The 56043-nt window shown below is 62.7% G+C and carries 55 protein-coding genes (2 of these 55 cut by a window edge); 21 read left to right on the forward strand and 34 right to left on the reverse strand.

What is annotated here, in order from left to right; genetic code table 11:
• Nucleotides 1–670: the 5' portion of a GntR family transcriptional regulator gene (locus AC04SH_RS13505; RefSeq protein WP_488575382.1), read on the reverse strand. 41 nt of this gene lie to the left of the window's left edge; the window shows 670 of its 711 coding nt (coding positions 1–670); its start codon is at nt 668–670; its stop codon lies off the left edge, out of view.
• Nucleotides 671–877: 207 nt separating this feature from the next.
• Between AC04SH_RS13505 and AC04SH_RS13510 the strand changes: the two genes are divergently transcribed.
• From AC04SH_RS13510 to AC04SH_RS13535, 6 genes are all read left to right on the forward strand, one after another.
• Entirely contained in the window at nt 878–2356 is a 1479-nt protein-coding gene (locus AC04SH_RS13510; protein ID WP_488575383.1) for an ABC transporter substrate-binding protein, read from the forward strand.
• 77 nt (nt 2357–2433) lie between these two features.
• Nucleotides 2434–3393 (forward strand): carbohydrate ABC transporter permease, encoded by a 960-nt coding sequence (locus tag AC04SH_RS13515; protein ID WP_488575384.1) that lies wholly within the window; start codon nt 2434–2436, stop codon nt 3391–3393.
• Nucleotides 3390–4280 carry a carbohydrate ABC transporter permease gene (locus tag AC04SH_RS13520; protein WP_488575385.1) on the forward strand — a complete coding sequence of 297 codons (891 nt, stop codon included), beginning with the start codon at nt 3390–3392 and terminating at the stop codon, nt 4278–4280. Before AC04SH_RS13515 ends, AC04SH_RS13520 begins: the two co-directional genes overlap by 4 nt.
• Nucleotides 4281–4290: 10 nt before the next feature.
• Complete coding sequence (locus AC04SH_RS13525) at nt 4291–5388, forward strand: ABC transporter ATP-binding protein (RefSeq protein ID WP_488575386.1); 1098 nt, start codon at nt 4291–4293, stop codon at nt 5386–5388.
• A 31-nt stretch (nt 5389–5419) separates the two neighbouring features.
• Entirely contained in the window at nt 5420–6583 is a 1164-nt protein-coding gene (locus AC04SH_RS13530) for a mandelate racemase/muconate lactonizing enzyme family protein (protein ID WP_488575387.1), read from the forward strand.
• 23 nt (nt 6584–6606) lie between these two features.
• Entirely contained in the window at nt 6607–7350 is a 744-nt protein-coding gene (locus AC04SH_RS13535; RefSeq protein WP_488575388.1) for a ribonuclease activity regulator RraA, read from the forward strand.
• 134 nt (nt 7351–7484) lie between these two features.
• Here AC04SH_RS13535 and AC04SH_RS13540 read toward each other — a convergent pair whose 3' ends face one another.
• Nucleotides 7485–8648: a DUF930 domain-containing protein gene (locus AC04SH_RS13540; RefSeq protein ID WP_488575389.1), complete on the reverse strand. Its 1164-nt coding sequence runs from the start codon at nt 8646–8648 to the stop codon at nt 7485–7487.
• A gap of 424 nt (nt 8649–9072) precedes the next feature.
• Here AC04SH_RS13540 and ftsZ point away from each other — a divergent pair, with 424 nt between their 5' ends.
• The 3 genes from ftsZ (at nt 9073) to AC04SH_RS13555 (ending at nt 14635) form a co-directional block, all read left to right on the forward strand.
• Nucleotides 9073–10053 carry a cell division protein FtsZ gene (gene ftsZ / locus AC04SH_RS13545; protein WP_477231729.1) on the forward strand — a complete coding sequence of 327 codons (981 nt, stop codon included), beginning with the start codon at nt 9073–9075 and terminating at the stop codon, nt 10051–10053.
• Between the two features lie 278 nt (nt 10054–10331).
• On the forward strand, nt 10332–11438 hold the full coding sequence (locus AC04SH_RS13550; protein ID WP_488575474.1) for an efflux RND transporter periplasmic adaptor subunit: 1107 nt from the start codon (nt 10332–10334) through the stop codon (nt 11436–11438).
• The gene (locus AC04SH_RS13555) at nt 11435–14635 is read left to right on the forward strand and encodes an efflux RND transporter permease subunit (protein WP_488575390.1); all 3201 of its coding nucleotides are present in this window, start codon (nt 11435–11437) and stop codon (nt 14633–14635) included. Before AC04SH_RS13550 ends, AC04SH_RS13555 begins: the two co-directional genes overlap by 4 nt.
• Nucleotides 14636–14856: 221 nt before the next feature.
• Here AC04SH_RS13555 and AC04SH_RS13560 read toward each other — a convergent pair whose 3' ends face one another.
• The 16 genes from AC04SH_RS13560 to AC04SH_RS13635 all read right to left on the reverse strand — a co-directional run bounded on the left by AC04SH_RS13560 (nt 14857) and on the right by AC04SH_RS13635 (nt 34119).
• On the reverse strand, nt 14857–17538 hold the full coding sequence (locus AC04SH_RS13560) for a nitrate reductase (RefSeq protein ID WP_488575391.1): 2682 nt from the start codon (nt 17536–17538) through the stop codon (nt 14857–14859).
• A gap of 3 nt (nt 17539–17541) precedes the next feature.
• The gene (gene nirD, locus AC04SH_RS13565; protein ID WP_488575392.1) at nt 17542–17871 is read right to left on the reverse strand and encodes a nitrite reductase small subunit NirD; all 330 of its coding nucleotides are present in this window, start codon (nt 17869–17871) and stop codon (nt 17542–17544) included.
• A 5-nt stretch (nt 17872–17876) separates the two neighbouring features.
• Nucleotides 17877–20327 (reverse strand): nitrite reductase large subunit NirB, encoded by a 2451-nt coding sequence (gene nirB / locus AC04SH_RS13570; RefSeq protein ID WP_488575393.1) that lies wholly within the window; start codon nt 20325–20327, stop codon nt 17877–17879.
• 4 nt (nt 20328–20331) lie between these two features.
• The gene (locus AC04SH_RS13575) at nt 20332–21129 is read right to left on the reverse strand and encodes an ABC transporter ATP-binding protein (protein WP_488575394.1); all 798 of its coding nucleotides are present in this window, start codon (nt 21127–21129) and stop codon (nt 20332–20334) included.
• A gap of 10 nt (nt 21130–21139) precedes the next feature.
• A complete protein-coding gene (gene ntrB / locus AC04SH_RS13580) occupies nt 21140–22030 on the reverse strand; it encodes a nitrate ABC transporter permease (RefSeq protein WP_477231735.1) in 891 nt (296 codons plus the stop codon).
• Nucleotides 22031–22061: 31 nt separating this feature from the next.
• Complete coding sequence (locus AC04SH_RS13585; protein ID WP_488575395.1) at nt 22062–23390, reverse strand: CmpA/NrtA family ABC transporter substrate-binding protein; 1329 nt, start codon at nt 23388–23390, stop codon at nt 22062–22064.
• Between the two features lie 335 nt (nt 23391–23725).
• Nucleotides 23726–24964, reverse strand: a complete 1239-nt coding sequence (locus tag AC04SH_RS13590; protein ID WP_488575475.1) for a CmpA/NrtA family ABC transporter substrate-binding protein — start codon at nt 24962–24964, stop codon at nt 23726–23728.
• 2 nt (nt 24965–24966) lie between these two features.
• The gene (locus tag AC04SH_RS13595) at nt 24967–25569 is read right to left on the reverse strand and encodes an ANTAR domain-containing response regulator (RefSeq protein WP_477231737.1); all 603 of its coding nucleotides are present in this window, start codon (nt 25567–25569) and stop codon (nt 24967–24969) included.
• Nucleotides 25570–25834: 265 nt separating this feature from the next.
• Entirely contained in the window at nt 25835–27637 is a 1803-nt protein-coding gene (gene atzF, locus AC04SH_RS13600) for an allophanate hydrolase (RefSeq protein ID WP_488575396.1), read from the reverse strand.
• Entirely contained in the window at nt 27634–27984 is a 351-nt protein-coding gene (locus tag AC04SH_RS13605) for a cupin domain-containing protein (RefSeq protein ID WP_488575397.1), read from the reverse strand. Before AC04SH_RS13605 ends, atzF begins: the two co-directional genes overlap by 4 nt.
• Entirely contained in the window at nt 27977–28645 is a 669-nt protein-coding gene (locus AC04SH_RS13610; RefSeq protein ID WP_488575398.1) for a cysteine hydrolase family protein, read from the reverse strand. Before AC04SH_RS13610 ends, AC04SH_RS13605 begins: the two co-directional genes overlap by 8 nt.
• Nucleotides 28645–30177 carry an ABC transporter ATP-binding protein gene (locus AC04SH_RS13615; protein ID WP_488575399.1) on the reverse strand — a complete coding sequence of 511 codons (1533 nt, stop codon included), beginning with the start codon at nt 30175–30177 and terminating at the stop codon, nt 28645–28647. Before AC04SH_RS13615 ends, AC04SH_RS13610 begins: the two co-directional genes overlap by 1 nt.
• Nucleotides 30178–30187: 10 nt before the next feature.
• On the reverse strand, nt 30188–30889 hold the full coding sequence (biuH, locus tag AC04SH_RS13620; RefSeq protein WP_488575400.1) for a biuret amidohydrolase: 702 nt from the start codon (nt 30887–30889) through the stop codon (nt 30188–30190).
• A 28-nt stretch (nt 30890–30917) separates the two neighbouring features.
• Nucleotides 30918–31844, reverse strand: a complete 927-nt coding sequence (locus AC04SH_RS13625; protein ID WP_488575401.1) for an ABC transporter permease — start codon at nt 31842–31844, stop codon at nt 30918–30920.
• Nucleotides 31844–32932, reverse strand: a complete 1089-nt coding sequence (locus tag AC04SH_RS13630; protein WP_488575476.1) for an ABC transporter permease — start codon at nt 32930–32932, stop codon at nt 31844–31846. The genes AC04SH_RS13625 and AC04SH_RS13630 overlap by 1 nt, the downstream gene beginning before the upstream one ends.
• A gap of 59 nt (nt 32933–32991) precedes the next feature.
• The gene (locus tag AC04SH_RS13635) at nt 32992–34119 is read right to left on the reverse strand and encodes a BMP family ABC transporter substrate-binding protein (RefSeq protein WP_488575402.1); all 1128 of its coding nucleotides are present in this window, start codon (nt 34117–34119) and stop codon (nt 32992–32994) included.
• A 292-nt stretch (nt 34120–34411) separates the two neighbouring features.
• On the opposite strand from AC04SH_RS13635, the gene AC04SH_RS13640 reads away from it, so the two are divergent.
• On the forward strand, nt 34412–35086 hold the full coding sequence (locus AC04SH_RS13640; RefSeq protein ID WP_192259606.1) for a GntR family transcriptional regulator: 675 nt from the start codon (nt 34412–34414) through the stop codon (nt 35084–35086).
• 119 nt (nt 35087–35205) lie between these two features.
• Here the strand turns inward: AC04SH_RS13640 and AC04SH_RS13645 are convergent, their stop codons facing one another.
• Nucleotides 35206–35781, reverse strand: coding sequence for a TetR/AcrR family transcriptional regulator (locus AC04SH_RS13645; RefSeq protein ID WP_488575403.1), 576 nt, complete (start codon nt 35779–35781; stop codon nt 35206–35208).
• A 104-nt stretch (nt 35782–35885) separates the two neighbouring features.
• Here AC04SH_RS13645 and AC04SH_RS13650 point away from each other — a divergent pair, with 104 nt between their 5' ends.
• Complete coding sequence (locus AC04SH_RS13650) at nt 35886–36572, forward strand: glutathione S-transferase family protein (protein ID WP_477231771.1); 687 nt, start codon at nt 35886–35888, stop codon at nt 36570–36572.
• A 96-nt stretch (nt 36573–36668) separates the two neighbouring features.
• A complete protein-coding gene (locus AC04SH_RS13655; RefSeq protein ID WP_488575404.1) occupies nt 36669–37640 on the forward strand; it encodes an alpha/beta fold hydrolase in 972 nt (323 codons plus the stop codon).
• A 77-nt stretch (nt 37641–37717) separates the two neighbouring features.
• Here the strand turns inward: AC04SH_RS13655 and AC04SH_RS13660 are convergent, their stop codons facing one another.
• Entirely contained in the window at nt 37718–38122 is a 405-nt protein-coding gene (locus AC04SH_RS13660) for a hypothetical protein (protein WP_488575405.1), read from the reverse strand.
• Between the two features lie 187 nt (nt 38123–38309).
• Here AC04SH_RS13660 and AC04SH_RS13665 point away from each other — a divergent pair, with 187 nt between their 5' ends.
• Both AC04SH_RS13665 and AC04SH_RS13670 read left to right on the forward strand, forming a co-directional pair.
• Complete coding sequence (locus AC04SH_RS13665; RefSeq protein ID WP_488575406.1) at nt 38310–38735, forward strand: MarR family winged helix-turn-helix transcriptional regulator; 426 nt, start codon at nt 38310–38312, stop codon at nt 38733–38735.
• A 64-nt stretch (nt 38736–38799) separates the two neighbouring features.
• Nucleotides 38800–39690: an NmrA family NAD(P)-binding protein gene (locus tag AC04SH_RS13670; protein WP_488575407.1), complete on the forward strand. Its 891-nt coding sequence runs from the start codon at nt 38800–38802 to the stop codon at nt 39688–39690.
• A 74-nt stretch (nt 39691–39764) separates the two neighbouring features.
• On the opposite strand, the gene AC04SH_RS13675 is transcribed toward AC04SH_RS13670, so the two are convergent.
• The 6 genes from AC04SH_RS13675 to AC04SH_RS13700 form a co-directional block, all read right to left on the reverse strand.
• Complete coding sequence (locus AC04SH_RS13675) at nt 39765–40064, reverse strand: DUF982 domain-containing protein (protein ID WP_192259614.1); 300 nt, start codon at nt 40062–40064, stop codon at nt 39765–39767.
• 141 nt (nt 40065–40205) lie between these two features.
• Nucleotides 40206–40715, reverse strand: coding sequence for an Hsp20/alpha crystallin family protein (locus AC04SH_RS13680; RefSeq protein ID WP_192259616.1), 510 nt, complete (start codon nt 40713–40715; stop codon nt 40206–40208).
• 87 nt (nt 40716–40802) lie between these two features.
• A complete protein-coding gene (locus tag AC04SH_RS13685) occupies nt 40803–41270 on the reverse strand; it encodes an Hsp20 family protein (RefSeq protein ID WP_488575408.1) in 468 nt (155 codons plus the stop codon).
• A gap of 407 nt (nt 41271–41677) precedes the next feature.
• Nucleotides 41678–41977 carry a DUF982 domain-containing protein gene (locus tag AC04SH_RS13690; protein WP_488575409.1) on the reverse strand — a complete coding sequence of 100 codons (300 nt, stop codon included), beginning with the start codon at nt 41975–41977 and terminating at the stop codon, nt 41678–41680.
• A gap of 233 nt (nt 41978–42210) precedes the next feature.
• Nucleotides 42211–42480: an usg protein gene (locus AC04SH_RS13695; RefSeq protein WP_477346017.1), complete on the reverse strand. Its 270-nt coding sequence runs from the start codon at nt 42478–42480 to the stop codon at nt 42211–42213.
• A gap of 20 nt (nt 42481–42500) precedes the next feature.
• Complete coding sequence (locus AC04SH_RS13700; RefSeq protein WP_488575410.1) at nt 42501–43157, reverse strand: hypothetical protein; 657 nt, start codon at nt 43155–43157, stop codon at nt 42501–42503.
• Between the two features lie 28 nt (nt 43158–43185).
• Between AC04SH_RS13700 and groES the strand changes: the two genes are divergently transcribed.
• The 5 genes from groES to AC04SH_RS13725 all read left to right on the forward strand — a co-directional run bounded on the left by groES (nt 43186) and on the right by AC04SH_RS13725 (nt 46155).
• Complete coding sequence (gene groES, locus AC04SH_RS13705) at nt 43186–43500, forward strand: co-chaperone GroES (protein ID WP_477226520.1); 315 nt, start codon at nt 43186–43188, stop codon at nt 43498–43500.
• A gap of 59 nt (nt 43501–43559) precedes the next feature.
• Nucleotides 43560–45188, forward strand: a complete 1629-nt coding sequence (groL, locus tag AC04SH_RS13710; RefSeq protein WP_488575411.1) for a chaperonin GroEL — start codon at nt 43560–43562, stop codon at nt 45186–45188.
• 57 nt (nt 45189–45245) lie between these two features.
• Entirely contained in the window at nt 45246–45476 is a 231-nt protein-coding gene (locus AC04SH_RS13715; RefSeq protein WP_477231779.1) for a hypothetical protein, read from the forward strand.
• An 84-nt stretch (nt 45477–45560) separates the two neighbouring features.
• A complete protein-coding gene (locus AC04SH_RS13720) occupies nt 45561–45881 on the forward strand; it encodes a DUF982 domain-containing protein (RefSeq protein WP_477231780.1) in 321 nt (106 codons plus the stop codon).
• A gap of 25 nt (nt 45882–45906) precedes the next feature.
• Nucleotides 45907–46155 carry a DUF982 domain-containing protein gene (locus AC04SH_RS13725; protein WP_477231781.1) on the forward strand — a complete coding sequence of 83 codons (249 nt, stop codon included), beginning with the start codon at nt 45907–45909 and terminating at the stop codon, nt 46153–46155.
• A gap of 203 nt (nt 46156–46358) precedes the next feature.
• Here the strand turns inward: AC04SH_RS13725 and AC04SH_RS13730 are convergent, their stop codons facing one another.
• Complete coding sequence (locus AC04SH_RS13730; protein ID WP_477231782.1) at nt 46359–46799, reverse strand: NAD(P)-binding protein; 441 nt, start codon at nt 46797–46799, stop codon at nt 46359–46361.
• A 157-nt stretch (nt 46800–46956) separates the two neighbouring features.
• On the opposite strand from AC04SH_RS13730, the gene AC04SH_RS13735 reads away from it, so the two are divergent.
• Both AC04SH_RS13735 and dhaL read left to right on the forward strand, forming a co-directional pair.
• Complete coding sequence (locus AC04SH_RS13735) at nt 46957–47964, forward strand: dihydroxyacetone kinase subunit DhaK (protein ID WP_477231783.1); 1008 nt, start codon at nt 46957–46959, stop codon at nt 47962–47964.
• Nucleotides 47965–47994: 30 nt separating this feature from the next.
• On the forward strand, nt 47995–48636 hold the full coding sequence (dhaL, locus tag AC04SH_RS13740; RefSeq protein ID WP_477231784.1) for a dihydroxyacetone kinase subunit DhaL: 642 nt from the start codon (nt 47995–47997) through the stop codon (nt 48634–48636).
• 72 nt (nt 48637–48708) lie between these two features.
• Here dhaL and derI read toward each other — a convergent pair whose 3' ends face one another.
• The 7 genes from derI to AC04SH_RS13775 form a co-directional block, all read right to left on the reverse strand.
• The gene (gene derI / locus AC04SH_RS13745; protein WP_488575412.1) at nt 48709–49146 is read right to left on the reverse strand and encodes a D-erythrulose-4-phosphate isomerase; all 438 of its coding nucleotides are present in this window, start codon (nt 49144–49146) and stop codon (nt 48709–48711) included.
• A 25-nt stretch (nt 49147–49171) separates the two neighbouring features.
• A complete protein-coding gene (locus tag AC04SH_RS13750) occupies nt 49172–49939 on the reverse strand; it encodes a triose-phosphate isomerase (protein WP_488575413.1) in 768 nt (255 codons plus the stop codon).
• 82 nt (nt 49940–50021) lie between these two features.
• Entirely contained in the window at nt 50022–50960 is a 939-nt protein-coding gene (locus tag AC04SH_RS13755; RefSeq protein WP_488575414.1) for a sugar phosphate isomerase/epimerase family protein, read from the reverse strand.
• Nucleotides 50960–52477: a glycerol-3-phosphate dehydrogenase gene (locus AC04SH_RS13760; RefSeq protein ID WP_488575415.1), complete on the reverse strand. Its 1518-nt coding sequence runs from the start codon at nt 52475–52477 to the stop codon at nt 50960–50962. Before AC04SH_RS13760 ends, AC04SH_RS13755 begins: the two co-directional genes overlap by 1 nt.
• Nucleotides 52474–54033 (reverse strand): FGGY family carbohydrate kinase, encoded by a 1560-nt coding sequence (locus tag AC04SH_RS13765; RefSeq protein WP_488575416.1) that lies wholly within the window; start codon nt 54031–54033, stop codon nt 52474–52476. The genes AC04SH_RS13760 and AC04SH_RS13765 overlap by 4 nt, the downstream gene beginning before the upstream one ends.
• A gap of 107 nt (nt 54034–54140) precedes the next feature.
• Nucleotides 54141–55082: a D-ribose ABC transporter substrate-binding protein gene (locus tag AC04SH_RS13770; protein WP_081726801.1), complete on the reverse strand. Its 942-nt coding sequence runs from the start codon at nt 55080–55082 to the stop codon at nt 54141–54143.
• Between the two features lie 38 nt (nt 55083–55120).
• Nucleotides 55121–56043, reverse strand: the 3' portion of a protein-coding gene (locus AC04SH_RS13775) for an ABC transporter permease (protein WP_488575417.1). Its footprint extends 211 nt past the window's final position; 923 of the gene's 1134 nt are visible here — the last part of the coding sequence; the start codon falls outside the window, past its right edge; it ends in the stop codon at nt 55121–55123.

Below are 56043 nucleotides of genomic sequence, written 5' to 3' on the forward strand. Positions count from 1 at the left end.
GGACATGCCGGCCGGAGCCTTCGACATGGCGCGCAATGAGTTCGGCTGCCTCGTCGGCATTTCCCGCTTTTACATGGGCGATGAGTTCGCGGTGCTCGCGAAGGATCGCGGCACGCCGGGCGAGCGTGAAATTGAAACGCCGGCTCACAGCCCGCAGCACTTCGCGATGCTTCCACCAAAGCTCGGCGGCATGGCGGTTGTAGTGCCTTTGGTACATCACGGTGTGAAAGGCGGTATCCAGCTCGCTGTGCCTGAACGTGTCGGCAAAATCGTTCTCTTCAATCAGGCCTTGGATACGTTCGAGTTCGGCAATGTCCTCGACGGTAGCCATATTCACAAACCATCGCGTCAGTGCTGGCTCGATCAGGACTCCGATCTCGTAGATATCCCGGACAAAATCCTGGTCTATAGGCCGGACGCGCGCGCCACGGTTGGCAACAAAGGTGACGAAGCCCTCGCCCCGCAGCAGCTGCAGAGCCTCGCGCACGGGGTTGGTCGAGGTACCGTGACGCCGGGCGAGATCGGTGACCACAAGCCGTTCGTTGGCAGCGAGCCGCCCCTCGATGATGTCTTCCCTGATCAGTTGATAAAGCGAGGCGCCCTCGCTGGAGGCTCCGATAGGGTCGATCCCTTCGGGTGGCTCTGCTTTGAAATCGCTTGCTTCGGCCAAGGCTGCCCCCAATCAATACACGCTTTAATCGATATCACGCACGGTTTCCATAAACAATGTACGATTTGGCGCGTTGACAGACAATCCACGATCTGAAAACGTATGAAGCGCTCGAAGGGATACATCGAATGGTACATTCGCCACCGACGAGCAGGACCGCTCGCCTCGACGCAGAGCGGCGTGGGAGAGAAACCTGGAGGATACCCTATGACGAGGATTTCACTCGGCGGTGCCGTCCTGCGCGGCACTGTCTCCACTGCTTTGATGGTATCGTTGATGTCCGCATCGGCGCTGGGTGCGGCGCCGGTGGACTTGAGCAAGTGGTCGCCGGAATATGTGCGCTCCATTGCGGGCACGCAGGATTTCGACACGGCCGCCGACTGCGGCAAGGTCACCCCTCTCGACTACAAAGGGCGACTGACTTTCTGGTATCAGGGCGTGTTCGAGGGCGACCCCGATCTCCTGCGCCAGTATTACAAGGAGTTCTTCGAGACCTTCCGCAAGACCTATCCGAACATCCAGCTCGAGGAACAGGCGCTCACCTACAACGACCTTCTCGACAAGTTCCGCACGGCGCTGCTGGGCAATGCCGCGCCGATGGCGGTTCGCCTGCAAATCCTGGGTGGTACCGAGTTCGCCTCAAAGGGTTATCTGCAGCCGCTGAAGCCCGAGGACGTGGGGTATTCGACCGAGGACTTCTGGCCCGGCGCATTGAAAGCGGTGACCTGGGACGGGGTGAGCTACGGCATTCCGACCAACAACGAGACGATGGCGTTCATCTGGAATGCCGACATCTTCAAGCGCGCGGGCCTCGACCCGGATAAGGCTCCGGCAACCTGGGACGACGTCGTCAAGTATTCCAAGCAGATCCACGATAAGCTCGGCATTGCCGGTTACGGCCTCGTGGCCCGCAAGAATGCCGGCAATACGCCGTACCGCTTCATGCCGCAGCTGTGGGCCTATGGCGGCGGCGTTTTCGACGAAGCCTCGGCAAACCCGACCTACAAGGAGATCGAACTCAACAGCCCGCAAAGCAAGGCGGCGCTGCAGGCATCCTACGACATGTATGTTCGGGACAAATCGGTTCCGGTTTCGGCACTCACCAACCAGCAGGCCGATAACCAGCCGCTGTTCCTCGCCGGCCAACTCGGCATGATGATCTCGCACCCGTCCGACTACAACGTCATGCTCGACCTGCAGAAGAAGGCAACGGGCACCGACAAGGACAAGGCGCAGACCGTCATCGACAACATGCGCTACGGGCTGATTCCGACCGGGCCCGACGGCAAACGCGCCGTCGTCTTCGGCGGCTCGAACATTCACATCCTCAAGCCCGAATATGTCGAGGGCGGCAAGGTGGACGAGCCGGCTGCGAAGGCCATCATCTGCATGTGGACGAGCCCTGAATGGTCGCTGAAAATGGCCTACGCCGGCTCGAACCCGGGCAACCTCAACGGCTTCAAGACCAAATGGATGAAGGAACGTCTGGACAACATCAAGTTCCTTGATGTCACGACCTCGATGCTGCCTTACGGCATCCCGTTCCCAGCGCTGCCGCAGTCTCCTGAGATCATGAACATCATCATCCCGGACATGCTGCAGAATGCCCTGACCGGAGCGATGACCGTCGATCAGTCAGCGGACGACGCGGCCCAGAAGGTAAAAGACCTGATGGGCGGACTCTAGTCCGAACCGGACCCACGATCTGACCGGCTGCGCCGATGGTGCGGCCGGTTCGTTCCGAAGAACAAGGGCACGCCACAGTGACGATCGTGACCGGCAAGACCGAGGCTCGCCGAAGACTGCAACCCGGTAGGTCCGGCGTGCTGCGGAAGATCTGGGAGCATCGCGCTGACTACGCGTATGTGCTCCCCGCGATCGCCATTATGCTCGTCGTGATCGCCTATCCGATCTACTACACGATCGAGCTGTCGTTCTTCAGTACGCCGCCCGGCCTGCAGCTCCGCGACAAGACCTTCATCGGCTTCGACAACTACACGGCCATCCTCACCAGCGCGGTGTTCTGGAAGGTCACCTGGAACACCCTGATCTGGACGGTGGGATCCACCTTGATCTCCTTTGTCCTGGGGTTTGCCTCCGCGCTGGCGCTCCACCGCGACTTTTTCGGCCGTGGTGTCCTGCGCGCCATCCTGATCATCCCCTGGGTCATCAGCGCGGTCGCCGCCTCCTATATCTGGAAGTGGATCTACCATTCGGATTTCGGCATCATCGGCGCGGTGTTGGTCGGCCTCGGATTGGCCGACCGGCCGCCGAATTTCATCGACAGCGTCTCAACGGTGCTGCCCTCCCTGATCGTCGTCAACATCTGGCGCGAATTTCCGTTTGCCATGATCATGATGATGGCGGGCCTGCAGACGGTTCCCGACCAGTTGCTGCGCGCCGCCAAAGTCGACGGGGCCAATGCGTGGCAGCGCTTCTGGCACGTCACCTTCCCGCATTTGAGCAATGTCTCGACAGTGACGATCCTGCTGCTGGCAGTCGCCAACTTCAACTCCTTCATCATTCCCTGGATCATGACCGGCGGCGGGCCGTCGAACGCATCGCATATCTGGATCACCCACATCTATGAGCTCGCCTTCGGCCGGCAGCGCTGGGGAGTGGCATCGGCCTATTCGGTGCTGCTGTTCCTCATGCTGATGACGCTGGGCTACTTCTACGTCCGCGCGCTAAGCGGCAACGACCGCAAGGATGGGAGCGCATGAGCACGATTGCCGAGACTCCTCCTCGAGGCCAGGCCCGTCGCCGCATGCGCATCGACGGATGGCGGTGGGGCGGGCGCATCTTCCTCGTGTTCATGCTGCTCTACACCGCGTTGCCGATGGTCTGGATGCTGATCACTTCGATCAAATCCGGGTTCGCGGCGATGCAATTCCCGCCGCAATGGTGGCCCGACGAACCCACCCTCGCCAGCTACCAGAAGCTGCTCGATCCGCAGAACAGTGTCGGCCAGGATTTCCTCCGCTTCTTCTGGAACAGCCTGTTCGTGTCGACCGCCACGACAATCCTTTCGGTGATCGTGGCTGTCCCTGCGGCCTACGCGTTTTCGCGCTTCCGTTTCCCCGGCCGGAACTTCCTGTTCTTCACCGTGCTGCTGCGCAACATGTTTCCGGCAGTGATCTTTCTGGTGCCGCTCTTCATCCTGATGCGCGCGATCGGGCTGGTGAACACGCATGGCTCGCTCATTCTCACCTACCTCACATTCGGCTTGCCGCTGGCGATCTGGCTACTCAAGGGCTTCTACGACAACATTCCGGTGCAGCTCGAGCAGGCGGCGCGCATCGATGGGGCAACGCGGTTCCAGGCCTTCATCCTGATCGTGATGCCGCTCTCGACGCCAGGAATCATCGCCACGGCGATCTATTCCTTCATCGGCGCGTGGAACGAGTACATCTACGCCTACACCTTCCTCTCCAAGAACGAACAGTTGACGCTGCCGGTCGGCATCCAGCGCTTCTTCTCGGAAAACACGACGGACTTTCCGGGCCTGATGGCGGCCAGCTTCATGATGAGCGTGCCCGTCGTGGTGCTGTTCCTCGTCCTGCAACGATACTTCGTACGCGCCCTTACAGAAGGCGCGGTCAAGCACTAGGGAGCTGCCGATGGCCCACGTGGTCCTCAAAGATCTGGTCAAGACCTATGGCAGCTTCAAAGCCGTCAACAATGTCTCGCTGACGGTCAATGACGGCGAATTTGTCGCGCTCGTCGGCCCCTCAGGCTGCGGCAAGACGACGACGCTCAATCTCATCGCCGGGCTGATCCCGATCACGTCGGGTGATATCTTCATCGGCGACCGGGTGGTCAACGACCTCGACCCCAAGGACCGGGACATCGCAATGGTGTTCCAGAACTACGCGCTCTATCCGCAAAAGTCGGTCTATATGAACCTCGCCTTCCCGCTGCAAATGCGCAAGCTGCCCAAGGATGAGATCGACAAGAAGGTCAGGGAAGCGGCGAAGGTGCTCGACATGACGCAGTTGCTTGAGCGCAAGCCACGCGAACTCTCGGGCGGGCAACAGCAGCGCGTGGCCCTGGGTCGCGCCCTCGTTCGAGATCCGGCGGTATTCCTGATGGACGAACCGCTCTCCAATCTCGACGCAAAGTTGCGCGTGCAGATGCGGTCCGAAATCAAGCGGTTCCACCAGGACCTCAAGGCAACGATCGTCTATGTGACGCACGACCAGCTCGAGGCCGTGACGATGGCCGACAGGATGGCTGTGATGAACGGCGGCTTCCTGCAGCAATACGATTCGCCGGCGCAAGTTTTTGCCCATCCCGCCAACATGTTCGTCGCGAGCTTCGTCGGCAGCCCGGCGATGAGCCTTATTCCGCTGGAGGCATCGACCGCAAACGGCGGCACCGTTCTGACGAGCGCGGAAGGCTGGAGCCTGCCGCTGTCGCAACTCAACGCGCGCAAGGTTCTGGGAGCAACCACGAGGAAGGTCGTGCTCGGCGCGCGACATTCGACGATCAAGCTGCACAAGAGCGCTGCCCCCGGCACCATTCCGGCCAAGGCCTATACGGTGGAGCCAACCGGAGACGTCACCTTCGTGCAAACGTTCCTCTCCGGCGCGATCGTCAACATCAGCGTGGCTCCCAACATCGCCGTCACACCCGACGAGCACATCTGGCTCGAGTTCGATCAGGAACGCATCCATCTGTTCGACGGCGAAACGGAGATGGCCCTCCAGGCCGATTGAGACAGGGGAATGCGTGGGGGAATGCGTGTGAATGACCACGAAACTTAAGATCACGGCGATCAAGCCTTATCCAGTGTGGGTGGGAACGCGCAATCAGATGCTCGTCAAGGTCGAGACCGACCAGGGCATATACGGCTGGGGCGAGAGCGGCTTGAGCGGTCGCGAAAAGGCCGTGGCCGGCGCGATCGAGCACTATCGCGAATTTCTCATCGGCCGGGACCCGATGCAGATCGGGCGGATCTGGCAAGAAGTCTATCGCAGCCAGTACTTCGAAGGCGGACGCGTTCTGCAGGCGGCGATTTCCGCCATCGACATTGCCCTTCACGACATCAAGGGCAAGGCGCTGGGCGCGCCAGTCTATCAGTTGCTCGGCGGCAAACAGCGCGACCGCATCCCCACCTTCGCCTCGACCGGAGACGAGGCCGAGGGCGATGTTGCCATCGAGCGAGCCCGGGAACTGTGCGCGCAAGGGTGGCAGGCGATCCGCTTCTTCCCAATCGGGCAAAGCAGCAAGGACATCTTCGAGCCGCGCGAGTCGATTGGCGCTACCGCGAGGATGCTAAACAAGGCACGCGAGGCGCTGGGCGACGAGGTGGTCCTTGGTATCGACTATCATCATCGGCTGTCGGTGGCCGAGGCGGCGAGCTTCTGCAACAAGCTCAGCCGTGGCGTGCTCGATTTCCTCGAGGAGCCGATACGCGACGAGACGCCGGAGGCCTACGAATCCCTGCGCACGATGACCGACATCCCGTTCGCCATCGGCGAGGAATTTGCCAGCAAGTGGCAGTTCCTGCCCTACATCGAGCGCGGCATCCATCAGTTCAACCGCATCGATGTTTGCAATGTCGGCGGGCTCACCGAGGCGATGAAGGTCGCTGGCTGGAGCGAGGCGCACTATGTCGACTTGATGCCGCACAATCCCCTTGGCCCAGTCTGCACGGCCGCGACCATCCATCTCGCCGCGGCGGTGCCGAATTTCGCATGGCTCGAGACCAGGGCGCCGGAAAGGAAGCTGGGCTTCGACAATTCCGAGTTCTTTCCCGTGCAACCACGGCTTGACGGCGCCGACTATCCGGTCAGCGACCTGCCGGGACTGGGCGTCGAGATCAATGAAGAGGCGATCCAGGCGCAGAGCTTCCGTTTCTGGGAAGCGCCTCACCTCAAGCGCCGCGATGGTTCAGTCACCAACTGGTAGTTCAATTTCAACCGGAGTCCACAATGACGCATGTTCCCGATATCACGCGGCCGCCAAAAGACCTGATCGACGCGCTAAGGGAGATCGGCGCCGCGACGGTTGCCGGCACGCTCGGCCATATGGGCTTCCGCAATCCGCACATGGTCGGTCCGGTGGCGCAGAATCACGGCAAGTCGATCGTCGGGCCGGCGCTGACGCTGCAATTCCTGCCGCAGCGGCCCGACCTCTTCAGCGAGGGAGAGTACGCCGACCCGGAAACGCAATTGCACCGCCACGTGCTCTATCACGCCCAGGAAGGCGACGTGGTCGTGGTCGATGCGCGCGGCGACATGAGCTCCGGCGTCTTCGGCGATATGATGTCCACCTATTTCAAAGGCAGAGGCGGTGCCGGCATCGTCATCGACGGGTGCATGCGCGACCGGCCCAATGTCGAGAAGCTCGACCTCCCCCTGTGGCTGCGCGGCTGGACGCCAAACTATCATGTGCAGACCAGCATCTACCCCAACGCGGTCAATGTGCCGATTGCCTGCGGCGGTGTCACGGTCATCCCCGGCGACATCATCGTGGCCGACGACGACGGGGTGGTGGTGCTTCCGCTCGCAATGGCCGCAAAAGTGATTGAAGAATCACAGAAGCATCACGAGTGGGAGGAGTTCTCCCGCATGAAGCTGATGCAGGGTGCGCCGCTGCAGCGCTACTATCCCCTGCATGACGATGCCCGCGGCGAATATGAGGAGTGGCGCAAGGCCAATCGCCTGGCGGATTGAAGCAGGCAACTCAAGACGATCCATATGTGCCGTAGTGCCGGCTCTCCGCTCACCCGTGGCGAATCGCGTCCGGGATGAGTACGTGGCTGTGCCGGATATCGCTTGCGCGGAGAAATTTGATATGCCTGCTGAAGCTACTGAGCCGCTACAGCCGGACCGCGCCGCCGATGAGCTTCCCGTTCCAGAAAGGCGCTTTCTTCGGGCGTGGCGGCGACTCCGACACGGAAGGCGAAGGATGTGACCCGCGTCGCATTGGTGTCGATTCCGCATCGGAAGCTCAGATGGTACCATGCCGTTGTCGAGCGGAAAGCGGTGTCGGGGGCGTCAAGAACATTGCCGACCTTCAGCGGAATACTTGGGATCAATTGCGGAGAATAAGAGGCATCGCTCAACTCCTGCTCCAGAACGCTGGCGCAAAGTCTGGCTGCCCGTTGATCGCGAGGCACGTCGGCCATCGAGTTCGTTGCGAACATATCGCCGGTAGCGCCCTGCGAGAAGAGCTTGCGGACGCCCGGAAGGCTCGAATAGGCCTGTGATGTAGCCGCTGCCACGTCTCTGGAGCCTGGCTCTCCGGCGATTGCGCCTCCTGGCTTCGCGACTTTCGCAGGGCTGGATTTCGGAGCATTTTCGGGCCTGGCGCGCGGCGCCTGAGCCGATGCCGGAAGCTCGATCTCACCGTCGTCACCGGGGGTTGCCAAAGGCATTGCCGCAGCGGATGCCTGTTTGTCAGCGTCTGGGGCCTCCTGTTTATCTGCTTCCGGCTTGCTCGTGTCCTGCGTCGCCTGCTTCTCCTCGGAGGGCTCGGTCTCCTTCGCCGCGGTTACCGGCTTCTCGTCAACCTTGGTTGGCTCTGCCGGCTGCACGGGGTCTGTCGTCGGAGCGGGCTTGCTCTCCGCATCCTTTGGCGTGGGCTTTGAATCGTTGCCCTTGGACGGTGCGTTGTCTTGCGCGCTGCCTCCATCCAGGGACTTCCGGGGGCCGGTATCCTTGTCACCGAACTGGAAAACGGGCTTCAGCACGTCGATTGGCGGCAGCTTTTCAGGCGCCGGCTTTTCAACCTTCTGTTCGGGGGGCTTTTCCGCCTCGGGTTTCGGTGCAGGCGGTGTGGGAGCAGGTTTCGGCTTTGGCGGATCGGGCGGAGGTACGAGTGCGACGTTGACCGGTTGCTCCTCCTGCGGCTGTTCCGGAGGCGTGGGCAGGCCGTAAATCAGGAACGCGGCGATGAGCGCGTGCAGGATCAGCGATGCGGGCAAGGCCCACAGCAAAGTCCGACGCCGCTCAAATGTCTCGTCCTTCATGTCTCACGATGTGGAGCGAAACTGCGGCCGCATCAAGCATTGCCGCCGCATTGGCGCATTTTAGCCGCAGCCCCACCGCGCTCGTGCTGGGGGCGAGGCCGTTCCGCACCTGTGAGCGCCGAGGCGCTTCGGAATCTTATCATGACGCCGCGTGGCAAGTGCGCGCACCTGCTGGGTTGCTGTCAAAAGATACCGCGACCACACGACCAGCATTGCTACCATGGCGCCAATCCCAAAAGATTGGGCTGAGACTCGTTCAGGAGTTGCTGGCGCATAGGAACGAGCGCCACATCTTGTCTTGCCGCAAAGTTCGCCCTCTGATTCCCTGCGCCAAGGCTGTAAAAGCTGATTCTTGCACCTGGCGTGTTCAAACGGCGCGTTCCGGGATGAATCTTTTGTCGATCAATTCCAAGGAGGCAAGACGATGAGCACAGCGGCAAGGCCCGTCATCTCTGAAATGCGGCCGAAGATAACCGTTGTCGGCGTCGGCGGTGGTGGCGGCAACGCGGTCAACAACATGATTGCGGAAAATCTGCAGGGGGCGGAATTCATCGTCGCCAACACCGATGCCCAGGCTCTCACCATGTCGAAGGCATCGCGGCTGATCCAGTTGGGAGCCCATGTCACGGAAGGCCTGGGCGCCGGATCCCTGCCCGCGGTCGGCCGTGCGGCCGCCGAGGAATCGATCGACGAGATCAGGGACCACCTTGCGGGAACCCATATGTGCTTCGTGACCGCCGGCATGGGAGGCGGAACTGGAACCGGTGCCGCACCCGTCATAGCGCACGCTGCGCGGACAGCTGGCATCCTGACCGTGGCGGTCGTCACCAAGCCATTCACCTTCGAAGGAAAACGCCGCATGCAAGCCGCCGAAGAGGGCATCGACCGGCTTCGCGAATGCGCCGATACCGTGATCGTTATTCCGAACCAGAACCTGTTCAGGATCGCCGACGCGAAGACGACTTTCGCGGACGCCTTCGCCATGGCCGATCGCGTCCTTTATTCCGGCGTCGGCTGCATTACGGACCTCATCGTCAAGGAGGGGCTGATCAATCTCGACTTCGCCGATGTGAAGTCGGTGATGCGCGACATGGGCCGCGCGATGATGGGTACCGGTGAAGCCACGGGTGAGGACCGCGCCAAGAAGGCCGCCGAAGCGGCTATCGCGAACCCGCTTCTCGACGAAGCCTCGATGATCGGCGCCAAGGGCGTCCTGGTCTCGATCTCGGGTGGCATGGACATGACGCTGTTCGAAGTCGATGAGGCCGCCTCCCGCATCCGCGAGGAGGTCGACGCCGACGCCGACATCATCGTCGGCGCCATATTCGACCGGGCACTTGCCGGAAAATTCAGGGTCTCAGTCGTCGCTACAGGATTGCGGCCGGGACTTGAGATGCCACAGTAAAATCGCGACTGGCCTAGCCAGGTGGCGGGGCAACCACAGGGTGGACATTTCAGCTCACATGGAAAATGATCATGTTGCCATGCACAATACCGTAGGGCTCTGATCTCGACGACAAGCCTGAGCGTAGAAGCGGATCAACCGACCTCCGGGTCCAGCGAGCGGGGACGCAAATGGACACTCCCGAGAATGGGCAATTGCATCGCGACGCGGGCGGGCGACCCCGTCGATCCGCCGGCTGGCTTGCCCGCGCCGCCGTGCCGGCGGCTTTCCTGCTCGGCATGGCTTTCAGCGGCACCGCATTTGCGCAGGACCAGCAGCTTCCCGTCGTGACGGCGGCCAATCCGGTGGTCCGTGAAATCGTCGAAGACGACGAGTTCGTCGGGCGCTTCGAAGCCGTCGACCAGGTCGCCGTCCGTTCGCGGGTCAGCGGCTATCTGGACAAGGTCAGCTTCCAGGACGGCGCACTGGTCAACAAGGGCGACCTGCTCTTCACCATCGACCAGCGTCCGTACCAGGCGGCTTACGATGCCGCCAAATCGCAAGTGGACGTCGCCAAGAGTCTGCTCGAATTCTCCAAGATGCAGCTGGATCGCGCCGACGAACTCGCCAAGACCGGCAATATCCCGGCCGCGACGGTCGACGATCGCCGGCGGGAATACCTTTCGGCACAGGCGCAGATGCAGGGCGCTACGGCTGCGCTGACGTCGGCCAGCCTGAATCTGGAATTCACCGAGATCAAGGCGCCCTTGTCCGGCCGCATCGACCGCCGGCTGGTGTCGGTCGGCAACCTTGTACAGCCGGATTCCACCTTGCTGACGACCATCGTTACGCGCGATCCGATCGACTTCTATTTCGACGTCGATGAGCGCCTGTATTTCAGCTACGCCCGCGACGCGAAGGAGCGCGGCGGCTCGATGCAGGAAGGCGCTGGCGGCCTTGAAGTGGTGGTTCGCGTCGCCGACCGCGCGGAGGCGGTCTTCAAGGGCAAGCTCGATTTTGCCGAGAACCGCATCGACAACGCGACCGGCACCATGCGGGTGCGTGCAACGTTTCCCAACGCCGACGGCGTTCTCCAGCCAGGCATGTTCGGGCGCATCAACGTGCCGGGGTCGCTGCCGCATAGCGGCGTGCTGGTGCCCGACGAGGCGATCGGCGCCGATCAGGATCGCCGCATCGTCTTCCTGGTGGATGAGGCCGGGATGGTGTCGGCGAAGCCCGTGCGCACCGGCCCGCTCCTCGACGGCTACCGGGTGATCCGCTCGGGCCTGACCGGCAACGAGACGATCATCGTCAACGGGCTGATGCATGCCAGGCCCGGCACCAAGGTGAAGGTCGAGATGGTGACGTTGCCACCCAAGGTCGAAACCACCGGGTTGCAGCAATGAGGTTCGCCCATTTCTTCGTCGACCGTCCGATCTTCGCATCGGTCGTTTCGATCGTCCTGCTGATCCTCGGCGGGATTGCCTATACCCAGCTGCCGGTCGCGCAATATCCCGAGATCGCGCCGCCGACCATTGTCGTTCGCGCGCAGTATCCGGGCGCCGACGCCGAGACGGTCGCAGCGACAGTGGCAACGCCGATCGAGCAGGAGATCAACGGCGTCGAGGGTATGCTCTACATGTCGTCCTATTCGTCGGGCGATGGGGCGATGTCGCTGACCATCACCTTCAAGCTGGGCACCGATCTCGACCAGGCGCAGGTGCTGGTGCAGAACCGCGTGTCGGTCGCCGAGCCGCGCCTGCCCGAAGAAGTCCGCCGCCTCGGCATCACCACCACCAAGAGCTCGCCCGACCTGATGATGGTCGTGCACATGCTGTCGCCCGACAATACCTACGACCAGCTCTACGTCTCGAACTACGCCCGCTCGCGGGTGCGCGACATACTGCTCAGACTAGACGGCGTCGGCGACCTCATTATCTTCGGCGAACGCGAATATTCGCTGCGCATCTGGCTCGATCCGGAAAAACTGTCCGCCCTGGGGATGACCTCGGGCGATGTGGTGCAGGCGCTGCGCGACCAGAACGTCCAGGTGTCGGGTGGCTCGATCGGCGCGCCGCCGACCAACACCGGCACGGCGTTCCAGTACACAGTCACCACGCAAGGCCGTTTCAACGACGCGCGCGACTTCCGATACGTGATCGTCAAATCGGCCGAAGACGGCCGCCTGATCCAGCTGCAGGACGTGGCGCGCATCGAGCTCGGCGCCAAGGATTACGTCACCAACTCCTATCTCAACGGCAAACCGGCGGTGGCGCTCGCCATCTTCCAGCGACCGGGCACCAATGCGCTCGCCGCGGCCGCGGAGATCCAGGACAAGATGAAGGAGCTTTCCCGCGACTTCCCGAAGGGGTTGAGCTACGACATCGTCTACAATCCGACCGAGTTCGTCGCCGAGTCGATCCAGGAGGTCTACAAGACGATCCTCGAGGCGATGGTACTGGTCATCATCGTCATCATCGTCTTCCTGCAATCGTGGCGCATGGCGATCGTGCCGATCGTGGCGATCCCTGTGTCGCTGATCGGCACGCTGGCGGTGCTTTACGCCGCCGGCTTCTCGCTCAACATGCTGACGCTGTTCGGCCTCGTTCTGGCGATCGGCATCGTCGTCGACGATGCGATCGTCGTGGTCGAAAACGTCGAGCGCAATATCGCCAGAGGGCTGGCGCCCAATCCGGCGTCGCACCTGACCATGGACGAAGTCGGAACGGCGGTCATCGCGATCTCGCTGGTGCTGATAGCCGTGTTCGTACCGACAGCCTTCATCCCCGGCATTTCCGGGCAGTTCTACCTGCAGTTTGCGATCACCATCGCGGTGTCGACGGCGATCTCGGCATTCAATTCGCTGACGCTTTCACCGGCGCTCGCCGCACTGCTGTTCAAGCCGCACCACGCCGCGGCGCCGCCGCGCTTTTTCCTGGCGCGGTTCGGACGGGCGCTCGCCGACGGCTTCAATCGCGGCTTCGACAGGCTTGCCCATTGGTATTCGAGCATCGTCCGGGTGCTGGTCGGCTCGCGGATAGCGATCGGCGCAATGCTGGCCGTTTTCGCGGCCCTCATCTACGCCACGGTCTACATGGTGCAGACGGTGCCGCGCGGTTTCATTCCGTCGCTCGACCAGGGCTATGCGATTGTCGTCGTCCAGCTGCCGGATGGCGCCTCGCTGTCGAGGACCGATGCGGTCATCCAGCAGGCGTCGCAGATCATCCAGAAAACGCCAGGCGTCGACTACGCCGTCGCCTTCGCCGGCTTCTCCGGCGCGACCTTCACCAACGCCAGCAACGCGGGCGTGATCTTCGCCAGGTTCAAGCCGTTTGACGAGCGACTGAAAGAAGGCCAGTCGGCGACCAAGGTCATCGGCAATCTGTTCGGCAGCCTGCAAAGCATCAAGGAAGCCTTCATTATCGCACTGCCGCCGCCGCCGATCCGCGGCGTCGGCAATGCCGGCGGCTTCAAGCTGCAGATCCAGGAGCGCAACAGCGCCGACATGCGGCAGATCTTGGCGCTTGCCTACGAAATCGCCGGCAAGGCCAACAAGACGCCGGGGCTGACGGGCGTGTTCACCACCTTCTCCGCGTCGAGCCCGCAATTCTTCCTGGCGATCGATCGCGACAAGGCACGCATCCTGAACGTGCCGATCCCCAACATCTTCGAGACGCTGTCGATCAATTTGGGCACCGCCTACGTCAACGACTTCAACGCTTTCGGGCGCGTCTACCAGGTGCGGGCGCAGGCCGACCAGGCGTTCCGCCTCGATCGCGCCGACATCTTGAAACTGAAGGTGCGCTCGGCGACCGGCGCGCTGGTTCCGCTCGGCACGTTGATCGAGATCCGCGACGTCACCGGCCCGGCGCTGGTACAGCGCTACAACATGTACGTTTCGGTGCCGCTGCAGGGCAACGCCGCGCCCGGCGTTTCCACGGGCGACGCGCTGGCATTGATGGAAGGGATCACGGCAAAGACGCTGCCGGCCGGTACCTCCTATGAATGGACCGAGCTCGCCTATCAGGAGCGCAACACCGGCAATGCCGCTGTCTATATCTTCGGACTGTCGGTGCTGTTCGTGTTCCTGGCGCTGGCGGCGCAATATGAAAGCTGGGTGCTGCCGTTCGCCATTGTGCTGGTGGTGCCGCTCGGCGTGCTCGCGGCGTTGCTCGGCGTGTCGTTCCGAGGGCTGGACAACAACATCCTCGTGCAGATCGGCCTCATCGTGCTGATCGGGCTTGCCGCCAAGAACGCCATCCTGATCGTTGAATTCGCGCGGCAGGCACAGGAACGCGGCCTGTCGGTCGCCGAGGCTGCCGTCGAAGCCTGCCGGCTCAGGCTGCGACCTATCCTGATGACCGCCTTCGCGTTCATCCTCGGCGTCGTGCCGCTGATGATCGCAACGGGCCCGGGCGCAGAAATGCGCCAGTCGCTCGGCACCGCGGTGTTCTCCGGCATGCTCGGCGTCACCTTCGTCGGCCTGTTCCTGACGCCGGTGTTCTACGTCACGCTCAGGTCGCTGTTTTCACCGCGCAAGCCGCGTGCCGAGGCCGAGCCTTCGGCGCCGGCAGAGGCGCCCTCGGAGACGGCCGCCGAGTAGGGTTACGAATTCCCCGCGTCGGGCGCGCTTGTCGCTCCAGAAAATCGGCGCGACGCGGCAACGGCAACGATCTGAGTGATCTCGGCGTCGAGGTGCGGCGGAGACCCTGCTCGCCTGCCCTGGTTTGCCTGCTGTGAGCCGCCATTTCGCTGCCCCGTTGCGAGCTGTCCATAGGCGACGCGAGCGGTGACGTCTCTGCCACATCCAAGAGCCGGCCGCATCTACTCCGCGGCCTGAAACCGATTGACCTGGATGATCGCCCTGATCTCGGCCCGGCAGGAGCCGCAATTGGTGCCGGCCTTCAGGGCGCCGCCGATGGCATCGACGGTCGTGCAGCCGGCCGCCACTGCCGCCACGATCTGGTTGGCCCCGACGCCGAAACAGGAGCAGACGATCGCACCGGCATCTGGCCGTTCGGCTCCAGCGCGGCCGGCGACGATGCGGAAGCGTTCGCGCTGGCTGGCGTGCACCTCCTCGAGCTGTTGCGCTGCCCAGCCGCGTGATACCGCGACCGGGCCGGACGCAACGAACAAGGCCCCGGCGAGGTGCTTGTCATCGAAGGCGGCGATACGGTGCTGGCCCGCGTCGCGGTCGTGATAGGCGAGCATTTCGGTTTCCGGCGGCGCGCCGAACAGAGACTGGGCAAAGCCTGTCCAGTCGATCTCCGCCTCGGCGAAAGCGAGTTCGATGCGCCAGCCACCCCTGCAGCGGGCTGCCGCCCAGTAGTCGGCGTCGATCGCCTCGGGACGTCGCCGCGTCACGGCGAAGCCAAAAGCTTTTGCGCCGAATTTCTCAAGCCGAACCGCGACGTGTTTCAAGGCGGGCTGACCGGAAACGGGGTCGGTGAGCGACGCGGTCAACGCGTCGAGCCGGCCCTTGGCGGCGAACTGGTCGGTCCAATGCATCGGTGCAAACAGACTGCCACGGCGCTGGCGGGGCGTGATCATTGCGCGCACGAGCACCTCGCCGCGCGGGCTGGAGATACGCACGATGTCGGCATCGCCGATGCCGTAGCGCTGCGCATCCGCCGGGTGAATCTCGACGAAGGGCTCCGCGATGTGCTGGGACAGACGGGGGCTTTTGCCGGTCCGCGTCATGGTGTGCCAGTGGTCGCGGACCCGGCCGGTGTTGAGGATGAGCGGATAGTCCGGATTGGTGCGGCTTTCCGTGGCGGCCCGAATGGCGACGAACCGCGCCTTGCGGTCGGCTGTGTAGAAATTGCCGTCGGCGAAGAAACGGGTGATGGACGGACCAGGTGCGGTCTTCTGGAAGCTCGACGCTGGCCACTGGAAAGGCGCCAGCGCGTGATAGTCTTCTTCATCGACACCTGAATAGGCACCGATATCGAAATCGCGCGCACCGTTATTCTCGAAGCCCGACAGCGCGGCGTGTTCGGCGAAGATTTTCGCCAGCGACGAATAGGAAAATGCTTCGCCAAAACCCATCCGCTTGCCAACCTCGGCGACAATCCACCAGTCGGGTCGCGCCTCGCCGGGTGCTGGCAGAAAGGAGCGCTGGCGCGAGATCCGGCGCTCTGAATTGGTAACGGTGCCGTCCTTCTCGCCCCATGCGGCGGCGGGCAACCGGACATGGGCGTGGCGGACCGTGTCGGTCTTGGCCAACACGTCCGACACCACGACGAAGGGGCAGGCCTTGATTGCTGCTTCAACGGCGTCGGCATCCGGCATGGAATCAACCGGGTTGGTGGCCATGATCCACAGCGCCTTGATGCGTCCGTCGGCCAGCGCCTGGAACATCTCCACCGCCTTCAGGCCGGGCTTTTGCGCAACGGCCGGCGCGTTCCAGAAGCGCTGCAGGCGGTCGCGATGCTCAGGGTTTTCGATCTCCATATGGGCGGCCAACATATTGGCCATGCCGCCGACCTCGCGGCCACCCATGGCGTTTGGCTGGCCGGTCACCGAAAACGGCCCTGCCCCGGGTTTGCCGATCCGGCCAGTGGCGAGATGGCAGTTGATGATGGCATTGACCTTGTCGGTGCCCGACGACGACTGGTTGACGCCCTGGCTGTAGACGGTGACGGTCTTCGCGGTGGCCGCGAACAGGCTGTAGAACCGGGTGAGCTCATCCTCGCTGAGGTCGGTTGCGGCTGCGACACCGGCAAGATCGAGTTTCGAGGCGGCAAAAAGGGCCTGGCCGAAACCCGCGGTGTGCGCAGAGATGTAGCCGCGGTCGAGCGCGTTGTGCTGGCCGAGATAAGCGAGCAGCCCCGTGAACAAAGCAACGTCGCCATCCGGCGCAATCGCCAGATGCATGTCGGCAATGTCAGCGGTCATGGTGCGCCGCGGGTCGACCAGCACGATCTTCATGTCGGGCCGCTTTTCGCGGGCCGCTGCGATGCGCTGGTAGAGCACGGGGTGGCACCAGGCGAGGTTGGAGCCGACCAGCACGATCAAGTCGGCGAGCTCGAGATCCTCGTAGGTGCCCGGCACGGTGTCGGAACCGAAGGCGCGGCGGTGGCCGGCCACCGATGAGGCCATGCAGAGGCGGGAATTGGTGTCGATGTTGGCCGAGCCGACAAAACCTTTCATCAGCTTGTTGGCGACATAGTAATCTTCGGTCAGCAACTGTCCTGAAACATAGAAGGCGACCGAGTCCGGACCGTGCTCAGCGATGGTCCGCGCAAAGGTCGTGGCGACGCGGTCGAGCGCTTCGTCCCAGCCGGCGCGGCGCCCGTCGATTTCGGGGTGGACCAGCCTTCCGTCGAGGTCGATGGTTTCGGCCAGGGCCGAGCCCTTGGAGCAAAGCCGGCCGAAATTGGCAGGATGGTCGGGATCGCCGCGGACCGACACTTGCCCGTCCGCGGCGACCTTCGCCAGCACGCCGCAACCCACCCCGCAATAGGGGCAGGTGGTCCTCACCTCGCGCGCTGCGTCGATTTCCATGATTCAGGCCGCGCGGCTGGCCAGCGCTTCCAGCGCGATGAACAGGTGCTCGCCATCGATCCGCACCGGAATGGTGCGCACCGCGCCTTCATCAGCGCCGAGCGCCTTGCCCGTCTCCAGCGAGATCACCCAATTGTGTAAGGGACAGGTCACCGCCGTGCCATGGACAATGCCTTGGCTCAGCGGTCCGCCTCTGTGCGGGCAGTGGTCGTCGATTGCATAGACCTGATCGTCCTGGGTGCGGAAGACCGCGACCTTGCCTTCCGGCGTGGCGACGCAGCGCGCCCCGCGGCGGGGGATGTCGGACAGGGAGCCGATGGCTATCCAGTTCATCATGGTCACTCCGCCGCCTGCGCAAACCCGACCGAAGCCATCGGCCTGAACTCGTGCTTGTCCTTGCCGGAGACGCGCTCCGACCACGGGTCGACCTGGGCGAATTTCTGGCTGAAGACAAAGCGGTCGTAGTAGGCCTTGCGCTTGTCGCCATCGTCCATGATCTGGCGCTTGATCTCGGCAATGCCGATGCGCTTGGCCCATTTGTAGATGCGTTCGAGATAGCGGCCCTGCTCGCGATACATCTGCGTCAACGCCACGATATGTTCGAGCGCCTCATCCTCGGTCCTAACCAGGCCGAGCACCTCGGTGCCCTTGATGTCGAGGCCGGCGGCACCGGCGAAATGGATCTCATAGCCACTATCGACGCAGATCACGCCAACATCCTTGCAGGTTGCCTCGGCGCAGTTCCGCGGGCAGCCCGACACCGCCATCTTGACCTTGGCCGGTGTCCACGAACCCCACATGAATTTCTCGATGCGGATGCCGAGGCCCGTCGAATCCTGCGTGCCGAAACGGCACCAGTCCGAACCGACGCACGTCTTCACCGTGCGCAGGCCCTTGGCGTAGGCATGCCCTGAAACGAAGCCGGCCTGGCCGAGATCGGCCCACACCGCCGGCAGGTCTTCCTTGCGGATGCCCAGCATATCGATGCGCTGGCCGCCGGTGACCTTGACCATCGGTATCTCGAACTTGTCGACGACATCGGCGATGGCGCGGAGTTCCGCGGCGTTTGTCACGCCGCCCCACATGCGCGGCACCACCGAATAAGTGCCGTCCTTCTGGATGTTGGCGTGAACGCGCTCGTTGATGAAACGCGACTGATAGTCGTCGGCATAGTCGTCCGGCCAGTCGCAGACGAGGTAGTAGTTGAGCGCCGGCCGGCATTTGGCGCAGCCGCAAGAAGTTGTCCATTCCAGCTCCTGCATGACGGCCGGAATGGTCTTCAGGCTCTTGGCGATGATCAGCCGGCGCACCTCGTCATGGCCGAGCGTGGTGCAGCCGCACATAGGCTGTACTGCTGCCGGGTTGTATTTGTCGCCGATGGTCAGCACCATCAGCTTCTCGACCAGCCCGGTGCAAGAGCCGCAGGAGGCCGACGCCTTGGTGTGGGCGCGCACGTCGTCGAGCGAGGTCAGGGCCTTGGCCGTGATCGCGCCTGTGATCTTGCCCTTGCAAACGCCGTTGCAGCCGCAGATTTCCGCATCATCCGGCAAGGCTGCAACGGCCGCCATAGGGTCCAGCGGGGCACCCCCCTGGTACGACTGGCCGAAGATCAGTGTGTCGCGCATCTGCGATATGTCGGTCTGCTTCTTCTTGAGATCGTTGAACCAGGCCCCATCCGCCGTCTCGCCATAGAGCACGGTGCCGATGATGCGGTCGTCCTTCAGCACCAGGCGCTTGTAGACGCCGGCGGCGGCATCGCGCAGCACGATCTCCTGGCGGTCCTCGCCCTCGGCGAAGTCGCCGAGCGAGAACAGGTCGATGCCGGTGACCTTGAGCTTGGTCGGCGTGTCCATATGGACGAAAGCGGCTGCCTCGTCGCCGGCAAGCTGGCGTGCCGCAACGCGCGCCATCTCGTAGAGCGGCGCCACCAGGCCATAGACCTGTCCGTTGACCTCGGCGCATTCACCGAGTGCGTAGATATCGGGATCGTTGCTGCGCATGCCGGCATCAACGACGATGCCGCGGTTGACGGCGATGCCAGCCTCTTTGGCCAACGCCGAGTTCGGCCTGATACCGACGGCCATCACCACCAGCGTCGCCGGAATGACGGTGCCATCGGCAAGTTCGACCTGCCCGACCTTGCCGTTGCCTGTGATCGCCTTTGTGTTGGCCTTGGTGATGACCTTGATGCCGCGCTGTTCGACGGCGCGCTGCAGGAGATAGCCGGCGGCGGGATCGAGCTGGCGCTCCATCAGCGTCGGCATGACATGCAGCACGGTGACGTCCATGCCTTGGGCGTTCAAACCTGCTGCCGCCTCGAGCCCGAGCAGGCCGCCGCCGATGACCACGGCTTTGGCCCGCGACTGGGCGGCAAGCATCATCGCCTGCACGTCGTCGAGGTCGCGATAGGTCAGCACGCCCGGCAGATCATGGCCCGGCACCGGAATGATGAACGGCACCGAGCCGGTGGCGATGACGAGCTTGTCGTAAGGCTCGGTGACGCCATGATCGGACGTGACGGTCTTCGCCGTCCGGTCGATCGCGATGATCTTGTGACCCTTGTAGAGAGTGATGTTGTTGGCGATGTACCAGCCGTCGCCGTGGATGATGATTTCCTCATAGGCCTTTTCGCCCGACAGAACCGGCGACAGCATGATGCGGTCGTAGTTCACGCGCGGCTCGGCGTTGAAGATGGTGACGGTGTAGCGACCGGGAGCTTGCTCAAGCAGATGCTCAAGCATGCGCCCGGGGGCCATGCCATTGCCGATGATGACGAGTTTTTCGCTCATGGCGTTACTCCGCGGCTTCGACAAAGCGGTGCCGTTCGTAGAGGAACTTCAGCACCGCCTCGCGGCAGCGCAGGAAGGTGCGGTCCGAAGAGAGGTCGATGCGCCGGCGCGGACGCGCCAGCGGCACCGCAAGCACCTCGCCGATGGTCGCCGCCGGGCCGTTGGTCATCATGACGATACGATCGGACAACAGCACGGCCTCGTCGACATCGTGGGTGATCATGATCGTCGTCGAGCCGAGCCTGGAATGGATGTCCATCACCGCGTCCTGCAGATGGGCGCGCGTCAGCGCGTCGAGTGCACCGAACGGCTCGTCGAGCAGCAGGATTTTTGGCTCCATGGCCAGTGCCCTAGCGATCCCGACGCGTTGCTTCATGCCGCCCGATATTTCCGCCGGCCGCTTGTCCTTGGCATGCGCCATCTGCACCAGGTCGAGATTGCGCATGATCCAGTCATGCCGCTCGGCTTTGCTCTTGGTCCGACCGAAGACTTTCGATACCGCCAGGTTGATGTTTTCGTAGACGGTGAGCCACGGCAGCAGCGAATGGTTCTGGAACACCACGGCACGTTCGGGTCCGGGGCTGTCGACTTCCTTGTCTTCGAGCAGCACGGCGCCGGCGGAAACCTTGGTCAGCCCGGCGATCAGGTTCAGCAAGGTCGACTTGCCGCAGCCGGAATGACCGATGATCGAGACGAACTCGCCCTTGTCGATGGTCAGCCTGATGTCCTTCAGCACCTCGCTGACCTGATTGCCGCGGGCAAAGGATTTGTCGATATGGTCGAGTTTCAGATAGGCTTTCATCGCCCTCTCCTCACTTTGCCGTTGTGCCGCGGGTGACGAAGGCGCCGACCGCCGCGACCAGACGGTCGAGGCAGAAGCCTGTGACGCCGATATAGGCGAGCGCGACGATGATGTCGGGCAGCCGCGACGAGTTCCAGGCATCCCAGATGAAGAAGCCGATGCCGACGCCGCCGGTCAGCATTTCGGCGGCGACGATGGCGAGCCAGGACAGGCCGATGCCGATCCTCAAGCCGGTGAAGATGTAAGGTGCAGCGGCCGGCACCATGATCTTGACGAAGAATTCGAACTGATTGAGCCGCAGGATGCGCGAGACGTTGCGGTAGTCCTCGGGAATGTTGCGCACGCCGACGGCGGTGTTGATGATGATCGGCCAGATCGAGGTGATGAAGATGACGAAGATCGCCGACGGGCTGGAATCGCGGAACGCAGCCAGTGACAGCGGCAGCCAGGCCAGCGGCGGCACGGTACGCAGGATCTGGAACACCGGATCGAGACCGCGCATTGCCCAGATCGACTGGCCGACCAGCGCACCGAGCGCGACGCCGACGATCGCCGCCAGGCCAAAGCCGATGGCGACGCGCTGCAGCGAGATCAGCACCCGCCAGGCAAGGCCGATATCCTGCGGACCGTTGTTGAAGAACGGATGGGCGATCAGGTCATAGGCCTCGTTCCAGACCTGGCTCGGCGGCGGCAGGCTGGCGGTCGGCGACGAGCAGGCGATCTGCCAGACGACCAACATCAGGGCGATGACGATCGCTGGCGGCACCAGCGCACTGGCCAGTTTGCCGGCGATCACGATCGGATCAATGCGGCGCCGCGCCTTGGCGGTGAAGGCGATGACCTCCGCCGGCTTCGCGGGGAACGCCTTCACCGTTGTGTCCTCGATAGTCTGAATCGACATGTCTGGGAAAAACTCCTTGGGGCGCCGGCGATTAGGCGGAGGCCTTGATCTTCAGACTGTCGAGATAGGCGGACGGGTTGGCAGGATCGAAGACCTTGCCGTCGAAGAAGGTCTCGACGCCGCGTGATGGAGACGCCGGAATATCGGCCGCCGCAACGCCGAGATCCTTCGCCGCTTCGCGCCACAGGTCCTCGCGGTTGACCTGATCGACGAGTGCCTTGATGTCGGTGGTCGGCGAGAATTTTCCCCAACGGATGTTTTCTGCGAGGAACCAGCTGTCGTGGCTCTTGAAGGGATAGGAGACGCCGCCGTTCCAGAATTTCATGTAGAGATCGGTACCGGAGGCGACGCGGCCGTTGCCGTAGTTGATGTCGCCCTTGAGGCGGCCGATGATGTCGGCGACAGGCACGTTCATCCATTGCCGCTTGCCGATGATGGCGGCCATCTCGTCCTTGTTCTCCATGGCCTCGCACCATTGCTGCGCTTCCATGACGGCCATCAGGATCGCCTTGGTGGCGTTCGGGTATTTGTCGACGAATTCGGCGCGCAGGCCGAGCGCCTTTTCGGGATGGCCCTTCCACAGTTCGCCTGTCGTGGCGGCAGTGAAGCCGACACCCTGATGGACGAGCTGTTCGTTCCACGGCTCGCCGACGCAGAAGACATCCATATTGCCGACCTTCATGTTGGCGACCATCTGCGGCGGCGGCACGACGATGGTCGATACATCCTTGTCGGGATCGATGCCGCCGGCGGCGAGCCAATAGCGCAGCCAGAGGTCATGGGTGCCGCCCGGGAAAGTCATGGCGGCCTTGATCTCCTTGCCGGCTGCCTTCTTGGCGGCGAAGGCGTCCTTCAGCTTCGAAGCATCGAGGCCGACGCCGGTGGCGGCATATTCCTGCGCCACCGAAATGCCCTGGCAGTCGTAGTTGAGCCGCGCCACGATCGCCATCGGCATCGGCTGGTTGTTCTGCGTCACCTTGCCGGTGTGCATCAGGTAAGGCAGCGGCGTCAGGATGTGGGCGCCGTCGATGCCGTTGGCTTCGCCGCCGAGCATCAGATTGTCACGCGTCGCGCCCCAGGAGGCCTGCTTCAGCACCTCGACATCGGGCATGCCGTATTTGGCGAACAGCCCCTTCTCCTTGGCGATCATCAGCGGTGCCGCATCGGTCAGCGCGATGAAGCCGAGCTTGGCGCCGGTGACTTCCGGAGCAGTGGTGGCGGCATAGGCGCCCGAGGGGAAGAGCTTGCGAGCCGCTATGAACAGACCTGCGGTCATGGCACTGCTGACAAGAAAATCGCGACGCGTCACATCCTTGAGCGACGTGCCTGTCCCGATCCATTGCTTCATCGTCTTCTTCATCGTCGTCTCCGGTTGAACGCGAGGGCGTTGGCCCAAAACAAAAAAGCCGCCGTTCAGGCGTCGCGCGTCCGTACATCCGGGATCGCGTCTTGACCTGAGCGGCAGCTTTGCCTGTGGCGCCCGCCATTGGACGCCTGTTCCGTGACCCGCGAAGGGCCTGATCATTACAAAGCAGGAACCGTGCCAGTTTTGGATTGAAGAAAAAACATCAATGAAATCAGCAGTCCGAAGCAATTCCCATTGCGCCGGCGCATAGGCTGGGAGGCCAAAGATTGTTCATTAGAGCAATTGCACGCACAATTTTTGTGCAATGCACAAGAATGGCGCGGAATTGATCAGGCTCGGGGCAGGCCTGATTTCTGACTGGCGATATAGGCGTCGATCTCGTCGGGATCGAATATCTGGCCGTCGAAGAAGCCGTCCGGACCGAGCACAAGGCTGGCACCCGCCGAACCGACAGGCGTCGCAGCCTTCAGCGCACCTTCGACCTTGGCGTTGGCGCCGGGCAGCGCCACGCCGAGCGGCTTCAGCGCCGCGCGGTAGAGGTCGGGCCGGTAGCAATCCCTGGCGATGGCGAGGTTTTCGGGCGTGTGCGCGACGTCGCCCCAGCGCACCATTTGCGTGTAGAACCACAGCGCATGGCTCTTCCACGGAAAGTTCGCCGCCTTGTCGAACGCGAGGAAGAAATCGTCGACATCCAGCTCGGCGCCGCCGCCCAGTTGGAGATGGCCGGTCAGGATCGGCATCTGGACAGCTGGTGGCAGGCCGAGGAAGCCAGCTTGAGCCATCACATCAGCCAATTCGGCGTGGTTCGCCGGATCCTGGCACCAGCGCGCCGAGTGATGCAGTGCGCGCAAGAGCGCCGCCAGCGCCTCGGGGGACTGCTCTGCCCAGGCCTTGCGCGCGCCGATCACCTTCTCCGGACTGTTGCGCCACAACAACGCCTTGACGGTGACGATATGGCCGGTGCCGGCGGCAACCGCAGCGCTGTTCCAGGGCTCGCCGACGCAGTAGCCGTCGATCCGCCCGGCGGCCAGCGCATCGGCCATGAAGGGCGGTGGCACGATGACGATCTCGATCTCGCGCCCTGGTTCGATGCCGCAGGCGGCGAGCCAGTAGCGCAGTTCGTAATTGTGCCCTGAGTGTGGATGCACCACGGCAAAGCGCAGCGGGTCGTGTCCGGCAGCAGCGCGCTCGCGGATGAGCGCGCTAAGTGCGGCACCGGCGCGCGCTGGGTCGAGGTCGACCTTGGCGCCAAGCGCCGCCATCCCGGCCCACACAGTGTTGGAGATAGTGACGCAATTGCCGCCGAGGCCGAGCGAGAACGGCACGATGGTTTCCGAGGCGAGCGGCGTCAGCCCAAGATTGCAGGCGAGCGGCATCGGTCCCAGCATATGCGCGAGATGGAAGTGGCCGATGGCGATGCGGTCGCGGATGTTGGCCCAGGAGGTCTCGCGGTGCAGCGTGAGATCGATGCCTTCGCGTGTAGCGAAGCCAAGCTCGCCGGCCGCAACCAGCACGGCACTGTCGAACAGCGGCATAAAGCCGGCGGTGATCTGGTGCTCGGCGTCCATGCTCATTCGTCCTCCGACGGCCCTAGCAGCCCGGCGGCGGTCACCAGACTCTGGGCGATGTCGCTGATCTTCCGGTTCTGGTTCATCGCCGTCTTGCGCAGCAGCGTGTAGGCCGCCTCTTCCGTCAGGCCGCGCGACTTCATCAATATGCCTTTGGCGCGATCGATCACCTTGCGGTTCTCGAGCTCACCGCGAACCTCTTCCAGTTCGCGCGCCATGCGCGAGAAGGCGTTGAAGCGGCTGACTGCCATGTCGAGGATCGGCTTGACGCGCTCCTGCCTGAGACCATCGACGACATAGGCCGAGACGCCGGCATCGACTGCTGCCTCGATAGAGGCCTGGTCCGAGCGGTCGACGAACATGGCGATCGGCCGCTTCACCGCGCGCGACAGCTGGAACATGCTTTCCAGCATGTCGCGATTCGGATTTTCGAGGTCGATGACGATGACGTCCGGCTCGATCTCGGCAATGCGGCGTGCGATGCCGATCACGTCATGAATGATAGTGACCCGCTCATGCCCGGCCTCGCGCAAGCCTGCCTCGATGATCGAGGCACGTATGCGGTTTTCGTCGATCACCAGGACGGCGAGTGGGGAGCGGACCATGCCTGCATTGTGACCAAGCGAAAGAATTGTGCAATGCGGGATCATCGATCGGTCACAGACCGATTCCCTGGTGTGTCGAGCTTGCCGCTATACGATCGATCCCATTTATTTGAGGAAGGGCACCGACAAGTTTGAAACTCTTCAAGATGGCCGGGAAAAATTGCGGGCCAGATACTTCCGGCTTCGCAACGAAGATAATCAGAAGTTCAACCTACCTCGATCAGGCCCCACCCCCTCTTGCCTTCGCAAAGTGTGTTGACGAAGTTCAAGCGGGAACGCGATCTGACAAAAAGCGGCGCCAGCCGCCGAACGACGAGATGTCAGAAGCGCCTACCAAGCCCACGGATTCCACCAGAAAGCCTTTGGCGGTGCTGCCGTCATCAAGCTCTATACTGCCAATGCCCAGCGGTGGCGGGATGGCGGCCACAAAGTGGCCGAAAGCATCGGCAGGGAGCCGCCAGACCTCCACCTCGATCGCAGTGCCGCCGTTGCCGACACGGACCAGTCCCGGCTTGGGCGTGGCTTGGCCCGCGAGCTCATAAAGCTTGTATGAAGAGGCCGTCCTCATCGCCCGGCAGAACCGGGCACCAGCCTCCCTGAGCTGGACATTGAGCGGCATTCCCGAGAGGTGAGCGCCGACCACCACCAATTCAATCGTGCCGTCTTCGGCCGATGCGCCGACAGGCTGCGCGCTCGGCTGCTGCCAGCCAGTCGCGCCGAGGGTGAGGCCGCTCGCGGCATGGAGATCGCGCGCGACGGACGCCACAAGGCCGTCCAGTCCGGCGGCCGCAAGCAGCGTCACGCTCATCGGCAGGCCGTCATCGCGCGTGCCGGTCGGTACGGCAATGCCGCACATATCGAGCAGGTTGACGAAATTGGTGTAGGTGCCGAGCCGGCTGTTGGTCTCGACCGGATCGGCGAGCACGCCGGCAGTGGTGTAGTGCGTCGGCGCGGTAGGCACGCAGAACAGGTCGACCGAGGCGATGACCGGGGCGAGCTTCGCCTTGTAGGCCTGCAAGGCATAGAGGCCGCGAAAGGCGTCCGCCGCCGACAGACTTCTGGCGCCGCCGATGATCTTGCGCGTCACCGGATGCATGGCGGCTTCGTTGGCTTCCATGAAATCGCGGATCGCCGCATAACGTTCGGCCACCCAGGCGCCCTCATAGAGGAGGTTGGCGGTGGCGTAGAAATCGCCGAAGGGAATCTCGACCAGCCGGCAGCCGAGCCGCGACAGCATGGCAAGCGAGGCCTCGAAGCCATCCTGCATCGCTGCATCGCCGAAGAATTTCAGGTCGGCCTTTGCCGGGATGCCGACACTCAGCACCGGCGGGCGGGCAGCGAGCGGCTGGAGAGCGACGTCGCGCGAATAGGGATCGGCCGCATCGCGCGCGGCTGCGACCGAGAACACCAGATAGGCGTCGTCGACGGTCAGCGCGAACACCGAGACGCAGTCGAGCGTGCGGCAGGCCGGCACCACGCCGGCGGTCGACAGCGCACCGACGGTCGGCTTCAGCCCAACGATGTTGTTGAGGCCGGCCGGGATGCGGCCGGAGCCGGCGGTGTCGGTGCCGAGCGCGAAGGAAACGATGCCGCGCGCCGTCGCCACCGCCGACCCCGAGGAGGAGCCGCCCGGCACCAACTCCGCGTCGATGGCGTTGCGCGGGATCGGCCAGGGCGTACGGACGCCGACAAGGCCGGTGGCGAACTGGTCGAGATTGGTCTTGCCGACAACCAGCGCGCCGGCTGCCCTCAGCCGCGCCACGACAGTGGCGTCCTTGTCAGGCGTATAGGCATATTCGGCGCAAGCGGCCGTCGTCGGCATGCCGGCGACATCGATGTTGTCCTTGACGGCGAAGGGAATGCCCCAGAGCGGTTTTCCCAGCGGGTCGAACGGGCCGAGCGCTTCGGCCGCCGCAAGCAGATCCGCCCTCGCGGCGAGATGGATGAAGATGCCCGGATCGTCAGCCGTCTCGATGCGGGCATAAATCGTCGCGATCACATCGCCAACGCTGACGCCGTCCCGATAGGCAGCGTGCAGGCTCGCTATGTCGAATTGGATGTCGCTCATCTCGTCTCCCCCAGAATGATCACCGGCAGGTCCCACTGGATCAGCACGACGCAGCCGTCCTTTGTCCACACCGAATGCTCGGTCCCGACCGGATTGAGGATCACGCTGCCGGCAGGATAGTCGCCGTTCTCGTCGCTCTGAATGCCTTCCAGGACGATGATGGTCTCCAGCCCGGCATGGCGGTGGCGCGGCACGCCGGCGCCAGGCTGGTAGCTGAGGATCGCGACCGAGGGTTCGACCGGTCCGCCCTTCAGCAGCCAGTGCACCCTGATGCCGTCGCGGAAATGCTCGAACGCCAGATCGCGCCAGCCGCTGTCGAGCAGGCCGGCAAAGGCAAGATTAGGCATTGGCAATTCCCTCGAGCACCTGGTCGGTCGTTGCCGTCCAGCCGACGATGGCGCCCTGCGCCCTGATCATGGCCAGGGTCGCTGCCTTGAATTCGGGAAAGTAGCTTTCCGTCGCATCTTCGGCGAGCAGGCATTCATAGCCGCGATCGTTGGCCTCGCGCATCGTCGTCTGCACGCAAACTTCGGTCGTCACGCCGGCAAAGACCAGTTGGCGGGTGCCGATCCACTTGAGGTCGTTGCTGAGGCTGGTCGCATAGAAGGCGCCCTTGCCGGGCTTCTCGATGACGATCTCGCCGGGCAAGGGCGCAAGCTCGTCGAGGATCGCGGTGCCGGGTTCGCCCGCGATCAGTAAACGTCCCATCGGGCCCATATCGCCGATGCGGATCGACGGATTGCCGCGGTCGCGCTTGGCTGACGGCAGGTCCGAAAGGTCGGGCCTATGGCACTCCATGGTGTGGATCACCGGCAGGCCGGCAGCGCGAAAGCCTTCGATCAGCCGCTTCACTGTCGGCACGATCGCGGTCACGCGACCGACGTCGTTGCCGAGACTGGCGCCGAAGCCGCCGGGCTCGGCGAAGTCGCGCTGCATGTCGATGACGATGAGCGCCGTCGTCTCGGGCTTGAAAGCGAAGGCGAAGGGCAGCGCATCGATTTCCGCCATCAGTGATGTCCCGCCATGTGTTCGCCGATGGTCTGCACGCTGGCTTGCGCAATCGGCGTCTCGTAGACCAGCGCGCCGTCCGACATGACGAAGATGCGGTCGGACAGTTCGAGCAGTTCGTCGAGGTCTTCCGACATCAGGAGCACGGCGGCACCCGCATTGCGCGCCTTCATGATGCGGGCGCGGATTTCGGCCACCGCCGAGAAGTCGAGGCCGAAGCACGGGTTGGAGACGATCAGCAGATCGACTTCGCCGGTCAGTTCCCTCGCGAGCACGGCACGCTGCACATTGCCGCCCGACAGCGAAGCGATGGGCGAGGCAAGCGAGGCGGTCTTGACCTTGAACTGCTCGACCAGCCTGGCGCTGAATGCCTTGATGGCGCCGGCGCTGATCCAGCTTACTGGCTTGCCGTTGCTGTCGATGTCGAAGGTGCGGAAGGAGATGTTTTCGGCCACCGTCATCTTCGGCGCGCAGGCGTTTTTCAGCGGCTCTTCCGGGATGAGCCGGACGTTGAGCGCACGAGCCTCGGCGCGCGTCGCCGCATAGGCGGTACCGCGCACCATGACTTCGCCGGCATCGCGGGGGCGCTGCCCGGCCAGCACTTCGAGGAATTCCTTCTGGCCGTTGCCGGAAATGCCGGCGATGCCGACGATCTCGCCGGAGCGCACGCCGAGATCCTCGATCCGGATCGACTTCAGCCCGGTGCGGTCAGGCGCCTTCAGCGCCTTGACCTTGAGCACGATCTCGGCGTCCGGCTTCGGCTCGGCGCGGCTGTCGAGCGTGGCGATCGGCTGGTCGCCGATCATCATTGCCGCCATGGCTTTGCGGTCGAGGTCGACGACGCGGCCGGTGCCGGTCAGCCTGCCCTTGCGCAGCACGCTGACGTCGTCGGCGAACGCCGTGACCTCGTGGAATTTGTGCGAGATCATCAGCACGGTGAGGTCGCCGGCTTTTGTCATGTCGCGCACAAGGCCCAGCACTTCCTGCGCCTCGCCGGGGGTGAGCACGGAGGTCGGCTCGTCCAGCACCAGGAAGGAGCGGCCAAGATAAAGCTGCTTGATGATCTCCAGCTTCTGCTTCTCGCCGGCCGCGAGTTCAGCCACCTTGACGTCGAGCGACAGCTTGAACGGCATGCGATCCATGAACACGGCAAGGTCGCCGCGCTCCTTGCGCCAGTCGATCACGCCGGGAACCTTCTCACGCGAAATGACCAGGTTTTCGGCGCCGGTCAGCGACGGGACAAGCGTAAAATGCTGGTAGACCATGCCGAGGCCGAGCGCCGATGCGTCCCTGGGGCTGGCGATCGCCATCTCGCGGCCGTCGACCAGAATGTCGCCGGCGGTCGGGTGATAAAAACCCATCATGCATTTGACCAGCGTCGACTTGCCCGCCCCGTTCTCGCCGAGCAGGGCGTGGAATGATCCGGCCGGCACCTTGATCGAGACATCGCCCAGCGCCGTGAAGGCGCCGAAACGCATGGTCATGCCGATGGTCTCGACGCCGACGGCCTTGTTGCCCGTGATCGCGCTCATCCTGGCTTCCTCACGGCAGTTGGGCGACGAAGGACGCCGAATTCGACACCGCGCCGAAGACGCCGCCCTGCATCTTGATCATCTTGATGGCGGCGAGATGATTGCCGTAGTCGGTCGCCCCGCAACAATCCTCCAGCATGACGCATTCGAAGCCGCGGTCGTTGGCCTCGCGCATGGTGGTGTGGACGCAGACATCGGTGGTGATGCCGGTGAGCACGATGTTTTCGATGCCGCGCTGGTTGAGGATCAGTTCCAGGTCTGTGGCGCAGAACGAGCCCTTGCCCGGCTTGTCGATGATCGGCTCGCCCTCGATCGGATAAAGGTCGGGGATGATGTCCCAGCCCGGCTCGCCGCGCACCAGGATGCGCCCGCAAGGGCCGGGGTCGCCAATGCCGGCATTGATGCGGCGCGAGCGCCAGCGCTTGTTGGCGGGCAGGTCGGCGAGGTCGGGCCGGTGGCCCTCGCGGGTGTGGATGATGGTATAGCCTTTCACGCGCATGGCCGACAGCACCGACTTGATCGGCTCGATCGGCGCGCGCACCAGCGAGAGGTCGTAGCCCATATGGTCGACATAGCCGCCCGGTCCGCAGAAATCGGTCTGCATGTCGATGATGATCAACGCCGTGTTGTCGGGGCGAAGTTCGCCATTGTAGGGCCACGGATAAGGGTCGGCGTCGATATAGCGCTGGGTGATCTCGGCTCTGGCGTTCATGGCAAAAACTCCAGTTATTTGGTGCCAGTCATTTGGTGATCGACAATTCACCCGGCGCGCCGGCAAGCGAACGGGTCGGCGACGAGGTAGCGATCATGATGATCAAGGTGAGGATGTAGGGGGCGGCGTAGAACAGGTAGTAGCCTTGCGTGACGCCGACCGACTGCAGCGCCGGTCCGAGCGCTCCGGCGCCGCCGAACAGAAGGGCGGCGGCAAAGCAGCCGAGCGGATTCCAGCGTGCGAAAATGACCAGTGCCACCGCCATCAGCCCCTGGCCGGACGAGATACGCTCGGTCCAGCTGCCGGGATAGTAGAGCGACAGATAGGCGCCGCCGATACCGGCCAGCGCGCCACCGACACCGGTGGCGACGAGGCGCACCGTGTTCGGGTTGAGGCCCATGGCGCGCGCGGCGTCGGAACTGTCGCCGACGACGCGCACGATGAGGCCGGCGCGAGTGTTGCGGAAGGCCCACCACAGGATGAGCGAAAGTGCCGCCCCGATCAGGAACAGGACGTTGACGTCGAGCGCCGCCTGCACCTGCGGAACGTCGGACCATGCGCCGAACGGAATGGCCGGAAGGTTGGGCGCCTTCGGCTTGATGAACGGCTTGCCGAAGAAAAAGGCGAGCCCCGAGCCGAACAGCATCAGCGCGATGCCGATTGCGATGTCATTGACTTTCGGGAATTTGCAGATCCAGCCATGGAACAGGCCGAAGCAAAGGCCGGCGGCCGCGGCAGCCAGCAGGCCGAGCCATGGCGAGTCGGTCATCACCGCGACCGCATAGGCGGTCATGGCGCCGAAGACGAGCGTGCCTTCGAGGCCAAGGTTGATGCGACCGGAGCGCTCGGTGATGGCCTCGCCCAGCGAGACGAAGATGAAGGGCGTCGACACGCGGATGGCACCGCCGAGGATGGCGAGCGGCACGCCCCAGAGACCGATCTCGGTTGCGTCCATCAGGAGGCCCTCTGCCACAGGTCGGGATTGAAGGCCTTGAAGCGGCCGTACAAAGTCTCGCTGAACAGGATGACGATAAACAGCATGCCTTGCAGCACCAGCACGGTGGCGTCGGGCAGGTCCATGCGGCGCTGGATCAGCCCGCCGGACGCGTCGATGCCGCCAAGCAGGATGGCGACCGGGATGATGGCCAGCGGGTTGTGGCGAGCGAGGAAGGCGACGAGGATGCCGGTGTAGCCATAGCCGGCGGCGAGCGAGCCGTTGGCGCTGCCTTGCACGGCCGCCACTTCCAGCATGCCGGCAAGGCCGGCAAAGCCGCCGGCAAGCGCGGTAAAGCCGACGATGAGCGGTCCGACGGCCAGCCCCTGCACCTGCGCTGCCCTGACATTGCCGCCGGCGATACGGGCCGCGAAGCCCCAGCGGGTCTTTTCGATCAGCACCCAGGAGAGCACGCAGGCGACGATACCGACGGCAAGCCCCCAATGCACCTCCATGCCCGGAATGTTGCCGATGCGGTAGATGTCGGCGAGCGGCTGGGTCGAGGGCTTGTTCAGCGAGGCCGGGTCGCGAAGCGGCCCTTCCACCAGCTGGTTCATCAGGGCGATGGCGATGTAGGCCATCAGCAGGCTGGAGATGGTTTCGTTGACGGCCCGGTAATGGCGGAGCGCGCCGACGGCACCTATCCAGATGCCGCCGGCGGCCATGCCCGCCACGCCCATGGCAAGAATGACGATTGATGTTGGCGCGCCGCCCAGCGCCACGCCGATGGCAGCGGCGGCGACGCCGCCGAGAACGATGGCGCCCTCGCCGCCGATGACGACGAGGCCGAGCCGCGCCGGCAGCGCCACGCAGAGCGCCGCGAGCAGCAGGGGCGCCCCCCGCGACAGTGAGTTCTGGATCGAGAACCACGAGCCGAAGCCGCCGCGCCACATGGTTTCATAGAGCTGGATCGGCGACTTGCCGACCAGTGCAATGAACAGGCTGAACAGGACCATGCCGACGATCAGCGCCGCGAGCGGAATGACGAAAGCTTCCGCCCGCCTGGCGATCCATTCGAGCGCCGCCGCATAACCCCTGGCGCCGAGCATCGCCGGCGCCTCCGCACTGCTGGTCGTATCCGTCATGGTCCCCGTCTCCGCATCCAGCTTCAGGCGGTCGAGCCGACGACGCCCTCGACGAGATAGTCCATGCTTTCGAGCTCGATGGCGGTCTCAACGAAGGCCTGCCCTTCCGTCGCCACGACGACGCCCTTGTTGCTCTTCAGCGGGCCCTTGATGACGGAGAAGCCGCCCTTCATCATTTCGGCCAGGGTTGCGTCGAATTGCTTGCGGGCCGGCTCACCGACCGCGGGGCCGAGCGGGCTCATCTTGACGAAGCCGTCGGCCAAGCCGCCGCGGGTGAAATTGGGCAGCGGCGTGCCGGCGATGAGGTCGTCGACGAACATCTTGTAGACCTTGGCCCAGTTCCATTCGGCACCGGTCAGGTATTTTTCCGGCGCCAGCGGGCTCTGGTTGGCGTGATAGCCGCAGACGAAGGCGCCGCGGCCGGCCGCCGTCTCGACCACCACTTTCGGGCTGTCGACATGGCAAGTGATGACGTCGGCGCCCTGGTCGACCAGCGCGTTGGTGGCTTCCGCCTCCTTGACCGCCAGCGACCACTCGCCGGTGAAGATGACCTGGCAGGTGATCGTCGGGTCGACCGAGCGTGCGCCGAGCAGGAAGGAGTTGATGTTGAGCAGCACCTGCGGGATCGGCTTGGCGGCGACGAAGCCGAGTTTTTTGCTCTTCGAGGTGTGGCCGGCGACGACGCCGTTGAGATACTGGCCCATGCCGATATAGCCGAAATAGGAACCGGCATTCATCGGGTGCTTGGCCTTGTCCCACATGCCGCCGCAATGGCGGAACTGCACGTCGGGGAATTTCGCGCACATGGCCAGCATGTGCGGATCGAAATAGCCGAAGGAGGTCGGGAAGATCAGCGAGGCGCCATCGAGATTGATCATCGATTCCATCGTCTTCTGGACGTCGACCGTCTCGGGAACGTTTTCCTCCTCGACGACGGAGATGCCTTCGATGCCCTTCAGCGACGCCGCCCCCTCGGCATGCGCCTGGTTGTAGCCGTAGTCGTCCTTGGGGCCGACATAGATGAAGCCGACGGCGGCGGCGGCGGCGAAGGCACGGCTGATCGGAAAGGATGCCGAGACCAGGCCGAGTGCGGCTCCCACGGCGGAGGTCTTGAGCAATTGGCGGCGGTTAAGCATGAATCTGTCGGTCATAGTGAATGCTCCCCTTTGGGACCCTTTTCCGGGTCGGTTAACATGCCGTCAAGAAAGTGCATGCAATCACCGTGCCAGTTTTCGAATTGAAATTTATCCAATAGAATCAGTTATCATGTCGAAGGGTCGTGCTCACAGCAGAGGCAATTGCATGCACTTTTTGCCTTGAAAATAGCCAGTTTGACAGACAGATTAAAATAGAGGCATAGAGGGCATATCGAGTCGAAGGACCAACGAGTCGGCCGACTCCATGAGAAGACGCGACGGAGGAAACTTGTCGGGGAAGCGCAGCTTGATCAGGTCGGGCACGACCGTGGATCAGATGGTGCGGGCGATCGGCGACCGGATCGTCACCGGCTACCTGCGCCCCGGCGAAAAGCTGGACGAGGCCTCGCTCGCCGCCCGCTTCGACGTATCACGCACCCCGGTCAGGGAGGCGCTCGGCCAGCTCAGCGCCATGGGCCTGGTCGAGAGGCGACCCAACAGGGGCGCTATCGTTGCCGTCGTAACGCAGGAGCATCTCGCCTCTATGTTCGAGAGCATGGCCGAACTGGAGGCGATCTGCGCGCGCTTCTCGGCCGAGCGCATGACCAGCAGCGAGCGCCGCGGGCTCGAGATCGAGCACCAGGCTTCAGCGCGGATGGTTCAGCTGGGCGCCGAGGAGGACTACGAGTATTTCAACACCGAGTTCCATAGCCGGCTTTATCGTGGTGCCCACAATACGCATATCCACGATCTCACCGTGATGACCCGCAGCCGGTTGGCACCCTTCCGCCGCGCGCAGTTCATGCTACCCGGACGGCTGGCCAAATCCTGGCAGGAACACGACCTAATTGTCACCGCAATCATGCGCGGAGACAGCGTGGCTGCGGGCAAGGCCGCCAGGGACCATGTCTCTATCGTCAGCGAGGCGAGCGCGGTGTTCGCGACTGACGATCGCAAGCCAATTCGGCGGGACGTGGCCTGAAAATTTCCGGACAGGCCGAATGCCCGCAGACGATGTCGCTCCCAGGCAGTGCAAAGTTTGACTCCAATAACCGTTCAGAAATCTTCCCGTATCGTTCCGCATGGTTGGCGCATCGACCGTTAGGGGACAAGACCTGTCGCTCGGTAGGCTCGGATCGTCCGGTCATAAATGCCGATGTCCCGGCAGCCGCGCGCGACCAACTGGGCCCCCTCGATGGCTGCGAAGATCGCCATCGCGTGCTCCTGCAGGTCTTGGTCGGTTGCGGAAGGCTTGGCCCGCGAGAGCACCTTGGCTAGCCAACCGACGTTCATAGCGGCGAATTTGTCGACCTCGGTCCGAACCTCCGTGGGAAGGTCGTCAAGTTCCGCGCTCATGATCCCGCACAGGCACATGCGATTGTCGTTGGCCAGAGCCGAGCGAAATATCTCGGTATATTTGTCCATGCACCAGGTCACGTTCTCGGACGTTGCCAGGAGCTCAGCGAGATAGGCTGCCCCCTCCTCGGTGTAGCGACGCGCCAACGCCGCACCGAGGTCGCCCTTGGTCGGGAAGTGGTAGTGCACGCTGGCGCTTTTGATCCCCACCTCTTTCGCGAGTTCGCGAAAGCTGAGCGCATTGTAGCCATGCGACTGCACCGTCGCTCTTGCGGCGGTCATGACCGCCTCGCGCATATCCGTTTTGGTCTTAGCCATCATCAATCCGTACCTATCACTCGATAGATAGTTGTTGACGCCGCAAAAGGGAAGAGGTAAGTGGCATCCGTAACCTATCTATCGATAGACAGATAAAAGGAATCCCTATGAAAATCTTCGATCGCCCCGGCTTTCCCAATCCTGCCCGTGTCCGCATCGTGCTCGCCGAGAAGGGTCTCGAACCGCAGGTCGAGTTCGTCTCCGTCGACCTCATCGGCACCGAGCACAAACAGCCGGCTTTCCTCGAAAAGAACCCCTCGGGCGTGCTGCCGGTCCTCCAGCTCGAGGACGGCACCTACATCGCGGAGGCCACCGCCATCACCGAATACCTCGACAATCTCGACGGCGATCCGCGACTCACCGGCAAGACGCCGAAGGAAAAGGCCGTCATCCACATGATGCAGAAGCGGGCCGAGACCGAGTTACTCGATGCGGTTGGCAACTACTTCCATCACGCAACGCCGGGCCTAGGCGCCGAGCTGCAGGTGTTCAAGAGCCCGGAATGGGCTGGCCGTCAGGACTGGGGCAATCGCCAGCGCGATAAGGCGCTCGCCGGCATGAGGTATTTCGACACGGTGCTGCAGGACCGTTCGTTCGTCGCCGGCGATGCCTTCTCGATGGCCGACATTACGGTGTTTGCCGGGTTGATGTTCGCGGACGCCGCCGGCATTGCCATCCCTGACGATCATTCAGCGCTGAAGTCCTGGCGCGCAAAGGTCTCCGAACTGCCGAGCGTCAAGAATCGCAGCGGCCAGATGTTCGTCGCCGAGGATCAGGGCAGGCTCGGTTTCTAGTCCTCCACGCGAAAGCGGTCCGAACATCGCACCGACACGTCCCACCCCATTCGCCACTCGCGCCGCCCAAGCGGCATAACCTCACGGAGTTTCCTCATGTCCACGATCTCAACACCCGACAGCGCTTCCCGGCGCAACCTGCTGAAAGGGGCCGCCATCGCCGGCGTCGGACTTGCAGTGGTTGGCGCCGGCTCAACCCCCGCCGATGCAAAGACCCTCGCGCCTGCCCGCGCCGGCAAGCCCACAGGCGACCGCCTCGTGACGAAAGACGGCACCAGCCTCTATTTCAAGGACTGGGGCACCGGGCCGGCCGTGGTGTTCAGCCATGGCTATCCGCTCTCGTCCGACGCCTGGGAAGACCAGATGTTCTTCCTGTTGCAGAATGGCTATCGCGTCATCGCCCACGACCGTCGGGGTTTTGGCCGATCGAGCCAGCCCCCCGGTGGTTACGACTACGACACTTTCGCCGATGATCTGGCGCAACTGGTCGAGGCGCTCGATCTGCGCGAGGCGACCTTCGTCGGTCATTCGATGGGCGGTGGCGAGGTCGCACGCTATATCGCGCGCCATGGCCAGAGCCGTGTCGCCAGGGTCGCCTTCGTTTCATCGGTGACGCCCTTCCTGCTCAAGACCGCGACCAATCCGAACGGTGCTCCCAAGGAGCTGTTCGATACGTTCCGCGCCGCCGTGCAGGCAAACCGGTCGCAGTGGAATCTTGACGTCACCATGCCATACTACAGCTTCAACCGTCCGGGCGCGCATGTGTCGGAAGGTCTGCGGGAGAGTTACTGGCGTCAGGGACAGGCAACCGGGTTTCTCGCCGCCTATCATGCGCTTGGCGCCTTCTCGGAAACCGATTTCCGCGACGACCTGAAGAAGATCACCGTTCCCGCTCTGGTGGTCCACGGCAGTGACGACCAGATCGTGCCGCTGGAAATCTCCGCGAAGTTGACCGCCGGGCTAGTTCCGCATGCCAAGCTCATTGTCTACGAAGGCGGTTCCCATGGGCTGCTGCATGTCGACAAGGATCGCTTGAACGCTGACCTGCTGGCGTTCCTTCGCGGCTGATGGTGCGCGAAAGGCCGGGGGCTGGCCGTAGCCCCGCCCCTGGCGCCTTTGCCTGTGATCGTATGCGAGTCTGGCAATCAGGAGGCCGCGATCTTGTTCGCCGACGCGTCGTAAAAGAGATCGTTACCAAACTCCTCCCCGACGATGTCGCCCAGTCCTGCCGACAGTGACAGCGCGGCGTCCAAAGGCGCAAACGTCATCGTCACGCGCCGAACGAGTCCGGTCTCGTCACGCTCGATGACGCCCACCGCGTCCAGATCGAGACCGGCGCGAAGTGTTGCCTTGTATTGCAGGTAATGGCGCTGATCGATCGCCCCATAGAAGGTGGGCGTCTGTGAGGCGTAGAGTGTGCCGACGGCCCCGACCAGGCGCTTGATATTGTCAGGACCCGAAACCGGACGGCGCAGGACCGTCCCTGTCAGTTCGGCGTCATCGGCAAGATCATCGAGGAATGGGTGCTTTTCTCCGTTGCTGCTCGACATGTCGTTTCTCCGGATGGCGTGATTTCTGGGGTGGCCGCGTAAGCGCGATCCAAACTCAACTGCGACATTCCTGAATGTAGTGTGTAATTGCACTTCAAGCCATGAGCCTTGGATCAGACTTGTGTGTTTCGATCGAACGTCGAGGGTCGGGCTTGACACTGTGCAATTGCACATTTAGATACGCCCTATGCCGACACCCACTGGTCCCCATCTCTGTTACGCCCTCGCCGCCCGCCAGAACGCGCGGCATCTGAGCCGTCTTTACGACAATCATCTGGCGCCTGCCGGACTGTCGGTCTCACAGTTCTCCATCCTGTCGCTGCTCGAGGCCTACCAGAGCCTCAAAATTACCAGATTGGCCGAAATGCTGAGCATGGAGCGCACGACGCTGGTTCGCGCGCTGAAGCCGCTGCAGGCGGCCGGATGGGTTGTCGCCGGGAGAGTCGATAGCGGCCGCGCCTTCGATGTCACGCTCTCCCCCTCGGGCGTTGCAAAGGTTGCGCAGGCCATTCCTCTCTGGGAACACGCCCAAGCCGCGTTTGAGCGGGAGGTCGGACAGGACCGTGCCGTGCGTATTCGCGATGAAATCCTGGAGCTGAACCTCGCCGGGTAGTTCCCTTTTTTATCCAAAAGTGTGCAATTACACACTTATGATGCAACCCAACAAGGAGATAGAAATGACTGACAAGTTCCTCATTACCGGCGCGACCGGTGAGACCGGCCGCTACACCGTCCAACGCCTGCTCGAGAAGGGCTACGCTGTCCGCGCGCTGGTCCACCAGGAAGACGAGCGCGCCGAGACGCTTCGCAGCGAAGGCGCCGAGGTCGTGGTGGGCGACCTCTTCGAGCATGACGACGTGATCCGCGCCGCCGCCGGCACCACCGCCGCCTATTTCTGTTACCCCGTCCGTCCCGGTATCATCCAGACGACGGCATATTTCGCCGATGCGGCCAGGCGCGTCGGCCTCAAGGCCGTGATCAACATGTCGCAGATCTCCGCGCGCGAGGACTCCGAGAGTCATGCGGCGCGCGATCACTGGATCGCCGAGCGGATCTTCGACTGGTCGGGCGTTCCCACCATCCATCTGCGGCCGACCTTCTTCTCGCAATGGCTGCTCTATCCGTTTGCGCGCAAGACGATCGTCGAACAGAGCATCATCGACTTGCCCTATGGCGCTGGCCGTCATGCTCCCATTGCTGCCGAGGACCAAGCCCGCCTGATCGCAGTGCTGCTGGCCGATCCGGCCGCCCATGTCGGCAAGACCTATACGCTTCATGGGCCGACCGAGCTTGATCAGCCGGGCATCGCCGCAGCCATCAGCGAGGTGCTCGGCCGCAAGATCAGCTATCAGCCGCTGACCATCCCCGCCTATCGCGATCGCCTGGAAAAGTTCGGCCTGCCGGAATTTTTGATCCAGCATTTCTGTGCGATCGCCCTCGATTACGAGAACGGCATCTTCTCGGGCTCTGACAAGATCATCGCCGAAGTGACGGGCGTTCCGCCGATGACCGTTCAGGACTTCGTCACGTCGCACCGGGCCGCCTTCAATACGCTCGACGCGGCGTAAGCGTCGCCCGACAACCGAGCTCGTCCAGTCGAATTAAACGGCCTATGCGCGCCAGGAGAAACCCCGAACTGAAGTCAGGGACTGCGCCCGGAAACGGACAGCTTTTGATCAGCCCCGGCCAGTGGCGCAAAATCGGATTTGGCCAACACCCCAGCTATCCTGGCAAAGCCGACAAATGCCTGCCGCGCCTGATCGGTGGTCATCTGACCAGCAATCGCGGCGTTGCAGCTTCTCACTGCGCAGCTGTATACCGGTCCCCGACGGGCCCTTGGCCATTGATTCAAGAATACCAGCGCCTCCCGCACCGAGTTGATGTCGTGTATCACGTCACTGGTCTTAACCTGCACGGGGGCAAGGAAAGCCAGACTGGTCATTTGTTACCTCCCTGGGATTGCAAGGGTTGATTCAGCATCACATGATGCGGCTCTTTCGTTTGAGGTGTCGGACGCCATTTGACCATCCTCGCTGTCTGCAGAGGCCAGGGCTCGACGAGCCCCGGCCTTCCTTCGCGAACCTCATTTGCTGCCGTTGATTGCAATGCGTTTGGCGTTTGCCTGCGCCTTTTTGGTCTTCGGCAGGGTCACCGTGAGCACACCGTTCTTGAACGTAGCCACCACCTTGTCGTCTTCAACCTCACGGCCGAGACTGAAGCGCCGCTCAAAGCGCCCATAATAGCGTTCGCTGAACTGGCGGTCCTTGTCCTCGGTTTCTGCTTTCTTCTCGCCGCGAAGCGTCAGAACACCATCATCCAGCATGACCTCGACGTCGTTTTCATCGAGGCCAGGGATTTCGGCCGTCACCCGGATTTCCTTGTCGGTTTCCGAGAACTCCACGCTTGGCCAAGTGCCATTGAGAGGAGGCACGCGGCCCAGAACCGAAGGCGTGTCAAAACCGCGGAACACCTCGTCGAATAGCCGGTTGACATTGCGGTGCAACGACAGGAACGGATCCATGTCGTCACTGCGATAAATGCTCGGCGCCTGGCTGCCGCCACGGCTCCAGGGAATCAAGTCACGTACGCTCATTTGTCCTTCTCCTTTCCGTTTTATGGGTCGCACCCGGACCCCACCCACGACAGGACGGGGTGTCTGCTGCAGGCCGACCGCCAAAGATCAGGCCGCCGCGCTTTCAATGCGCTTGGAGGCCGCCTTCTTGTCCGTCTCGATGTTGATCGCGATGCGGCGCGGCTTCATCTCCTCGGGAATTTCCTTCTTGAGGTCGATGATCAGCAGACCGTTTTCGAGCTTTGCCCCGACTATGGTCACATGATCGGCGAGCTCGAAGCGGCGCGCGAACGACCTCAGCGCCAGGCCATGATGGAGGTACTGAACTCCGTCGTTCTCTGTCTTGGCGCCCTCGATCACGAGCATATTTGGCTCATGCGTGATCGTAAGCTCGTCTTCACCGAAACCGGCGACCGCGAGGACAATGCGATAGGTGTCTTCGCCGAGCTTGGCGATATCGTATGGCGGCCAGCTATCCGCGTTCTGCGCGGGGCTGGCGTTTTCGAGCAGGTTGAAGATGCGGTCAAAGCCGATGCTCGACCGATAGAAGGGGGAAAAGTCCAGGTTCGTTCTCATAGCTACATCCTCCTTGGAGCAACATAGATACGAGGGAACGCCAAGAAGCCTGGCGCTCCCTGACACATCGGCCCCTTGCGCGGCGACCGACAAAGATGAGTTGGGAATCGATTTCGGCCGTGTCAAGAGCGACCGCTAAAGCAGTTTCGCAACCGCCTTCGAATGGCAGGGTGGCAAGCTCTCCAGCGAATGCCCCATCTACTTCGCAGGTATTTCGAATGGAGGAAAAGGATGGCTATGACACGCCAAGACGTCGTCTCGGTCCTCGGATTCATAGACGACGTGACGATTGCGGAGATCATCGCGTCCGGTGCCTCGCTCGCTCGGCTTCCCGCTCCCCTTGCCCGGTGACGCACCGCTTTGATGCTGCGGCGGTAGATTGCCGCCGCAGTACTAGCCCTGACTATCTAAAGATGGTCTATTTTGCTGATCTTCGGCCCTGTCATCCACTGCGGCGCCGCGGGCAGATCCTCGATGACGGCGACCCTGCGTGCCCAGGTCATAAAGGCCCTGTTCGCCGCCTCGACAGACTTCCGGCCATCGTACGCGGAGTAGCATGCATCCGACGCCGCAGCGTGGAGGAGGCCGCGCCTTTCAACCGGCCATTCTTCCAGAAACTCTATCGCATCCATGACACAGCCGATCTTTTGGACAACACCGCCCTCATCTCTTACGAAAACCGGTTGTTTGAACGTCGCGCTTTCCATAGTGACCTCCCTTCAAACTTTGGGGCAACTGAATCTTGCCTCCCCGTGCGCGGCTCCCGGCAAACGATGTCGGCTACTTGGCGAACGCCACGGAAAACGGCGGAAACCGGATTTTCAAAGAGCATCGTTTCCATGCGATCCTTCGGCTCCTGCAACCCGACATCCGGCAAGCCGCGCTGGACACATAAAAAGATTGGAAACGCCACTTTCCAGTTCAAGGGGAGCGGATCCGGCTATTGAATTGTGAAGATGCCGTCTACGGCCTGCCATTCGGAAGGCCGGATAAGGCGGTGATGGGCGACTCGCACGGAATGCAGCGCTCCTTCGAGTTCGCGCTCCCAGTAATCCAGAAACCCCTTGAGGGTCGGGAATTCCGGTGCCAGGTCGTATTCCTGCCAAACGTAGAGCTGCAAAAGGCTCGGATGATCGGGAAGGCGGTAGTGAATTTCCGCAGTTGTGAGACCGTAGCCCTCCATCTGCAGCCGGAATTCCCTGCTGACCATGCGTCTCTCCTATCGCGCGTTCAGGCATCAAGTCTTTGCGGGCGTTCTCGGCCCCGCCCTTCCTCGAGGTCACAGCCTACCTCAGCGCGACTATCGTCCAGTCGGCGAAGTGCATCCATGACGGCGTCAAACGTCGCCGGGCTCGCAGCACCCGGTTGCTTTCGCAGCGCAGGCATGGAGTCGACGGCGCAAGCATCAGAAGCCCATGAGGCAAGAATGGCGCGCTTCTCCTGAGTGTCGAGCGTGCGGTCGCCCACCACCTCATCGGGGTGGCTAAAGTGCCGCGCCGGAAACAGCAGGCGGTCAAGCGAAGGATCAGTGGTTTCAGGGGCGATCGAGGGGATGTTTTTTGGGAAAGTTCGTTCCATCGACAGTCTCCGCTCCCTAACAATCTCCTTGGCATCATTGGTGTTGCAGTGACCCTTTTCGGGGTCTCCAACCACAAAAAATTTCGTGGAGTTCGGGCCGAATTTCAAGACCTGAAAATCGCGCGCCCCGCAAAAATAGCTGCATGAATTCATGTGGCTAGCACTCCCGAATGCCGAGTGCCAAAATTTTTTCAGCGACCTCTTGAAACGCAGAAAATGCAAAACTAGTTCGATATGCGCGCGATGCCTGAAAAGGGTCGCGGCGCCCCGCACCGGCCGATATTGCCGGTCCGGTGTGGAGGAACTCAAAAATCTGTTTGTCCTGAAGGAGAACGATATGACGTTCCGTCCATTGCATGACCGTATCCTGGTCCGCCGCATCGAAGCCGAGGAGAAGACGGCTGGCGGCATCATTATCCCCGACACCGCCAAGGAGAAGCCGCAGGAGGGCGAGGTGATTGCCGTCGGCCCAGGCGCCCGCGACGAGAGTGGCAAGCTCACGCCGCTCGACGTCAAGATCGGCGACCGCATCCTGTTCGGCAAGTGGTCCGGCACGGAGATCAAGCTCAGCGGCGAAGATCTGCTCATCCTGAAGGAAAGCGACGTGATGGGCGTGATCGAGCAGACCGCGACGGTCAAGAAAGCCGCCTGATCGAACTCTGGTTCAATCGCAATCCAGTCAATGAAGCTGCCTACTGAAGGAATGATCCAATGGCTGCCAAGGAAGTGAAATTCCATTCCGACGCCCGCGAGCGCATGCTGCGCGGTGTCAACATCCTCGCCGACGCGGTGAAGGTCACGCTCGGCCCCAAGGGCCGCAATGTGGTCATCGACAAGTCGTTCGGAGCGCCGCGCATCACCAAGGACGGCGTCACCGTCGCCAAGGAAATCGAGCTCGAGGACAAGTTCGAGAACATGGGCGCGCAGATGGTGCGCGAGGTCGCCTCGAAGACCAGCGACCTTGCGGGCGACGGCACCACGACCGCGACCGTGCTTGCACAGGCGATCGTCAAGGAAGGCGCGAAGGCCGTCGCCTCGGGGATGAACCCGATGGACCTGAAGCGCGGCATCGACAAGGCCGTCGATGCGATAGTCCAGGAGTTGAAGACCAACGCCCGCAAGGTGACCAAGAATGACGAGATCGCCCAGGTTGGCACCATCTCGGCCAATGGCGACGCCGAGATCGGCCGCTTCCTTGCGGAAGCGATGCAGAAGGTCGGCAATGAGGGCGTCATCACCGTCGAGGAAGCCAAGACCGCCGAGACCGAGCTGGAAGTCGTCGAGGGCATGCAGTTCGACCGCGGCTACCTCAGCCCCTACTTCATCACCAACCAGGACAAGATGCGCGTCGAGCTCGAAGAGCCCTATGTGCTGATCCACGAGAAGAAGCTGTCCAATCTGCAGGCGCTGCTTCCGGTGCTGGAAGCTGTCGTGCAGTCGTCCAAACCGCTGCTGATCATCGCTGAGGATGTCGAGGGCGAAGCGTTGGCGACGCTGGTCGTCAACAAGCTGCGCGGTGGCCTTAAGGTCGCCGCCGTCAAAGCGCCCGGCTTCGGCGACCGCCGCAAGGCAATGCTGGAGGATATTGCCATCCTCACGGGCGGTACTGCAATCTCGGAAGATCTCGGTATCAAACTCGAAAACGTCACGCTCAACATGCTCGGCCGCGCCAAGAAGGTGGTGATCGAGAAGGAGAACACCACCATCGTCGACGGCGCCGGCTCGAAGAGCGAGATCCAGGGTCGCGTCAGTCAGATCAAGGCGCAGATCGAGGAGACTACCTCCGACTACGACAGGGAAAAGCTGCAGGAGCGGCTGGCCAAGCTCGCAGGCGGTGTCGCTGTCATCCGCGTCGGCGGCTCGACCGAGGTCGAAGTCAAGGAGCGCAAGGACCGTGTCGACGATGCCATGCATGCGACGCGCGCTGCGGTCGAGGAAGGCGTGTTGCCGGGTGGCGGCGTGGCGCTTCTGCGTGCGGCCAAGGCACTGGACAGCGTGCAGGCCGAAAATGAAGACCAGAAGCACGGTATCGATATCGTGCGGCGGGCGATCGAAGCGCCTGTGCGCCAGATCGCCGAGAACGCCGGCGCGGAAGGCTCGATCATCGTCGGCAAGCTACGCGAGAAGCCGGAATTCGGCTGGGGCTGGAACGCACAGACCAACGCGTTCGGCGACCTCTACAACGAGGGCGTCATCGATCCGGTAAAGGTGGTGCGGACCGCGCTCCAGGATGCGGCATCGGTTGCCGGCCTGCTGGTAACGACGGAAGCGATGGTTGCCGAGAAGCCGAAGAAGGAACCCGCCGTTCCGGCAATGCCGGCTGGTGGCATGGACTTCTGATGTAACGGCTGTGTCCGCGCCCGGTGGGCGCGGACACGCTGACAAATGGGTAGAGCCATGAACGTGATGAACTTGAACGTAATCCCCCCGCCGTCGCGCGCGGCCACCGATCTGAACTACGAAGCAGACCTGAAGGTTGCGCTTGACCCGATACTGGTCGAGTTGCTCGACAGAGCGGAGGCCGCGGGTTGGGATCGGCGCAAAGCAGCATACACGGTGATGTTTCTGGCCGCGCGGAATCTTACCGACGGCAAAGGCTCTCCTGGAAACGGGAATTCGGCAGGCTAAGGCGCGACGCTCGCAACCGATCGCGCACGCGCCGTGGGAAAGGCTTCCGATCGAATGAGCTAACCACGTGAAACGGAGGAAAACATGGAACACAATCAATTTCAGCATCCCGTGAGGGTGTTCGTGGGTCTTGGGTTTCCGACCGACATTCAAAGCGTAAAAGACGCCTTCGTCCTGCTGGATGAATGGCCGCCATCGAAGCGAAACCCTGCTCATGGCGTCGCGCTCAATGCCTGTCGGGCAGCCCTCGCCGGCGAGGTGGATGCCGAAACCGCTCGCAGCACTTTTGTTGCCTTCGCCCGCCGCATGGATTTGCTTGTACAGGCCGCAGGCGACATCGTCGCGGCCAAGGCAGTTGGCGCTTTCGGAGCTGCTTCGAGAGGCCCCTACAACAAGTCGATGTAATCGGTCTGTGGGAGCGGAGAAAGCTATGAGGGATATTCGATTTCCCGAACCAGTGAGACTGCGCGGGAGATCCTCAAGGGAGCGGGTGGTTGCCAGCAGTTGGGAAGCACTTGAGTGCCTTCATGACCAATGGCCAGAATGGGCGAGAGGACCAAGCTATCGAGCTGCCTGCCGCACTTGCCGCGACTCCCTGGACGGATGGCGGGCTCCGCAACAAGCAAGAAGGGCATTTTTGAAAGCGGCCCGTCGTGCAGGTTTGGTCCAGGCCTCATAGTGGCGCTGCAAGGAACCTTTCCCTTGCTCGTAAAGCCTCCTGAAAAGGAGAAGCAACTGGCAGGCTGTCTTAGCCTGCTTGGCGCCCAATACCGTCATTCGTGACGGGGGTCGAACCTGCTCCGGCCACTACGCGATCCGAACGTGGTGGGTAAACGGGGTCGGCTGGTCAGAATGGCAATCGCGCGTTTTCCTTGACCTCTCTCATGACGAAGACGTTCCGGGTGTACGCGCGCCACGCGGCCGCCCCAGCTCGGTGCGGGCTTCAGCGATGGGCACCTGATAACCGCGCAGGCCGAGCGCGCGGGCGGCTTCCAGCCCGGCGAGGCCGGCACCGACGATCAGCACGCTGTCGCCCTTGGCCTGCATGCGTTCGGGATGCCACCCCTTGCGCCACTCCTCCATGAATGTCGGGTTCTGCGGGCAGCGCGAGATCGACATGGTCATGTCGCCGGTGATGCAGATGTTGCAGCCGATGCATTCGCGAATGTCCTCGATCCGCCCCTCCTCCACTTTCTTCGGCAGGAAGGGATCGGCAATCGACGGCCGCGCGCGGCCGATGAAATCCGCCGTACCGGACTTGATCATCTTCACCGTCACGTCTGGCGAGGTAAAATCATCAGCAAGCGGACGTTCCGCTGGCAAGAAGAATTTTGCCTTGGTGGCGGACAAAAAATTAGCGACGGCGTGCAGATCCTGGCCGTGCCAGAGAGAGCCAACATTTGGAAACATCAATTGCCGGGGTGAAAATCTCGATTGCGCCCGGTATCATCTATGAAAATACCAAATCGGAAGGACGCCGGTGCAAACCAAGAAGATCATCAATGACGGCAATCGCACCGTCGACGAGATGCTGGAAGGCATCCTGGCAGCGCATCCCCGCCATCTCAAAAGCGTGGACGGCAGCCCACGTTCGATCATCGCCCGCGACGGACCGCGCCAGGGTAAGATAGGCCTCGTCATTGGTGGCGGCTCGGGCCACGAGCCGAGTTTTCTCGGCTTTGTCGGCAGGGGGCTGGCAGACGCGGCGGCCATCGGCAACGTCTTCGCCTCGCCGCCGCCCGACCCGATCCTTGAATGCGCAAAGGCAGCAGATGGCGGCGCCGGTGTGCTGTTCATGTACGGCAACTATGCCGGCGACGTAATGAATTTCGACATGGCGGCCGAGATGGCTGGTATGGACGATATTGAGGTGCGCACGGTGCTGAGCACCGACGACGTCGCTTCCGCGCCCGTGGGCGACAGGCACAAGAGACGGGGTGTCGCGGGCAATTTCTTCATCTTCAAGGCGGCAGGTGCCGCCTGCGACCGCATGTTGTCCTTCGATGAATGCGAGCGCATCGCTCGGAAAGCCAACGACCAAACATTCACCATGGGTGTGGCGTTGGCGCCTTGTTCGTTGCCGCAAACCCGCCGGCCGAATTTTGAGATCGGACCCGACGAGATGGAGATCGGCATGGGCATCCATGGCGAACCCGGGATCGCGCGCGGAAAGCTTAAAACGGCCGACGAGATCACCGACGAGATGCTGGACAGGATCCTCGCCGAGATGGCGCCGGCACGCGGCGAGAAGGTCGCCGTGCTGGTCAATTCGCTCGGTTCGACACCGCTGATGGAACTCTACATCATGAACCGGCGCGTGAAGCAGAGGCTTGACGATATCGGTGTGTCCATTCACGCAAGCTGGGTCGGCAATTACTGCACTTCGCTCGAAATGGCCGGCGCTTCGATCACGCTGCACCACCTCGACGAGGAGTTGCAGACGATGCTCGACCACCCTTGCGACTGCGCCATGTTTCGCGCCGGTTAAAACCTGTCAGAGCAGCAAGGGGACAAAGACATGACAACGATCGACACTGGCCACCTTGCCGCAATGTTCGCTGCCATTGCGGACGCCATGTCAGCCGACCGGGACCGGCTGTGCGCGCTTGACGGCGTGATTGGCGACGCCGACCACGGCATTGCGATGGAGCTTGGATTTTCCGCGGCACGCGACGCGGTTGCCGCATTGGACGCCGGGATCACCGAACCGACCACTTTGCTGAACACGGCGGCGAGATCGTTCCTGAATGCCGTCGGCGCATCCTCCGGTCCGCTCTATGCCACCGCGTTCATGCGCGGCGCGGCAGCCGTGAAAGGCAAGACGACGCTCGATGAGGCGGACATGGTCGCCATGTTCCAGGCCATGGCCAAAGGCATCCAGGATCGCGGCAAGGCTGAAACAGGCGAAAAGACGATGATGGATGCCTGGGCGCCGGCTGCGACGGCAGCGGGCGAGGCGCTGGCCGCCGGCACGGGCCTGGCCGGCAGCCTTGCAGCTGCCGCCGAGGCGGCAAAGGCGGGCGCGGAGGCGACCAAGGCGATGATCGCCACCAAGGGACGGGCCGCCCGCCTCGGCGAACGCTCGCTTGGCCACATGGATCCGGGAGCGGCGTCTGCCGTAACCGTGATCGAGGCGATGCGGATCGCCTTGACCGGCTAGACCATCTCCATTTCGGAAAAGATCATATTCACGCAATAGGATAGAGGCTTGACTTGACTCTACCCGGCATCTTCAGCGCTTCGCGTCGAGCTTGTTGACGGCCTGCACATTTGCTGCCGACGGGCCGTTCGGATCGAACTCCGAGGCCAGCCACGCGTCGGTGATCGATTTCGCCAGTTCGGGACCGATCACGCGGGCACCCATGGTGATGATCTGGGCGTTGTTCGATTTTGCGGCGCGCTCCGCCGAATAGGTGTCGTGGGTCAAGGCTGCACGAATGCCCGGCACCTTGTTAGCGGAGATGCTGACGCCGATGCCGGTGCCGCAAAACAGGATGGCGCGATCGTAGTTGCCCTCGATAATTTCGTGGCCAACTGCGGCAGCGATATCGGCGTAGAATCCGGCCTGGCTGAGATCGACGACCTGCAGCTCGGGTTTGGTGGCGAGATGCTTGGCGATGACGTCGAGCAGCGGCTTGCCGGCGCTGTCGGCTCCGAGTGCGATCTTCATGACGTGAACTCCTTTTGCTTCGCGGTCAGCGCTCGATTGCGGCCGACGCCTTTTTTAGAATGTCGATGTAACCTTCCGCTTGCCACGCCGAGCGGCCGATGAACAGCCCGTCGATATGTGGCTGGCCGATCAGTTCGGCCGCGTTGCCTGGATTGACGCTGCCGCCGTAAAGCACAAGCGGGGCGGCCGGCAAACGGCTTTGGGCGACCTGCTTGATCAGGGCCTGCTGCTTGTCGGCATAGTCCGCGCTTGCTGGAATGCCTTTCTCGCCGATCGCCCAGACCGGCTCATAGGCAAAGAGGATTTCGGCCGACAGTTCGTCGTCCTTCAAGCCCTGCAGTGCACCGAGAACCTGCGCGGTCAGGACATGATCGGCGCGGCCGCCTTCGCGCTCGGCCAACGTCTCGCCAACGCAGATCAGCGGCACCAGGCCATGCCTGACCGCCGCCGCCGTCTTCAATCCCACCGTCACATCCGTTTCGCCGAAATGCTCGCGACGCTCGCTATGGCCAAGCTCGATCAGGTCCAGCCCGCAATCCCTCAGCATCACCGGCGAAATCTCTCCCGTCCAGGCGCCGGCATCGGCCCAATGCATGTTCTGGGCACCGACCTTCACGCGAGTGTTGGCGAGCGCCGCCTTCACCTGCCGCACCGCGGTGAACGGCGGAATGACGAAAGGCTGTATCGCCGGATCGAAACCGGGCACGAAGGCCGCCAACGCATCGGCGAACTGCAATGCCTCCGCCAGCGTCTTGTTCATCTTCCAGCTCGTGCCGACCCAATATGGGGTCATTCTTTTCTCCTTCGATCCGAAATTCGGACGACGCGTGTTTCCCGGCCAGCATCGGCGCCGGCTTTCGAGCCGGCGTTTTCCCTCAGGCCCGAGGCTTGAGATCGTCGCGGCCGCTGTCGATGTAAGGCGCCCAGAAATCCACCGACTCGCGGATCATTGCAATCACCTGATGATCGACCGGTTCCCTCTCCCGGAACGAAAGTTCAAGGCAAATCTCGTTGTCGGTTCCGCCGCCCTGTCGCACGGTGTCGAGCAACTTCTGTGGAAGGATGCGACCATCCTTGTTGTAGGCGGCCGTGAACGGCCAGTGGCCACCCTTGTTCATAGACGACTGCTTGATATGGATGATCGGGGATTGCAGCGGAAAGGCTTTCGCCCAGGCATAGGGATCGGTGTCGGCGGGGTTGGGTGAAGTGACGTCGCCATGGTCGATGTCGACCATCATCTTCATCGGGATCGGCAGCTTCGCCGCGTCGATGGCGCCCTGCAATTCAACGCAGCTTTCGATCGTATGGCCAAACTCCCGCCCCACCGACATCGGCTCCCAGAACAGGTAGGTCAGGCCGGCTGCCTTGGCGTGCTCGGCCACTTCGCGCCAGCATTCGAGCGCGACGTCGACAAGCGCTGCCCGCCGTTGCGGATCGTCATAATCCTTATAGGTGAAGATGGCGAACTGTGTGCCCATGCCCGAAGCGCCGAGTTCGGCGGAGATGTCGGCAAAGGTCTTGAACCAGTCGACATAGTAGCGGCGCACATCTGCGTCCGGATGGCCGAAATGGTTGAGCCTGCCATAAGGCCCGGTCATCCCTGAGGTGACGCGCACGCCGGTCCGCGCCAGTGCGCTGTTGAACAGGCGCAGGAATTTGGCGATCGTTGCCGCCGGCCAGCCCGGATTGACGAATTCATGCGTCAGCTGCACGTCGCGGATGCCGATGCCATAGGCAATGGCGTCGATCAAATCGTCGGGATCAGCGAAACGATTGACCAGCGGGTTGGTGTTGAGGGAAAGCGTGAAGGCCATCAGTTTGCCGCCGCCATGATGTTAGCGCACCAGTCTTCAAATGTTTTCCGCTCGGCCGCATTGATGTGCAACCCGTGCTTGGTGCGGCGTTCGAGAACATCGGCAGCAGTCATCGCCCATTCGGTCTCGAACAGGAAGGCAGCTTCGCGCTCAAAGAAATCCGGGCCGAAACGACGGCCGAGATCGGCTTCGTTTTTCACCCCTTTCAGCAAAGCGCGCGTGCGCGTGCCGTAGCTTCGCGCATAGTGCTTCACCAGCGACGGGCTAAGCGAGGAAAACTCGGCGTGCAGATCGCTCAAAAACTGCTCGAAATCCGCGTTGGGCAGGTCGCCCCCCGGCAAGGGAATTTTGGCGGTCCAGGCTTTCTTCATCGTCGGGAAGAATGGCTGGATTTTTTCCAGCGCATGTTCGGACAACTTGCGGAAGGTGGTGATCTTGCCGCCGAACACCGAAAGCAGCGGCGCGCCGCCATTCGGGGCGTCGAGTTCGAAGATGTAGTCGCGTGTCACCGCGCTTGGGTTGTCGGCATTGTCGTCATAGAGCGGTCGCACACCTGAGAAACTGTAGACCACGTCCTGCGCAGTCAGCTGGCGCTTGAAGTAGCGATTGACCACCGTGATCAGATAATCGACTTCGTTGGCCTCGGCGGCCACTTCCTCGGGCTTGCCTTCATAGGGAATGTCGGTGGTGCCGATCAGCGCCAGATCGTTCTCATACGGGTTGACGAAAATCACCCGCTTGTCGCTGTTCTGGATGAGGTAGGCCTGCCGTCCTTCCCAGAATTTGGGCACGACGATGTGGCTGCCTTTTACCAGGCGAACGTTGCGGGTGGAATTCTGCCCGGCGACGCGGCTCACAATGTCGTTGACCCACGGTCCGGCGGCGTTGACCAGCCCCTTTGCGCGGACCTTCGTCACAGCACCGGTGCGACCGTCCTGCATGTCGATCGACCACAGCCCGGCTTCGCGCCTGGCAGCAATACAGGCCGTGCGGGTGAACACTTTTGCGCCGCGCTGACTGGCGTCAAGCGCATTGAGCAGCACCAGCCTGGCGTCATCGACCCAGCAGTCGGAATATTCGAAGCCGAGCTTGAATTCGTCCTTGATCGGCGCCCCTTCCGGTGCCGTTCTTAGGTTCAGCGTCCTCGTTCCCGGCAGCCGCTTGCGGCCGCCAAGATGGTCGTAGAGAAACAGCCCGAGCCGGACAAGCCATGCCGGCCTGTCCTCGGGGCTGTGCGGCAGCACGAAGCGCATCGGCCATATGATGTGCGCCGCCGCCTCAAGCAGCACCTCGCGTTCGATCAGCGCTTCGCGCACCAACCGGAACTCGTAATATTCGAGATAGCGCAGGCCGCCATGCACCAGCTTGCCGGAACGCGAACTGGTGCCTTGCGCCAGATCATCCTTCTCGCACAGGATGACCGACAGCCCTCGACCGGCCGCATCGCGCGCTATCCCGGCGCCGTTGACGCCGCCGCCAATTACAAAGAGATCGACAACATCTGACGTATCACTCAAGACTTTGCTCCTGTGCGGTGCGCCATGCCTTTCCACACCGGCCGCAGCGCCTGGCGCGCCGCGACGAAGGATGGAAACAGCGCATCGTAGGTTTGGGAAAGCGCCTCGTCATAGGTGTCGCATTCGCCCAGAAGTGGTGTCACCCATTCGGCGCAGCAATCATCCATGGAGCGATAAACGCCAAGCCCGACCGCGGCCATCATCGCCGCACCCGCAGCACCGGCTTCCTGGCGGCTGCTCGTCCTGACTTGCGCGCGGGTCACTGCGGCGATGATGCGGCGCAGCGAAGGGCTGCGCGCCGCGCCGCCCGACAGGCGGATTTCGCCCGGCACCGCGCCCATTGCCTGGTAGCAATCGCGCGCCGCGAAGGCCAATCCCTCAAGAACCGCGCGCGCCAGATCGCCAAAACCGTGCTTGACGGAAAGGCCGATGAAGCCTGCCCGCGCATCGGGATCGACAAACGGTCCGCGTTCACCGGCGAGGGAGATATAGGGCTGATAGACCAGCGATCCCGGCTCCGATCCTTCGACCCAGGCATCGAGTGCTTTCAGCAATTCGTCGCGCGAAGGCTTGGCGCCGCTGGCAGTCAGCACGTCGCGCGCCAGGCCAAGCAGCCAGTCTATGTTGAGCGTCGCCGCCATGTTGGATTGCAGTTGCGCATAGGCGCCGGGAACCGGCATGGCGATCGTATAGCCGGACGCATTGTCGTTGAGCACGACATCGTCGGCGGTGCGCGCCAGGCGCGTGTGAATGCCGGTAGAGCCGATGACCGTGCAGCCGACATTGCCGCTTGGATCGTAGAGGCCGGCTCCGAGCGCGGTGCTGACCATATCCACGTAACCCAGCACCACCGGCGTGCCTTCGAGCAGGCCGGTCTCTCTCGCCGCCGATGGCGACAGCGGGTGATGGTCGGTCGTGCCTTCAAGCATGGGCGGCAACAGGCGGCTATGTGTCGTCAGATCGAGAATGTCGAGCACCGCGTCGGAATAGCTGCGCGAGCGGAAATCGCCGAAAGTGAATGTGCCTTCCGACGGATCGGTGGCGCGCTCGCCGGTCATTTTGAAATAGAGCCAGTCCTTGCAATGTAAGGCGGTGGCGGCCCGCTCCAGGATTTCCGGGCTGTTCCTTTTCAGCCAGCTGAGCTGAGCACCCTGCTGGCAGGCGTTGAGCCCGGTGCCGGTGATCTCGAACCGCGTGCGATCTCGGGCATCGCAGCGCATCTCGTCCACCAGATGGCCGGCGCGGGCATCGAGCCAGAGCCAAGCGCGCCCGACCGGCATGCCGTCGCCATCGATCAGCCAGGTACCGTCGCCCTGCCCGGTGATCGCCACCGCCGCGGTTCGCCGCGCGAGATCGGGAAGCTTCGTCGCCAGTTCGCGAACCGTCTCAACCATGTCGCGCCAGGTCTGATCGAGATCCTGCTCGGCGCCGCCGCCCTCCAGCGTGACGAAGCTGTTGGTTACCGACGCCATGGCAAGCTGCCGCCCCGAAAGATCGAAAGCGACCGATTTGATCACGGAGGTTCCCGCGTCGATCCCGATCAGCAGGTCTTTCATGCGGCAAGTTCCGGATGGTTATGAAGGCAATTCAAAGGAGCAGTCTTTGTTGTCTGGAAGCCGTAGAAGAGGCAGGGAGTGTCCGCAAGGACACCCCCTGTGCAGGTTTATTCCGACAGCACGAAGGGTGCGGTGTACTTGTCCACATTGTCCTTGGTGATGAGAAGGCAATCGAACAGCTGCTTCTCGCTGGTGGCGCCGGTGGCGCCCGTCTTGATGAACGAGTCGGCCTGCTGCACGGCCTTTGCCGAGAAGATGGCCACCGGCTGAAGCACGGTGTACTGCAGTTCGCCGGACTTGATGGCCGCAACCGCATCCGGGGAGCCATCAAAGCCCCCGACCTTGATGCCGGCGAGCTTGCCGGCTTCCTTCAGTGCCGCAACCGCACCAAGCGCCATTTCGTCATTGCCGCTGATCACGGCGATGATGTCGGGATTGGCCTGCAGCATGCTCTGCATCTTGTCGTGGCCCTGGGTACGATCCCAGTTGGCGACCTGCGAAGCAGCCTTTTCGAGATCCGGATACTGGCTCAGCACGGTCGCGTAGCCATTCGAGCGCGTGGCGGCGTTGTTGTCCGACGGGGCGCCGAGCAATTCGACATACTTGCCCTTTTCACCGACCGCCTGCACCCACTGCTGGGCACCAAGAGCCGCACCCTGCGCGTTGTTGGAGACGAGCTGTCCCTTGGCGAGGCCTTCCTGGTTGATCTCGGCATTGACGAGGAAAACCGGGATGTTGGCGGCAATCGCCTTCTTCACCGCGCCGACCGAACCATCGGCATTGGCCGGGTCGAGGATGATCGCCACCGACTTGTTGGTGATGGCGGTGTCGATCAGATTGCTTTCCGTGTTGGTGTCACCCTTGTGGGCAGCGACATTGGCCGTATAGCCGAGCTTTTCGGCCTCAGCCTTGGCGACATTGCCCTCGGTCAGCCAGTAGGGGTTGGCCGGATCGTTGACGATGATCGAGATCAGGCCCGCGGCCGATGCGGCTGCGCTAAACCCAACCACCATTGCGGCAGCAAGCAAACTTCTAAGCACGATTTTCATGTACATTCCTCCAATGATTTACGCGGTGTTGCTGCCGGTCACCCGGCAGTCTTCCCTTGGGCAGGATTGGCCGGTTCGGCCTTCCCCCGTTTCTGAGAAGTCGGTTGGCCGCCCGTGGAAGCTGGGAGCTTGCTACGGCGGCGATACTGAACGGCATTGAGGAGCACGGCGAGCACGATGACGGCGCCGGTGAACACTGTCTGCCAGTAGGATGAGATGCCGATGATCACCAGACCGTCGGACAGGAAGCCGATGACGAAGGCCCCGAGCAAGGTGCCGCGGATGTTGCCGCGCCCGCCGGTCAGCGCCGCGCCGCCGATGACGACGGCAGCGATGGCCGTCAATTCGTAGGTGGTGCCCGCGGTCGGCCCGGCCGAGGTCAGCTGCGAGGACAGGATAAGGCCGGCAATGGCGGCGCAGATGCCTGAAAGCACATAGACCGAAATCTGCACCGTCTTGACCGGAACGCCGGAGAGTTCAGCGGCGCGCTCATTGCCGCCCGAGGCGTAGAGCCAGCGGCCGAAAGCGGTGCGGTTCAAGACGATGCTGCCGATCAGCGCGATGACCACCAGCACCACCACGCCGGTCGGCACGCCGAACAGGCGGTTGAAGCCGAGCGCGTCGAAGCCGGTGTTGCCCAGCTCCGGCTTGCCGCCGAGATTGTTGTAGGTCAGGCCACTGGTCATCAGCAGCGCCAGGCCGCGCGCCATGTACATGACGCCGAGCGTGGCGACGAAGGCCGGAACCTTGAACCGCGCGATCAGCACGCCGTTGACCAGACCGACAACGGCGCCCAGCATGCAGGCCAGCACCGCCACCACCCAGACCGGAGGGTAGAGAACGACGCCCAGCCAGGTCAGCGTCACGCCCTGCATCAAAAATCCGGCAACGACGCCGGCAAGCCCAAGCGTCGAGCCCACCGACAGGTCGATGCCGCCATTGAGGATGACCAGCAGCATGC

The organism is Mesorhizobium sp. CNPSo 4688, from assembly GCF_057784295.1.

Coding starts and splice junctions, on each gene's coding strand:
- AC04SH_RS13765 (WP_488575416.1), bottom strand. CDS start 54,033: ATGAAAGACCTGCTGATCGGGATCGACGCGGGAACCTCCGTGATCAAA.
- AC04SH_RS13575 (WP_488575394.1), bottom strand. CDS start 21,129: ATGAAAGCCTATCTGAAACTCGACCATATCGACAAATCCTTTGCCCGC.
- AC04SH_RS13645 (WP_488575403.1), bottom strand. CDS start 35,781: ATGATGGCTAAGACCAAAACGGATATGCGCGAGGCGGTCATGACCGCC.
- groES (WP_477226520.1), top strand. CDS start 43,186: ATGACGTTCCGTCCATTGCATGACCGTATCCTGGTCCGCCGCATCGAA.
- AC04SH_RS13750 (WP_488575413.1), bottom strand. CDS start 49,939: ATGACCCCATATTGGGTCGGCACGAGCTGGAAGATGAACAAGACGCTG.
- AC04SH_RS13630 (WP_488575476.1), bottom strand. CDS start 32,932: ATGCTCGGCGCCAGGGGTTATGCGGCGGCGCTCGAATGGATCGCCAGG.
- AC04SH_RS13690 (WP_488575409.1), bottom strand. CDS start 41,977: ATGGAAAGCGCGACGTTCAAACAACCGGTTTTCGTAAGAGATGAGGGC.
- nirB (WP_488575393.1), bottom strand. CDS start 20,327: ATGAGCGAAAAACTCGTCATCATCGGCAATGGCATGGCCCCCGGGCGC.
- AC04SH_RS13685 (WP_488575408.1), bottom strand. CDS start 41,270: ATGAGAACGAACCTGGACTTTTCCCCCTTCTATCGGTCGAGCATCGGC.
- derI (WP_488575412.1), bottom strand. CDS start 49,146: ATGAAGATCGCACTCGGAGCCGACAGCGCCGGCAAGCCGCTGCTCGAC.
- AC04SH_RS13550 (WP_488575474.1), top strand. CDS start 10,332: ATGGCTTTCAGCGGCACCGCATTTGCGCAGGACCAGCAGCTTCCCGTC.
- biuH (WP_488575400.1), bottom strand. CDS start 30,889: ATGAACGCCAGAGCCGAGATCACCCAGCGCTATATCGACGCCGACCCT.
- AC04SH_RS13720 (WP_477231780.1), top strand. CDS start 45,561: ATGGAACACAATCAATTTCAGCATCCCGTGAGGGTGTTCGTGGGTCTT.
- AC04SH_RS13520 (WP_488575385.1), top strand. CDS start 3,390: ATGAGCACGATTGCCGAGACTCCTCCTCGAGGCCAGGCCCGTCGCCGC.
- dhaL (WP_477231784.1), top strand. CDS start 47,995: ATGACAACGATCGACACTGGCCACCTTGCCGCAATGTTCGCTGCCATT.
- AC04SH_RS13555 (WP_488575390.1), top strand. CDS start 11,435: ATGAGGTTCGCCCATTTCTTCGTCGACCGTCCGATCTTCGCATCGGTC.
- AC04SH_RS13560 (WP_488575391.1), bottom strand. CDS start 17,538: ATGGAAATCGACGCAGCGCGCGAGGTGAGGACCACCTGCCCCTATTGC.
- AC04SH_RS13625 (WP_488575401.1), bottom strand. CDS start 31,844: ATGGACGCAACCGAGATCGGTCTCTGGGGCGTGCCGCTCGCCATCCTC.
- AC04SH_RS13725 (WP_477231781.1), top strand. CDS start 45,907: ATGAGGGATATTCGATTTCCCGAACCAGTGAGACTGCGCGGGAGATCC.
- AC04SH_RS13535 (WP_488575388.1), top strand. CDS start 6,607: ATGACGCATGTTCCCGATATCACGCGGCCGCCAAAAGACCTGATCGAC.
- groL (WP_488575411.1), top strand. CDS start 43,560: ATGGCTGCCAAGGAAGTGAAATTCCATTCCGACGCCCGCGAGCGCATG.
- atzF (WP_488575396.1), bottom strand. CDS start 27,637: ATGAGCGACATCCAATTCGACATAGCGAGCCTGCACGCTGCCTATCGG.
- AC04SH_RS13530 (WP_488575387.1), top strand. CDS start 5,420: ATGACCACGAAACTTAAGATCACGGCGATCAAGCCTTATCCAGTGTGG.
- AC04SH_RS13675 (WP_192259614.1), bottom strand. CDS start 40,064: ATGACCAGTCTGGCTTTCCTTGCCCCCGTGCAGGTTAAGACCAGTGAC.
- AC04SH_RS13755 (WP_488575414.1), bottom strand. CDS start 50,960: ATGGCCTTCACGCTTTCCCTCAACACCAACCCGCTGGTCAATCGTTTC.
- AC04SH_RS13680 (WP_192259616.1), bottom strand. CDS start 40,715: ATGAGCGTACGTGACTTGATTCCCTGGAGCCGTGGCGGCAGCCAGGCG.
- AC04SH_RS13525 (WP_488575386.1), top strand. CDS start 4,291: ATGGCCCACGTGGTCCTCAAAGATCTGGTCAAGACCTATGGCAGCTTC.
- AC04SH_RS13660 (WP_488575405.1), bottom strand. CDS start 38,122: ATGTCGAGCAGCAACGGAGAAAAGCACCCATTCCTCGATGATCTTGCC.
- AC04SH_RS13715 (WP_477231779.1), top strand. CDS start 45,246: ATGAACGTGATGAACTTGAACGTAATCCCCCCGCCGTCGCGCGCGGCC.
- ntrB (WP_477231735.1), bottom strand. CDS start 22,030: ATGTCGATTCAGACTATCGAGGACACAACGGTGAAGGCGTTCCCCGCG.
- AC04SH_RS13595 (WP_477231737.1), bottom strand. CDS start 25,569: ATGGTCCGCTCCCCACTCGCCGTCCTGGTGATCGACGAAAACCGCATA.
- AC04SH_RS13770 (WP_081726801.1), bottom strand. CDS start 55,082: ATGAAAATCGTGCTTAGAAGTTTGCTTGCTGCCGCAATGGTGGTTGGG.
- AC04SH_RS13615 (WP_488575399.1), bottom strand. CDS start 30,177: ATGAGCGCGATCACGGGCAACAAGGCCGTCGGCGTCGAGACCATCGGC.
- nirD (WP_488575392.1), bottom strand. CDS start 17,871: ATGAACTGGATAGCCATCGGCTCCCTGTCCGACATCCCCCGCCGCGGG.
- AC04SH_RS13585 (WP_488575395.1), bottom strand. CDS start 23,390: ATGAAGAAGACGATGAAGCAATGGATCGGGACAGGCACGTCGCTCAAG.
- AC04SH_RS13655 (WP_488575404.1), top strand. CDS start 36,669: ATGTCCACGATCTCAACACCCGACAGCGCTTCCCGGCGCAACCTGCTG.
- AC04SH_RS13510 (WP_488575383.1), top strand. CDS start 878: ATGACGAGGATTTCACTCGGCGGTGCCGTCCTGCGCGGCACTGTCTCC.
- AC04SH_RS13540 (WP_488575389.1), bottom strand. CDS start 8,648: ATGAAGGACGAGACATTTGAGCGGCGTCGGACTTTGCTGTGGGCCTTG.
- AC04SH_RS13590 (WP_488575475.1), bottom strand. CDS start 24,964: ATGGACGCCGAGCACCAGATCACCGCCGGCTTTATGCCGCTGTTCGAC.
- AC04SH_RS13695 (WP_477346017.1), bottom strand. CDS start 42,480: ATGGTCAGCAGGGAATTCCGGCTGCAGATGGAGGGCTACGGTCTCACA.
- AC04SH_RS13670 (WP_488575407.1), top strand. CDS start 38,800: ATGACTGACAAGTTCCTCATTACCGGCGCGACCGGTGAGACCGGCCGC.
- AC04SH_RS13605 (WP_488575397.1), bottom strand. CDS start 27,984: ATGCCTAATCTTGCCTTTGCCGGCCTGCTCGACAGCGGCTGGCGCGAT.
- ftsZ (WP_477231729.1), top strand. CDS start 9,073: ATGAGCACAGCGGCAAGGCCCGTCATCTCTGAAATGCGGCCGAAGATA.
- AC04SH_RS13635 (WP_488575402.1), bottom strand. CDS start 34,119: ATGACCGACAGATTCATGCTTAACCGCCGCCAATTGCTCAAGACCTCC.
- AC04SH_RS13665 (WP_488575406.1), top strand. CDS start 38,310: ATGCCGACACCCACTGGTCCCCATCTCTGTTACGCCCTCGCCGCCCGC.
- AC04SH_RS13610 (WP_488575398.1), bottom strand. CDS start 28,645: ATGGCGGAAATCGATGCGCTGCCCTTCGCCTTCGCTTTCAAGCCCGAG.
- AC04SH_RS13650 (WP_477231771.1), top strand. CDS start 35,886: ATGAAAATCTTCGATCGCCCCGGCTTTCCCAATCCTGCCCGTGTCCGC.